The sequence below is a fragment of the Nocardia sp. NPDC050175 genome (genome assembly GCF_044459885.1).
Taxonomy (GTDB): Bacteria; Actinomycetota; Actinomycetes; order Mycobacteriales; family Mycobacteriaceae; genus Nocardia.
Window position 1 is genome coordinate 1037476 of the sequence record NZ_JBITJI010000002.1, and the last position, 57671, is coordinate 1095146.

Annotated in this window: 49 protein-coding genes and 1 tRNA gene (2 of these 50 only partly in view); 26 read left to right on the plus strand and 24 right to left on the minus strand. The window is 67.4% G+C overall.

Annotated elements, in window-relative coordinates:
* Positions 1 to 108, plus strand: partial view of a M20 family metallopeptidase gene (locus tag ACIBK2_RS10160; protein WP_396965913.1) — the 3' portion only. The gene continues 1065 nt to the left of window position 1, outside the view; 108 of the gene's 1173 nt are visible here — the last part of the coding sequence; its start codon lies off the left edge, out of view; its stop codon occupies positions 106 to 108.
* A complete protein-coding gene (locus ACIBK2_RS10165; RefSeq protein ID WP_396965606.1) occupies positions 105 to 1364 on the plus strand; it encodes a M20 family metallopeptidase in 1260 nt (419 codons plus the stop codon). Before ACIBK2_RS10160 ends, ACIBK2_RS10165 begins: the two co-directional genes overlap by 4 nt.
* 69 nt (positions 1365 to 1433) lie before the next feature.
* Here the strand turns inward: ACIBK2_RS10165 and ACIBK2_RS10170 are convergent, their stop codons facing one another.
* Positions 1434 to 1907 carry a gamma-glutamylcyclotransferase gene (locus ACIBK2_RS10170; protein WP_150404309.1) on the minus strand — a complete coding sequence of 158 codons (474 nt, stop codon included), beginning with the start codon at positions 1905 to 1907 and terminating at the stop codon, positions 1434 to 1436.
* A gap of 213 nt (positions 1908 to 2120) precedes the next feature.
* Here ACIBK2_RS10170 and ACIBK2_RS10175 point away from each other — a divergent pair, with 213 nt between their 5' ends.
* The 4 genes from ACIBK2_RS10175 to ACIBK2_RS10190 all read left to right on the plus strand — a co-directional run bounded on the left by ACIBK2_RS10175 (position 2121) and on the right by ACIBK2_RS10190 (position 7299).
* On the plus strand, positions 2121 to 3524 hold the full coding sequence (locus ACIBK2_RS10175) for an NAD(P)H-quinone dehydrogenase (protein ID WP_379286482.1): 1404 nt from the start codon (positions 2121 to 2123) through the stop codon (positions 3522 to 3524).
* A gap of 321 nt (positions 3525 to 3845) precedes the next feature.
* Positions 3846 to 4910 (plus strand): hypothetical protein, encoded by a 1065-nt coding sequence (locus ACIBK2_RS10180; protein WP_396965609.1) that lies wholly within the window; start codon positions 3846 to 3848, stop codon positions 4908 to 4910.
* 79 nt (positions 4911 to 4989) lie between these two features.
* On the plus strand, positions 4990 to 6027 hold the full coding sequence (locus ACIBK2_RS10185; protein WP_396965611.1) for a hypothetical protein: 1038 nt from the start codon (positions 4990 to 4992) through the stop codon (positions 6025 to 6027).
* 96 nt (positions 6028 to 6123) lie between these two features.
* A complete protein-coding gene (locus ACIBK2_RS10190; RefSeq protein WP_396965613.1) occupies positions 6124 to 7299 on the plus strand; it encodes a PLP-dependent aminotransferase family protein in 1176 nt (391 codons plus the stop codon).
* A 31-nt stretch (positions 7300 to 7330) separates the two neighbouring features.
* Here ACIBK2_RS10190 and glpK read toward each other — a convergent pair whose 3' ends face one another.
* Positions 7331 to 8830: a glycerol kinase GlpK gene (glpK, locus tag ACIBK2_RS10195; protein WP_396965615.1), complete on the minus strand. Its 1500-nt coding sequence runs from the start codon at positions 8828 to 8830 to the stop codon at positions 7331 to 7333.
* 255 nt (positions 8831 to 9085) lie between these two features.
* On the opposite strand from glpK, the gene glpD reads away from it, so the two are divergent.
* The gene (gene glpD / locus ACIBK2_RS10200; RefSeq protein WP_396965617.1) at positions 9086 to 10852 is read left to right on the plus strand and encodes a glycerol-3-phosphate dehydrogenase; all 1767 of its coding nucleotides are present in this window, start codon (positions 9086 to 9088) and stop codon (positions 10850 to 10852) included.
* An 8-nt stretch (positions 10853 to 10860) separates the two neighbouring features.
* Here glpD and ACIBK2_RS10205 read toward each other — a convergent pair whose 3' ends face one another.
* The 8 genes from ACIBK2_RS10205 to ACIBK2_RS10240 all read right to left on the minus strand — a co-directional run bounded on the left by ACIBK2_RS10205 (position 10861) and on the right by ACIBK2_RS10240 (position 21102).
* On the minus strand, positions 10861 to 12075 hold the full coding sequence (locus tag ACIBK2_RS10205; RefSeq protein WP_396965619.1) for a sensor histidine kinase: 1215 nt from the start codon (positions 12073 to 12075) through the stop codon (positions 10861 to 10863).
* Positions 12076 to 12131: 56 nt separating this feature from the next.
* Positions 12132 to 12806, minus strand: a complete 675-nt coding sequence (locus tag ACIBK2_RS10210; RefSeq protein WP_396965621.1) for a winged helix-turn-helix domain-containing protein — start codon at positions 12804 to 12806, stop codon at positions 12132 to 12134.
* A gap of 108 nt (positions 12807 to 12914) precedes the next feature.
* On the minus strand, positions 12915 to 13136 hold the full coding sequence (locus ACIBK2_RS10215) for a hypothetical protein (RefSeq protein ID WP_396965623.1): 222 nt from the start codon (positions 13134 to 13136) through the stop codon (positions 12915 to 12917).
* A gap of 92 nt (positions 13137 to 13228) precedes the next feature.
* Positions 13229 to 13798, minus strand: a complete 570-nt coding sequence (locus ACIBK2_RS10220) for a TetR/AcrR family transcriptional regulator (RefSeq protein ID WP_396965915.1) — start codon at positions 13796 to 13798, stop codon at positions 13229 to 13231.
* A gap of 86 nt (positions 13799 to 13884) precedes the next feature.
* On the minus strand, positions 13885 to 15246 hold the full coding sequence (gene hpnE / locus ACIBK2_RS10225) for a hydroxysqualene dehydroxylase HpnE (protein ID WP_396965625.1): 1362 nt from the start codon (positions 15244 to 15246) through the stop codon (positions 13885 to 13887).
* Positions 15247 to 15300: 54 nt separating this feature from the next.
* The gene (locus tag ACIBK2_RS10230) at positions 15301 to 15483 is read right to left on the minus strand and encodes a hypothetical protein (protein ID WP_357386591.1); all 183 of its coding nucleotides are present in this window, start codon (positions 15481 to 15483) and stop codon (positions 15301 to 15303) included.
* Positions 15484 to 15726: 243 nt separating this feature from the next.
* On the minus strand, positions 15727 to 16509 hold the full coding sequence (locus ACIBK2_RS10235) for a DNA-formamidopyrimidine glycosylase family protein (RefSeq protein ID WP_396965628.1): 783 nt from the start codon (positions 16507 to 16509) through the stop codon (positions 15727 to 15729).
* 42 nt (positions 16510 to 16551) lie between these two features.
* Entirely contained in the window at positions 16552 to 21102 is a 4551-nt protein-coding gene (locus tag ACIBK2_RS10240) for an ATP-dependent helicase (protein WP_396965630.1), read from the minus strand.
* Between the two features lie 185 nt (positions 21103 to 21287).
* Here ACIBK2_RS10240 and ACIBK2_RS10245 point away from each other — a divergent pair, with 185 nt between their 5' ends.
* Complete coding sequence (locus ACIBK2_RS10245) at positions 21288 to 21833, plus strand: histidine phosphatase family protein (protein WP_150404323.1); 546 nt, start codon at positions 21288 to 21290, stop codon at positions 21831 to 21833.
* Here ACIBK2_RS10245 and ACIBK2_RS10250 read toward each other — a convergent pair.
* The gene (locus ACIBK2_RS10250; RefSeq protein WP_396965632.1) at positions 21823 to 22449 is read right to left on the minus strand and encodes a TetR/AcrR family transcriptional regulator; all 627 of its coding nucleotides are present in this window, start codon (positions 22447 to 22449) and stop codon (positions 21823 to 21825) included. The two genes, ACIBK2_RS10245 and ACIBK2_RS10250, sit on opposite strands and share 11 nt — an antisense overlap.
* 68 nt (positions 22450 to 22517) lie before the next feature.
* Between ACIBK2_RS10250 and ACIBK2_RS10255 the strand changes: the two genes are divergently transcribed.
* From ACIBK2_RS10255 to ACIBK2_RS10265, 3 genes are all read left to right on the plus strand, one after another.
* Positions 22518 to 23465: a patatin-like phospholipase family protein gene (locus ACIBK2_RS10255; protein WP_396965634.1), complete on the plus strand. Its 948-nt coding sequence runs from the start codon at positions 22518 to 22520 to the stop codon at positions 23463 to 23465.
* Positions 23462 to 24298, plus strand: a complete 837-nt coding sequence (locus tag ACIBK2_RS10260) for an SDR family oxidoreductase (protein WP_396965636.1) — start codon at positions 23462 to 23464, stop codon at positions 24296 to 24298. The genes ACIBK2_RS10255 and ACIBK2_RS10260 overlap by 4 nt, the downstream gene beginning before the upstream one ends.
* A gap of 254 nt (positions 24299 to 24552) precedes the next feature.
* Positions 24553 to 25044: a hypothetical protein gene (locus ACIBK2_RS10265; RefSeq protein WP_396965638.1), complete on the plus strand. Its 492-nt coding sequence runs from the start codon at positions 24553 to 24555 to the stop codon at positions 25042 to 25044.
* Between the two features lie 50 nt (positions 25045 to 25094).
* On the opposite strand, the gene ACIBK2_RS10270 is transcribed toward ACIBK2_RS10265, so the two are convergent.
* Positions 25095 to 26261, minus strand: a complete 1167-nt coding sequence (locus tag ACIBK2_RS10270) for a lipase family protein (protein WP_396965918.1) — start codon at positions 26259 to 26261, stop codon at positions 25095 to 25097.
* Between the two features lie 686 nt (positions 26262 to 26947).
* On the opposite strand from ACIBK2_RS10270, the gene ACIBK2_RS10275 reads away from it, so the two are divergent.
* Positions 26948 to 30439 (plus strand): indolepyruvate ferredoxin oxidoreductase family protein, encoded by a 3492-nt coding sequence (locus ACIBK2_RS10275; protein WP_396965640.1) that lies wholly within the window; start codon positions 26948 to 26950, stop codon positions 30437 to 30439.
* A 281-nt stretch (positions 30440 to 30720) separates the two neighbouring features.
* The gene (locus ACIBK2_RS10280; RefSeq protein WP_396965642.1) at positions 30721 to 31464 is read left to right on the plus strand and encodes a hypothetical protein; all 744 of its coding nucleotides are present in this window, start codon (positions 30721 to 30723) and stop codon (positions 31462 to 31464) included.
* A gap of 107 nt (positions 31465 to 31571) precedes the next feature.
* On the opposite strand, the gene ACIBK2_RS10285 is transcribed toward ACIBK2_RS10280, so the two are convergent.
* Together ACIBK2_RS10285 and ACIBK2_RS10290 are read right to left on the minus strand one after the other, a co-directional pair.
* Positions 31572 to 32279, minus strand: coding sequence for a cupin domain-containing protein (locus tag ACIBK2_RS10285; RefSeq protein WP_396965644.1), 708 nt, complete (start codon positions 32277 to 32279; stop codon positions 31572 to 31574).
* Positions 32280 to 32527: 248 nt separating this feature from the next.
* Positions 32528 to 32601 (minus strand) — tRNA-Met (locus tag ACIBK2_RS10290).
* A gap of 292 nt (positions 32602 to 32893) precedes the next feature.
* On the opposite strand from ACIBK2_RS10290, the gene ACIBK2_RS10295 reads away from it, so the two are divergent.
* The 4 genes from ACIBK2_RS10295 to ACIBK2_RS10310 all read left to right on the plus strand — a co-directional run bounded on the left by ACIBK2_RS10295 (position 32894) and on the right by ACIBK2_RS10310 (position 38568).
* On the plus strand, positions 32894 to 34567 hold the full coding sequence (locus ACIBK2_RS10295) for an MDR family MFS transporter (protein WP_396965646.1): 1674 nt from the start codon (positions 32894 to 32896) through the stop codon (positions 34565 to 34567).
* Between the two features lie 526 nt (positions 34568 to 35093).
* A complete protein-coding gene (locus ACIBK2_RS10300; protein WP_396965648.1) occupies positions 35094 to 35927 on the plus strand; it encodes an acyl-CoA thioesterase in 834 nt (277 codons plus the stop codon).
* Positions 35927 to 37318: a hypothetical protein gene (locus ACIBK2_RS10305; RefSeq protein WP_396965650.1), complete on the plus strand. Its 1392-nt coding sequence runs from the start codon at positions 35927 to 35929 to the stop codon at positions 37316 to 37318. The genes ACIBK2_RS10300 and ACIBK2_RS10305 overlap by 1 nt, the downstream gene beginning before the upstream one ends.
* Positions 37315 to 38568 (plus strand): cytochrome P450, encoded by a 1254-nt coding sequence (locus ACIBK2_RS10310; protein ID WP_396965652.1) that lies wholly within the window; start codon positions 37315 to 37317, stop codon positions 38566 to 38568. Before ACIBK2_RS10305 ends, ACIBK2_RS10310 begins: the two co-directional genes overlap by 4 nt.
* A 48-nt stretch (positions 38569 to 38616) precedes the next feature.
* Here the strand turns inward: ACIBK2_RS10310 and ACIBK2_RS10315 are convergent, their stop codons facing one another.
* Positions 38617 to 40146 carry an aldehyde dehydrogenase family protein gene (locus ACIBK2_RS10315; RefSeq protein WP_396965654.1) on the minus strand — a complete coding sequence of 510 codons (1530 nt, stop codon included), beginning with the start codon at positions 40144 to 40146 and terminating at the stop codon, positions 38617 to 38619.
* A gap of 112 nt (positions 40147 to 40258) precedes the next feature.
* Here ACIBK2_RS10315 and ACIBK2_RS10320 point away from each other — a divergent pair, with 112 nt between their 5' ends.
* The 3 genes from ACIBK2_RS10320 to ACIBK2_RS10330 all read left to right on the plus strand — a co-directional run bounded on the left by ACIBK2_RS10320 (position 40259) and on the right by ACIBK2_RS10330 (position 43512).
* Positions 40259 to 40711 (plus strand): Lrp/AsnC family transcriptional regulator, encoded by a 453-nt coding sequence (locus tag ACIBK2_RS10320; protein WP_150404358.1) that lies wholly within the window; start codon positions 40259 to 40261, stop codon positions 40709 to 40711.
* Between the two features lie 63 nt (positions 40712 to 40774).
* Complete coding sequence (gene lat, locus ACIBK2_RS10325) at positions 40775 to 42109, plus strand: L-lysine 6-transaminase (RefSeq protein ID WP_396965656.1); 1335 nt, start codon at positions 40775 to 40777, stop codon at positions 42107 to 42109.
* A gap of 191 nt (positions 42110 to 42300) precedes the next feature.
* Positions 42301 to 43512 (plus strand): beta-propeller fold lactonase family protein, encoded by a 1212-nt coding sequence (locus ACIBK2_RS10330; RefSeq protein WP_396965658.1) that lies wholly within the window; start codon positions 42301 to 42303, stop codon positions 43510 to 43512.
* 97 nt (positions 43513 to 43609) lie between these two features.
* Here ACIBK2_RS10330 and ACIBK2_RS10335 read toward each other — a convergent pair whose 3' ends face one another.
* On the minus strand, positions 43610 to 43954 hold the full coding sequence (locus ACIBK2_RS10335; protein ID WP_396965660.1) for a hypothetical protein: 345 nt from the start codon (positions 43952 to 43954) through the stop codon (positions 43610 to 43612).
* Positions 43954 to 44391 (minus strand): DUF1707 domain-containing protein, encoded by a 438-nt coding sequence (locus tag ACIBK2_RS10340; protein ID WP_396965662.1) that lies wholly within the window; start codon positions 44389 to 44391, stop codon positions 43954 to 43956. Before ACIBK2_RS10340 ends, ACIBK2_RS10335 begins: the two co-directional genes overlap by 1 nt.
* 267 nt (positions 44392 to 44658) lie before the next feature.
* On the opposite strand from ACIBK2_RS10340, the gene ACIBK2_RS10345 reads away from it, so the two are divergent.
* A complete protein-coding gene (locus tag ACIBK2_RS10345; protein WP_396965664.1) occupies positions 44659 to 46599 on the plus strand; it encodes a protein kinase in 1941 nt (646 codons plus the stop codon).
* 147 nt (positions 46600 to 46746) lie between these two features.
* Here ACIBK2_RS10345 and ACIBK2_RS10350 read toward each other — a convergent pair whose 3' ends face one another.
* From ACIBK2_RS10350 to ACIBK2_RS10360, 3 genes are all read right to left on the minus strand, one after another.
* On the minus strand, positions 46747 to 47685 hold the full coding sequence (locus tag ACIBK2_RS10350; RefSeq protein ID WP_396965665.1) for a patatin family protein: 939 nt from the start codon (positions 47683 to 47685) through the stop codon (positions 46747 to 46749).
* A 171-nt stretch (positions 47686 to 47856) separates the two neighbouring features.
* Positions 47857 to 49659, minus strand: a complete 1803-nt coding sequence (locus ACIBK2_RS10355; RefSeq protein WP_396965667.1) for an acetyl/propionyl/methylcrotonyl-CoA carboxylase subunit alpha — start codon at positions 49657 to 49659, stop codon at positions 47857 to 47859.
* Positions 49660 to 49817: 158 nt separating this feature from the next.
* Positions 49818 to 50732 (minus strand): sulfurtransferase, encoded by a 915-nt coding sequence (locus tag ACIBK2_RS10360; RefSeq protein WP_396965669.1) that lies wholly within the window; start codon positions 50730 to 50732, stop codon positions 49818 to 49820.
* A 166-nt stretch (positions 50733 to 50898) separates the two neighbouring features.
* Here ACIBK2_RS10360 and ACIBK2_RS10365 point away from each other — a divergent pair, with 166 nt between their 5' ends.
* Positions 50899 to 51705, plus strand: coding sequence for a helix-turn-helix transcriptional regulator (locus tag ACIBK2_RS10365; RefSeq protein ID WP_396965671.1), 807 nt, complete (start codon positions 50899 to 50901; stop codon positions 51703 to 51705).
* Here the strand turns inward: ACIBK2_RS10365 and ACIBK2_RS10370 are convergent.
* From ACIBK2_RS10370 to ACIBK2_RS10380, 3 genes are all read right to left on the minus strand, one after another.
* Positions 51631 to 52266 carry a Maf family protein gene (locus tag ACIBK2_RS10370; protein ID WP_379286422.1) on the minus strand — a complete coding sequence of 212 codons (636 nt, stop codon included), beginning with the start codon at positions 52264 to 52266 and terminating at the stop codon, positions 51631 to 51633. The genes ACIBK2_RS10365 and ACIBK2_RS10370 overlap by 75 nt on opposite strands.
* 73 nt (positions 52267 to 52339) lie before the next feature.
* On the minus strand, positions 52340 to 52672 hold the full coding sequence (locus tag ACIBK2_RS10375; protein WP_396965674.1) for an acyl-CoA carboxylase subunit epsilon: 333 nt from the start codon (positions 52670 to 52672) through the stop codon (positions 52340 to 52342).
* A 162-nt stretch (positions 52673 to 52834) separates the two neighbouring features.
* Positions 52835 to 54475 (minus strand): acyl-CoA carboxylase subunit beta, encoded by a 1641-nt coding sequence (locus ACIBK2_RS10380; RefSeq protein WP_379286419.1) that lies wholly within the window; start codon positions 54473 to 54475, stop codon positions 52835 to 52837.
* Between the two features lie 207 nt (positions 54476 to 54682).
* Here ACIBK2_RS10380 and ACIBK2_RS10385 point away from each other — a divergent pair, with 207 nt between their 5' ends.
* Positions 54683 to 54865, plus strand: a complete 183-nt coding sequence (locus ACIBK2_RS10385) for a hypothetical protein (RefSeq protein ID WP_396965676.1) — start codon at positions 54683 to 54685, stop codon at positions 54863 to 54865.
* A 51-nt stretch (positions 54866 to 54916) separates the two neighbouring features.
* Entirely contained in the window at positions 54917 to 55717 is an 801-nt protein-coding gene (locus ACIBK2_RS10390) for a biotin--[acetyl-CoA-carboxylase] ligase (protein WP_396965678.1), read from the plus strand.
* Between the two features lie 99 nt (positions 55718 to 55816).
* Here the strand turns inward: ACIBK2_RS10390 and ACIBK2_RS10395 are convergent, their stop codons facing one another.
* Positions 55817 to 56770, minus strand: a complete 954-nt coding sequence (locus ACIBK2_RS10395) for an acyl-ACP desaturase (RefSeq protein ID WP_396965680.1) — start codon at positions 56768 to 56770, stop codon at positions 55817 to 55819.
* A 182-nt stretch (positions 56771 to 56952) separates the two neighbouring features.
* Between ACIBK2_RS10395 and ACIBK2_RS10400 the strand changes: the two genes are divergently transcribed.
* Both ACIBK2_RS10400 and ACIBK2_RS10405 read left to right on the plus strand, forming a co-directional pair.
* Entirely contained in the window at positions 56953 to 57498 is a 546-nt protein-coding gene (locus ACIBK2_RS10400) for a PH domain-containing protein (protein WP_396965682.1), read from the plus strand.
* Between the two features lie 61 nt (positions 57499 to 57559).
* On the plus strand, positions 57560 to 57671 hold the 5' portion of the coding sequence (locus ACIBK2_RS10405; protein ID WP_150408010.1) for a response regulator transcription factor. The gene runs 566 nt beyond the window's last position; only the first 112 of its 678 coding nucleotides appear in the window; it begins with the start codon at positions 57560 to 57562; the stop codon falls past the right edge of the window.

Sequence of the window (57671 nt, forward strand, 5' to 3'; positions counted from 1 at the left end):
GATGGTGCGCTCGCACTCGCGCGTACCGCGATCGCCGCTGCCAGCGATGAAGAACAAAGAGACAGGTTGTTGCAACGGCTCGTTCAACGACAGGAGGATATTCGGTGAGCACTACCGGCCGTTCGGCGGAACGGGCGACGGGAATGGATGCGGGTGCGTGTGCACTCGCGGAAGACCTGGCGGACATCGTATTGCCGAACACCGTAGGAACAGGTTTGGGATCAGTAGAAGGTTGGCTGGCTGAGCACGGGTCAGACCTCGTGCAGTGGCGTCGACACATCCACGCCAACCCGGAACTTTCCCGCACCGAGTTCGCCACCACCGAATTCATCTCGTCCTGGCTTATCAAGGCGGGTTTAACGCCGCAGCCGCTGCCCGGTGGCACCGGCCTGATCTGCGACATCGGGCCAGAGGGCCCGCGCATCGGCCTGCGGGCCGACATGGACGCGCTCCCCCTGCAGGAGTTCACCGGTCTGAGTTTCGCCTCCACCGTGCCCGGCGTCTCGCACGCCTGCGGGCACGATGCGCACACCACGATTCTGCTCGGCGCCGCGCTCGCGCTGGCCGAGGTGCCCGAGCTGCCGGTCGGCGTGCGACTGGTGTTCCAGCCCGCCGAGGAGGTTATGCCGGGCGGCGCGATCGACGTGGTCGCCACCGGCGCGATGGAGGGTGTGGAGCGGATCTTCGCGCTGCACTGCGATCCGCGACTGGAGGTCGGCCGGGTCGGCATTCGGGTCGGCGCGATCACCTCGGCCGCCGACACCGTCGAACTGGTGCTGGATTCGCCGGGCGGGCACACCTCGCGCCCGCATCTCACCAGCGATCTGGTCTACGCCATCGGCACCGTGATCACCGGCCTGCCCGGTCTGCTCAGCCGCCGCATCGACCCGCGCACCAGCACGGTAATGGTGTGGGGTGCGGTCAGTGCAGGCAAGGCGCCCAACGCGATTCCGCAGACCGGCATGCTCACCGGCACCGTCCGCACCGGCGATCACGCGACCTGGTCGCTGCTGGAGCCGATGGTGCGCGAGATCGTCGACGGCCTGCTCGCCCCGACCGGCGTGCGCTACCAGCTGAACTACCGTCGCGGCGTGCCGCCGGTGGTCAACGACGAACAGTCCACCCGGATGTTCGAGGACGCGATCCGCAAGATCGGCCCGGACGCGCTGGCCGACACCATGCAATCCGGTGGCGGCGAAGACTTCTCGTGGTATCTGGAGGAGGTGCCGGGCGCGATGGCGCGCCTCGGCGTCTGGTCCGGGCACGGCGAGCAGCTGGATCTGCACCAGCCGACCTTCGACCTCGACGAGCGGGCGCTCGCGGTGGGCGTGCGGGTGCTGACCAATATCGTGCTGCACGCCTAACCCGCTACGCCGCATACTGATTCGAACAACGACGTGGTCGACCCTCGGGTCGGCCACGTCGTTCGTTTGTCAGCCGAAGTTGCCGGGGCCAACGTTGCGGCTGTTGCGCGTCCGCAGCGAATGCACGTAATCCTCGGGCGCACCGGCCTTTTCGGCCGCGTCCGCGATGACCCCGATGTAGCGGGCCGAGGGCAGGCCGCCCTCGTACGCGTCGAGCACATACAGCCAGGACAGCGTGGGATCGGCGCCGCTCTCACTGCGGGTGACGCGCAGCCGGATCTTCTTGTGGATGCCGAAGTCCGAACCCTCCCAGCGGTCCAGCCGCTGCTCGTCTTCGGGCGACACGTCGTAGAGCACGACGAAAACTCGGGAGCCCGGCTCCTCGACCACCGTCGCCAGCGGCCCCTCCCAGCCGATGTCGTCGCCGGCGAAGGTGAGCCGCCAGCCCTCCAACCAGCCCGTTCCGGACATGGGCGAGTGCGGACAGCGCTCGAGCATCTGGGTTGAGTCCATGTTGGACCCATAGGCGGCGTAGATCGGCACCACAGAAGGGTAGCCAATAACATCCGGGGATCGACTCTATCCCGGCCAGATGCGGCATTCCGGTGGCGCGTTCCGGGCGCGGCGACCGGGTAGAACCCGCATCGCGTAGCGATTCCGTGGGGGGAGGTGGCCGGGCGGCGGGTGGGCCTGCCTCGCCCGATAACGTTGACAGGTACCGGAGATCCCGGTGCGCAACCAGAAGCGGAGGTATCAATGACCCGCATAGCGATCATCGGTGGCGGACCGGCCGGTTACGAGGCGGCGCTGGTGGCAGCCCAGCACGGTGCGTCGGTGACGCTGATCGATAGCGACGGCATCGGCGGGGCTTGTGTCCTCTGGGATTGTGTCCCTTCGAAGACGTTCATCGCCTCTACCGGCGTGCGCACCGACCTGCGCCGCGCCCGCGATCTCGGCATCACCCTCGACCCGAACCAGGCGACGGTGCAACTGTCCGAGGTGAACGGCCGCGTCAAGGCGCTCGCGTTGGCCCAGTCCTCCGACATCCGGTCCAAGTTGCAGACCGTCGGCGTGACCGTGCTGGCCGGTCGCGCGGAGCTGACCGACGCGTCGACCGGGCTGGCCGCGCATCAGATCCTGGCCAAGCTGGCCGATGGCACCGAGCAGACCATCGAGGCCGAGGTTGTGTTGATCGCCACTGGGGCGAGCCCGCGCGTGTTGCCGGGCGCCGAGCCGGACGGCGAGCGGATCCTGAACTGGCGTCAGCTCTATGACTTGGCAGAACTGCCAGAGACGTTGGTAGTCGTCGGTTCCGGTGTCACGGGTGCCGAATTCGTCTCCGCATACACCGAAATGGGTGTGCGGGTGCGGCTGGTCTCCAGCCGCGACCGGGTGCTGCCCGGCGAGGACGCCGACGCGGCCCTGGTGCTGGAGGACGCGCTCGCCGAACGCGGTGTCGAGCTGGTGAAGCACGCGCGCGCCGACGCGGTGGAGCGCACCGCCGAGGGCGTGGTGGTCAAGCTGTCCGACGGCCGGACCGTCGCCGGATCGCACGCGCTGATGACCGTCGGTTCTACCCCCAATACCGAGGGGCTCGGCCTGGAGCGGGTCGGCATCGAACTCGATCGCGGCGGCTATCTGCGGGTCGACCGGGTCTCGCGGACCTCGGTGCCCGGTATCTACGCGGCGGGCGACTGCACCGGCCTGCTGCCGCTGGCCTCGGTGGCCGCGATGCAGGGCCGCATCGCGATGTACCACGCGCTGGGCGAGGGCGTCAGCCCGATCCGGCTGAAGACGGTGGCGTCCGCGGTGTTCACCCGTCCGGAGATCGCCACGGTCGGCGTGAGTCAGACCTCGATCGACAACGGCGAGACGCCGGCCCGCACGGTGATGCTGCCGCTGAACACCAACCCGCGAGCCAAGATGCTCGGCCTGCGCAGGGGTTTCGTGAAGATCTTCTGCCGCCCCGCCACCGGCGTGGTGATCGGCGGTGTGGTGGTGGCGCCGATCGCGTCCGAGCTGATCTTGCCGATCGCCCTTGCGGTGCAGAACAACCTGACCGTCAACGATCTCGCGCAGACCTTCTCGGTGTATCCGTCGCTGACCGGATCGGTGACCGAGGCGGCCCGTCAGCTGATGCGGCACGACGACCTGGACTGATCTCGCAGCCGGGGTGCGGTGGCGACCAAGATTGACACGTCAGCTGAGGTGATTCGCCGACCTGGGTTGAATGGTCTTGCGGTTCAGCGCCGTTCGTGCAGCCTGAAGTTTTGATTCACATTGCTCATCAGGTCTACATATGGTTCACTTCCCGCAGAGATGCGATCGGCGGGCGGTCGCGTGGTTCGGTGTTCGGGGGGATGGCTCTTTTCCCAGTCGAAACGTCGAATGACCTTCGCGTCGTTCGACGACCGGGCGTCTCGTCAGAGATAACTGAGTGTGACTGAACTCCAGGTCACACCCGGGAAAGGGAAACGAAAAGTGAAACATCGTAAGCCGAGTCGGGCGCAGCGAGCGATGGCGAGCACCTCGTTGCCACTGGCTGCCGCGGCCGCCGTGGCCTCTCTCTTGGCAGCGCCGGCGGGGGCCGCTCCTACCGATCCGAGCATTCCACCCACCACCGCGCCGCCGAGCCCAGCTCAGGTGCAGCCGGGGACGAACGAGGCACCGCCGAGTCCGGAAACCGCCAAGCCGGATCCGAACAAGCCTGCCAATCCGCAGACGCCGACCCAGCCTGGCGTGACCACGCCGGGTCAGCCCGGCGTCAATACGCCGGACCCGGTCATGCCGAATCCGAACAAGGATCCGAAGCTGGCCCAGCCGACGCAGCCGGGTGTCACCACCCCGCGTGTCGCGCCGCTGCCGGTGCCGGGTCAGTCGGATCAGCCACAGCCCGCGGTCGTGCCGAATACGCCGCCGGGGGACCAGAAGCCGGCCCAGCCGGGTACCGCCACCCCGCAGCAGCCGGGTACGCCGGGCCCGCAGACCACCCCGAAGGCTCCGGGCGACGAGAACGCGCAGGCCCAGCAGCCGGAGACGCTGGTCCAGCCGCCGCAGCAGCAGCCGCGCTGGCAGTCCCCGCAGCTGCAGGCCGCGCCGCCCGCCCCGGTCGTCGAGATGACCGGTCCGCACCAGGAGATCGGTGCGAACATCGACGGCGGCTCGCTGCTGCCGGGTTACGTGGCCAACACGCACCACTTCAACAACGAGTCGGGTTACGTCGGCACCATCGGGTACCGCACCCCGGCCGGTGCCGGTGAGGCCGGTGTGTCGGTCGAATACGTCGACGCCAACACCGTCAAGGTCACCACCTACACCGGTGGCGTCGGCCTCGCCGACAACAAGACGATCTCCGTTTTCGACACCACCCAGGCCAACCTGGCCAAGGCGGCCGTCGAGGACTGGATCAAGGAGCAGCCGGGCGGTGCCGCGGCACTCGAAGCGGCCGCGCAGGTTAAACTTCCGCTGCAGCCGGGCGATCTCGCTCCGCAAACGGCCGACGTGGGTGGTGTCACCACCCAGTGGGGTGGTTCACTCCAGTACTGAGACTGACTGGGGCTGATCTGACGGGTGGGGCGGTCGTTCGCGACCGCCCCACACGTGTGTCTTGGGGAAAGGATTGGGTGTGACCTCCGAGGGTGATCCGACGGAGAAGGAATCCGACGACCAGTCCGCGTCGGATTTCGGACCCCCGGTGGGCGAATTCGGCCCGCCTGTCTCAGAATTCGGACCTCCCGTCTCGGAATTCGGTCCGCCGGTCGCGGAATTCGGCCCGCCGATGGGCGATACCGGCCCGCACTGGCAGGTGACCGAGCAGACGGGCGAGCATCCCGAGCTGGTCTGGCGGCCCGCCGATGCGGGGACGACCCCACCGCCGCCCCCGCAGTACCGGGCGCCGGACTCGACCTCGTTCCCCGAGCCGCGGCCGACTCCGCCGCCGGTTCCGCCGAGAGTGCCGCCCGTCGATCGGGAGCAGGCCGCGGATCCGGACAAGGACTCGTGGTGGACCCGCCCGACCGACACGGGCAGCGTGCCGAAGCCGCCGCCGCTGACCTCGCCGAGCCTGTCCTGGTCGGATGATCCGATCGCGAAGATGCTGGCGCCGACCACCCCGGCCGCCCCGCCGCCCCCGCCGAAGAAATCCGGCGGGCACACTGGTCGCAACGTGCTCGCCGGCATCCTGGCGGTGGTCATCCTGGTCGGGCTGACGGTGACCGTCCTCATGGTGTCCAAGGGCAACGGCAGCGACAACCCGGCCCCGCCCGCCGCGAGCAGCAGTGCGGATAAGAGCTGCCCGGCCGACAAGACCGGCAAGGTGACCATCGGCAACGGCAACGGCGACACCACCAGTGGGGCCAACACGATCCTGGGTTTCCAGTACGCCTTCTACGTCGAGCGCAGCGGTGAGCGGGCCCGGCGCTTCGTCGCACCCGACGCGGAGAACGTGTCGCCGGCCGATGTCATCCAGCACGGCATCGACAACGAGGTTCCGACCGGCACCAAGCACTGCCTGCGGATCGCCGAGGTGGCCGCCGACACGTTCAACGTGGACCTGACGCAGCGCAAGCCGGACGGCACGGAGACCGTCTATCACCAGATCATCACCACCGTGGTCCGGGACGGAAAGGTGCTCGTCTACTCGATCAAGCCGAGGGATCTGTAACCGTTCTCAGTATTTGGGAATGATGTTTCATATATTGGTCGGCGATATGCGAAAGTAGACTTTCGCATATCGAACGGCGTCCGTTCGGAGGTTTCCATGTCGCCGACCATCCCACCGCTCGCGGCCAAGCTCGACGGGCTGCAGAGCTCGGCGATCCGTGACCTGCTGAAGCTCACCACGCGCGCCGAGATCATCGGCCTGGCCGGCGGGTTGCCCGATGCCGAGCTGATGCCGCGCGAGCGGATCGCCGCCGCGGCGGACGCGGCACTGAGCAGCGCAGGCTGCCTGCAATACACCGAGTCGCCCGGCTGGCGGCCGCTGCGCGCGGTGCTCACCGAGCGCGAATCGGCTCGGCTCGGCCGGACGGTGGATATCGACGAGGTCTTCGTGACACATGGCTCGCAGCAGGCGCTTTCGCTGCTTGCCGAGGTGTTGCTCGATCCCGGTGCGCTGGTCGTCGTCGAGGATCCGGCGTATGTCGGTGCGCTGCAGGTCTTTCGGGCCGCCGGTGCGCGGATCGTCGCGGTGCCGCTGGATGCCGAGGGCATGCGCACCGATGTGCTCGCGGATCTGCTGGCTCGCGGGGAACGCCCGGCTGTGGTGCACACGGTGAGCAACTTCCACAATCCGGGCGGCGTGACGATGAGTCCGCAACGCCGCGCCCACCTCGCCGAACTCGCTGACGCGCACGGCTTCTGGGTGATCGAGGACGATCCGTACGGCGAGCTGTGGTTCGACACCCCCGCGCCCGCGCCGGTGGCAACCTACTCCCGCAACGTGATTCGGCTGTCGAGCGCCTCCAAGATCCTGGCGCCCTCGCTGCGCGTCGGGTGGATGGTCGCACCGGACCCGGTGTGCCGCGCGGTGGAACTGCTGAAACAGGGTGCGGACCTTTGTGGTTCGGCATTGACCCATCAGATCGCCGCCGACCTGCTCGCCGACGAAGCCTGGCTGACCGCACACGTCGACAACGTCCGCACCGTCTACGGCGCCCGCGCCAAGTCCCTGGTGCACGCGGTGCGTACCCGATTCGGCGACCGCGTGCAGTGCACCGACGCGACCGGCGGCATGTTCGTCTGGGCCGATTTCACCGACGGAACCGACACGCAGGCCCTGCTACCTCGGGCCCTCGAGGCCGGTGTCGCCTACGTTCCCGGCTCCGCGTTCGCCGTCGACGGCGGCTACCGCAACTCGATGCGCATGTGCTTCACGACCTCTGACGCCGACACCCTGGCCGAGGCCGTGCAGCGCTTGGCCCGCGCCGCCGAATAGCCGATCCCCACAAGGCTGTACCGGTGTGGGGTCAGTCGGCCCAGTTGTAGGTGCGTTCGACGGCTTTGTTCCACGCCTGCAGATGTTCGTCGCGATCCTCGGCGGACATCGTTGGCTCCCAGGTCTTGTCGGCGGCCCAGTTCTCCCGGATGTCGTCGGTGCCGGACCAGTAGTCGACCGCGAGGCCCGCGGCGTAGGCGGCGCCGAGCGCGGTGGTCTCGTTGACAACCGGGCGCACCACGGGCACGTCGAGGATGTCGGACTGGAACTGCATGAGCAGGTCGTTGCCGACCATGCCGCCGTCCACCTTCAGGGTGGTCAATTCCAGGTCGAGGTGCTCGGATTCGGCGTCGGCGCGCATCGCGTCGACCACCTCGCGGGTCTGAAAAGCGGTGGACTCCAAGATGGCTCGCGCCAGATGGGCCTTGTTCACGAACCGGGTGAGCCCGGCGATGACGCCGCGCGCGTCCGGCCGCCAGCGCGGCGCGAACAGTCCGGAGAACGCGGGCACGAAGTAGGCGCCGCCGTTGTCCTCGACGCTGCGGGCCAGCGGCTCGATCTCGTCCGCCGAGGAGATGATGCCCAGGTTGTCCCGGAACCATTGCACCAGTGAGCCGGTCACCGCGATCGAGCCTTCCAGCGCGTACACGGCGGGCTCGTCGCCGAGCTGATAGCAGACGGTGGTGAGCAGCCCGTGCTTGCTGACCACGGGCGTGGTGCCGGTATTGAGCAGCATGAAATTGCCGGTGCCGTAAGTGTTCTTGGCCTCACCGGGGATCAGGCAGGCCTGGCCGAAGGTGGCGGCCTGCTGGTCGCCGAGGATGCCCGCGACCGGGATCCCTTTCAGCGGACCGGAGGTGATCTCCGCGTAAACCTCGGAGGAGCTACGGATTTCGGGCAGCAGCGACTCCGGCACCCCGAACTCCGCGCAGATCTCCGAATCCCATTGCCGGGTATTCAGATCCATCAGCATGGTGCGCGAGGCGTTGGTGACGTCGGTGATGTGCTCACCGGTCAGGTTCCACAGCACCCAGCTGTCCATGGTGCCGAAACACAGCTCGCCCGCCTCGGCCCGCTTGCGCGCACCGTCGACGTTGTCCAGGATCCAGCGCAGCTTCGGCCCGGCGAAGTAGGTGGACAGCGGCAGGCCGGTGCGCTCCTGGTAGCGGGTCGGCCCGATCTCGCCGCCGAGCTCGGTGGTGAGCCGGTCGGTGCGGGTGTCCTGCCAGACGATGGCGTGGTGAATCGGCTTGCCGCTGGCGCGATCCCACACCACCGTGGTCTCGCGCTGGTTGGTGACACCGACCGCCGCGATGTCGTCGCTGCTGAGCTTGTTCTGCTTCAGCACCTCACCGAGCACGAATTCGGTGTTTTTCCAGATGGTTTCGGCGTCGTGCTCGACCCAGCCCCGGCGTGGAAAGATCTGTTCGTGTTCCCGCTGGGCCACGCCGACGACGCGTCCCTGCCGATCGAAGATGATGCAGCGACTCGAAGTCGTGCCCTGGTCGATGGCGGCCACATAGCGACGCATTCGTGCAGGTTACTAAACAGACGGCGCGCTGTGTCCGATTGTGGCGTTCGCGGGTCCTGTCGCGGATCACATCGCCGTCCGCGCGCCGCTGGATTAGGGTCGGGTAGTGGTTACCGACGGGTAGTGCTGGACGACACGAGCGACGCCGTGATCGAAGAGATCCGCGGCCACTGGCATAGCCTGTAGCAAGAGCAGCTCGATCGAATGCCCGAATAAGACCACTACGTCGTCGACACGCGGCTGGAGGAGTCGAGCATGACCAAGAAACCGGAATCCCAGTTCCTCGGTCCGGAGCAGCGCCGGGCGGCCTGGGAGCGGTTCGGCAAGGATCACTTCGATGTGGTCGTCATCGGCGGCGGCGTGGTCGGCTCGGGTATCGCGCTCGACGCGGCCACCCGCGGGCTGAAGGTCGCGCTGGTCGAGGCCCGTGACCTCGCCTCCGGCACGTCGAGCCGGTCGTCGAAGATGTTCCACGGCGGCCTGCGCTATCTGGAGCAGCTGGAGTTCGGCCTGGTCCGCGAGGCGCTGAAGGAGCGCGAGCTCGCGATGTCCGCGCTGGCGCCGCACCTGGTGAAACCGCTGCGCTTCCTCTACCCGCTCACCCACCGCGCGTGGGAGCGCCCGTATGTCGCGGCCGGGCTGATGCTCTACGACACCATGGGTGGCGCCAAATCCGTTCCCGGCCAACGGCATCTGTCCCGGATGGGCGCGCTGCGGCTGGCCCCCGGCCTGAAGCGCAGCGCGCTGATCGGCGGCATCAGCTACTACGACACGGTCGTCGACGACGCCAGGCACACCATGACGGTCGCCCGCACCGCCGCGCACTATGGCGCGGTGATCCGCACCTCCACTCAGGTGGTCGGCTTCCTGCGCGAGGCGGACCGGGTGGTCGGCGTGCAGGTGCGCGACAGCGAGGACGGCCGCACCGCCGACATCCGCGCGCACGTGGTGATCAACTCGACCGGCGTGTGGACCGACGAGGTGCAGGCACTGGCCCACCAGCGCGGCCGCTTCCACGTCCGGGCCTCGAAGGGCGTGCACATCGTGGTGCCGCGCGATCGCATCGTCAGCGATGCGGCGATCATCCTGCGCACGCCGACCTCGGTGCTGTTCGTCATCCCGTGGGGCACCCACTGGATCATCGGCACCACCGACACCGACTGGAACCTCGACCTCGCGCACCCGGCGGCCACCAAGGCCGACATCGACTATCTGCTGGACCGGGTCAACGACGTGCTGGTCACCCCGCTCACCCACGACGACATCGACGGCGTCTACGCGGGCCTGCGGCCGCTGCTGGCGGGAGAGAGCGACGAGACCTCCAAGCTGTCCCGCGAACACGCCGTCGCCAGGGTTGCGCCGGGCCTGGTCAGCATCGCGGGCGGCAAGTACACCACCTATCGCGTAATGGCCTACGACGCCGTCGACGAAGCGGCGCAAGACATTCCGGCCCGCGTTTCGCCGTCGATCACCGAGAAGGTGCCGCTGCTCGGCGCCGACGGCTACTTCGCGCTGGTCAATCAGACGGTGCAGCTGGCCGAGGCGTACAGCGTGCACCCGTACCGGATCAAGCACCTGCTCGACCGCTACGGCGCGCTGATCGACGAGGTGATGGCGATGGCGGACGGCAAACCCGAACTGCTGCAACCCATTACCGAGGCGCCGTCGTACCTGCAGGTGGAGGCGGTATATGCGGCCGCCGCCGAGGGCGCGCTGCACCTGGACGACATCCTGGCCCGCCGCACCCGCATCTCCATCGAATACCCGGACCGCGGTGCCGACTGCGCCGAGGAAGTGGCCAAGCTGGTTGCGCCGGTCCTCGGCTGGGACGACGCCGAAATCGAGCGTGAGGTAACGACTTACCGCGCCCGCGTCGAGGCGGAGATCCGTTCGCAGACCCAACCCGACGACGACTCCGCCGACGCGCTGCGCATCGCGGCGCCCGAACCTCGTCCCGAGATTCTGGAGCCGGTGCCGGTGGACGGCGTGGTGAACAAGGAAGTGCGCCAGGCGAACCGGTAGTTCCGGACTCAGGAGAGCCCGAGCGTGGGCGGCGGTAGCGCGATGGTCGCGATGGTGCCGCCGCCCGGTGCCGGTTCCATAGTCGCGGTGCCGCCGTGTAATTCGGCGATCCACGCCACCAGTGCCAGCCCGATGCCGCTGCCGCGGCCGCCGGTGACGCCGCGCTGGAACGGATTGCTCGACAGCTGCGGGTGCAGCCCCGCGCCGTGATCGCGGACGCTGACGCGCCCCTCCGCGACGAACACCTCCACCGGAGCGCCGGGATTGATCGCACCGTGCGTGATCGCGTTCTCGATCAGGTTGCGCACCGCCAGGCTCAGCAGGTTCGGGTCGCCGACGACCACCGTAGGACTGCTGTGCACAACGACATCGGCCTTGAATTCCTCGGCAACCGATTCGGTGAGCTGATCGAGCAGCAACTGCACCCGTTCCATCGTCGTCACGCCCGCCTGCATCCGGGCTCGCGCGAGCAGACCCGCGACGATCCGCTCCATCCGGGACCCCAGCTCGCCCGCCTCGCCCAGCGCCCGTTCCACCTCGTGCGGATCGCGCCGTCGCGGCGCGGTGACCAACCCCAAAGTGGTGAGCGGCGTACGTAATTCGTGCGCGGCATCGCCGAGGAACCGTTCCTGCTCCTCGACCAGCACCAGCGCCTGACGCATGCTTCGGCCCGAAAGTGCATGTGCCGCAAGGGCGGACAGGGTTACCAGGGTGAGACCACCGACGACGAGCGCCCACAGCAGCAGCGCCCGATCGCGATCCATCAGCCCCGGATTCGTGCCGGCCACCACGACCGCCTGGGTATTGGTGTCGTCCCAGAAAATCGGCGTTGCCGCCAGTCGTACCGAACGGCCCGCGCTATCGTAGCCGTCCCGGAAGACGATTCCCTCCGCACGCACGGCATCGTCGGCCAACGCCTCGGCGCCGTTGTTCGGCGGCAGCCAGGAACGCAGGTGCCCGTAGATCTCGCGCCAGTGCCCGTTGTCGTCGTTGGTGACGATCATGACCGCGGTCTCGCCGTTGGCCAGGTCGTCCTTCTCGACCAGCTCGAGGTTGATCACCTGGTCGTCCGGGTCGAGGTCGATGCTGCGCCACAGTCCGGTCACCACCCGGTCCAGGGCGTCGTCGACGGCATGGTGGCGGGAGCGCGCGTCGATGGTCGCCGCGAGGACGCCGAGGATGATCAGGCAGGTCGCGGTGATCACGGTGATGAGCGCGGTCAATAGCCAGCGGGTGCGGCGCAGCCTTGCCGCGGCGGGCCGGGCGTCTGACGTGGAAATCAGCGTGCGAATGGGGCACTTCCGATCATGAAGCCGGTGCCGCGCACGGTCTCGATCACCTGCGGCGGCCCGAGTTTGCGGCGCAGCTGGGCGATCACCGCATCGACGACATTCGATGCGGGCTCGGCCATCTCGTCCCAGCAGCACTCGATGAGTTCGCTGCGGGAAACCACACTGCCCGCGCGGGTGGCGAGCAGTTCGAGCACGGCGAATTCCTTCGGGGTCAGCGAGCGCAGAATGCCGGCGCGCTGGACGCGGCGGCGCGGCAGGTCGATGTCGATATCGCCGAGCACGAGGCGGGCGGGCGCCGGATGTTCGCGGCGGCGGCTCAGCGCGCGCACCCTGGCGGCGAGTTCGGGCAGCGCGAACGGTTTGACGAGGTAGTCGTCGGCGCCGTGCTCGAAACCGGCGATGCGGTCGGCGAGCCCGTCGCGGGCGGTGAGCATCAGCACCGGCACCCGCTGGCCGGCGGTGCGTTGCGCGGCGACCAGGTGCAGGCCGTCACCGTCGGGCAGGCCGCGGTCGACAACGAGGACGTCGTAGGTGTTGACCGCGATCTTCAGGTCCGCGTCCGCCAGGTGGTGGGCCAGGTCGACGGCAAAGCCCGCCGAGCGCAGCCCGGCGGCGACTTCATTGCCAAGACCTTCATCGTCTTCCACCACCAGCACACGCACGAGATCAGAGAATAGGTCATTTCAGACAAGGCCGATCCGTCATCCCGGGCGACCGCCGGGATGACGGATCGGCGCAGGCCGGATGGCGGTCCGGCACAGCAGCTGTGATCAGTTGCTGGAGTAGTACAGATCCCAGTCACCGGTGGGCGTCCGCTGGCACTCCCACCACTTCCAGTCCGGGTGCGCGGGCGCGTTCGAGCCGTCCGCCCGGCAGGCCGCTTCGGTGCCGTAGGTGCCGACGTAGATCGTCTCCGCGTTGGCCACCGCCGACCCTCCGGCGACGAGGCCTGCCGAGAGCGCGACGGCCGCGAGCAGGGTGCTGATCTTCATGTGTTTCCTCTCTCCCCGGCGCGGGTTCCGCGCCTGGAGACAGAAAACCAAGCTGTCCGTGAGATTTTCGTGAGGCCGGGCGACGCCCCAGCTCAGCGGGGTGCTTCCAGACGCATCGCCCAACCGACCAGTGAACGGATATAGCGCAGCACCATCTCGTCCGGGTGCTTCGCCGGATCGGTCAGATGCAGCCGGGCCAGTTCCTCCAGCGCGGCCAGCAGGATTCGCTCGGTCGGACCGTCCGGGTCGACGGTGACGCCGGCATAGCGGGACAGGTGTCGCGCGCCGATCGCCCGCGCGTAGGCGCGGCCGTGCTCGAGCCGGTCGCACAGGCCGGGCGGGCCGCCGTCCGGCGGGCTGAGGATGATCCGCCAACTGGTCGGCGCGGCATGCAGATAGGCGAGGATGCCGCGACCGATCTGATCGACGTCGACGGTTTCCGACCAGTCGACGCTGCCCACTCCGGCCAGCGCGATCGCCGACTCCCGGTCCAGCAGCGCGGTCATCAGGCCGGACAGGTCGGTGAACTGCTGATACACCAGGGCGCGGGCGACCTGGGATTCGCGCGCCACCCGGTCGATGCTGACCGCGCCGAAACCGTCGGCGGCCACGATGTCGCGCGCGACATCCAGCAGCTGCGCCCGCCGGTCCGCCGCCGACATCCGGCGCTTGGGCGTCGGCTGATCGGCGGTCGGTGACTGGTCAGGCAAGGGCTGGGCGACGTACTCGGACGTGGCGCGATCCGTGCTCACCGCACCGACGGTAGCGCAAGCAACAGATCGACCGCCCTGGCCGCACTCTGTACTGCGCTTTCCATGGTCGCGGACCAGTCGGTGGCGGTCCAGTCGCCCGCGAGCACCAGCGTCGGCACCGAGGTGCGCTGGTCGGGGCGCAACGCGTGCGTGCCGACCACCTGCGAGAACGTTGCCTTCGGCATCCGAACCACGTGTCCCTGAATCACCTTCGCCGCCTTGGCGGCCGGGTAGTAGCGGCGCAGCAGTGCCAGCTGCTCGGCCACGATCTCCTCGTTGGTCTTGTGGATCTGTTCGTAGGCGCCGCTGGTGGTCAGGCAATACAGCCAGGCCCGGTCGGTGTTGCGGCCGGTCATTCGCTGGCGGTCGAAGACCTCGTCGATCACGCCGGTACCGCCGATCAGCGCCTCGAATTCGGCCGTGGTGCCCAGCGGGCGATCCAGGTACAGGTTGGTGCTGACGATCGGCGTGTAGCCCAATTTGTCTGCGGCGGCGTAGATTTCGGCGTGCTCGGGCAGGTCGTCGAGCAGGCCGTTGACGTTGGAGTTGGGCACGGCGCACACCACCGCGTCCGCGGGGACGGTGCTGCCGTCGGCCAGCGCCACCCCGGTGACCCGCCCGTCGAAGATGTCGATCCGGCGGGCCACCGCGCGATGCCGCACCGTGACCCCTTGTCGGGCAAAGACTTTCAGCGCGCCGGTGACGTAGAGCGTGTCCAGGTCGGTGGTGGGATAGCCGATGGTGGCGGGGCGCCGGAGTTTGATGCCGAGGCGGATGCCGGTGGCCAGCACGTCGGCGAGCACCTTCGCCGACTCCTGCTGCACCGGCTCGGCCGCGACGCCGAGGGCCAGCCAATCCCACAGGGCCTCGCGGGCTTTCGCTGGCATGCCGAGGCGAGTGAACCACTGCTCGGTGGTCAGGTCGGGTAGGTCGGCAGGCTGGTGCAGGCATTGCCAGCCGAGCCGCAGGGTGGCGACGGCGGCGCGGACCCGTTCGAGCGGACTGGCGTCGGGGTGTGCGCCGGTCAGGGTGCGCAGCGCGCCGAAGCCCTTCGTGCTCATGGTGGCGCTGCGGCCGTCGGGCCAGCGCAGCGTGGCGTGCTCCGGGAAGGCGACGTATTGCCGGGTGCCGACGCTGGTGAGATATCGGAAGAGGTGCTCGTAGCCGCTGGCGATCACGTGCTGGCCGTTGTCCGGGAGGTCGTCGGCCACGTCGACCTTCATGGCGTGCGTGCGGCCGCCGAGTCGGCCGCGGCGTTCCAGCAGGGTGACCTGCTTGCCGGCTTCGGCCAGCCAGACCGCGGCCGCGAGGCCGGCCAGTCCGCCACCGATGACCACGTACTGCCGCGGATCGTTCATGCCGCACTCCTCATCAACTTACATCTTGTAAGTTAAGTGGGAGGGGTCACTTCGTCAAGGGCGCGGCGACACCGAGGAGATCGCCGGGTGCGGCGCCTGCGGTGTCTGGGCATTCGAATTGGGATGCAGCAGTAGGTAACTGAAGAGCACGGTGGCCATGGTGGCCAGCGCCGCGAAGAAGAGGCGGGTGGCGATCGCGAGGAGCATGCGTCTGCCCGATCTCGATACCGTCGTCATGGCCTGCTCCTGTGCTGTGTCGTGACTGCCACGGATGTAGTCGTGCCGAGCGCGCCGATCATTAGCAACTGAGTGGCAAATTACAGTGGTGGACGGGTAATAGCCGGTGGGCACGCCGAGCGATTGGTTCGGTTGCACAGTTGATTCGGTGCGGCGAACCAATGGGCTTGGTCCGAAGTCGGATTTTCCGCGATCAGATTTGTGCGGTGCCGCACGCACGCTTGCGCGGCCGTGGCCGCGCGCTCAGGTGCCGGGGAGCGGCTGGCAGCGGGGGCAGAAGTAGATGCCGCGTTCGCGGTAGGCGATGCGGTCGGACGCGGGTGCGGTATCGCCGAGCAGTTGGGACGCGATGGGTGTGCCGCAGCGCTGGCAGGGGCGGCGAGTCTTGCCGTAGACGAGCTCGCGCCGGGGTGGTTTCCGCACGGACTCCGTCAGGATCCGGTGCGCCTCGTTCACCAGCGCGAGCAGGTCGGGCACCTGGGCGACCGGGGTAGTCGGGTGAACGCGGCGGAGGAAGCAGACCTCGCTTCGAAAGACATTGCCGATGCCGGCCAGGTTCCGTTGATCCAGCAGGGCGAGGCCGATCGGCTGGTCCGGGTAGCGCTCCAGACGCCGGACCGCCTCGGCCACCTCCCACTCCGGATCGAGTAGGTCCGGTCCGAGGTGATCGATGACGGTGTGCTCGTCGGCGATGCGCAGCACCTCCACCTTGCCGAGCGAAAACCCCACGGCCTCGACCTCATCCGTGCGCAGCACCAGCCGGGCCGTCACGCGCGGCTTCGTCCAGCGTTGCCCGCAGTGGAAGACCCGCCAGGTGCCCTCCATCTTGAGGTGCGTGTGAATGCTCACCGTCGGCGTCCGAATGAACAGATGTTTCCCGTAGCTGCCGACACTCTCCACGAGTTGGTCGCGTAGGTCGACGGTCGCGTACCGCGGCACCCGGAAGTCGCTGCCGGTCAACGTCTTACCCGCCAATGCCGCGCGCAGGCGCGCCGCGGTCAGGTAGACGGTGTCACCCTCGGGCATGGCACAGCCCGAGGTTAGTGGCGTCGTGCGGGATGCCCGGGCTCATGGGTGGCTCCGCAGGCGCAGGCCGCGAGGCGTGGTGGAGAAGCCCGCTTCGCTGAGGAAGCCCGCGAAGGTATTGCCGTGCACGGTTTCTCCGTCGACCCGGTCGATGACGAGGGAGTCGACGCGGCGGTTGTGCACCAGGTCGGCCAAGGCTTGGGCGGCGGACTGGCGGGCGTTCGGGTCCTCGGTGAAGGTGAGCAGCGTCTTGCCGCCGCGTTCGAGGTAGAGCACCAGGTCGCCGTCGACGAGAACGACCAGCGCGCCGGCCTTTCGCCCGGGGCGATGCCCGCTCTCGCCATCGCCTTTCGGCCAGGTCAACGCGGCGCCATAGGGATTGGCCGGGTCGCACGCCGCCAGCGCGAGTGCTTTGCCGGTCTGCGGCCGCGTCTCGCCGGGGCGGCTGCGCTCGATATCGAACGACCGCAGCCGGTCCACCACGTCGGTGGTGGAGAACTGGGCGCCACCGAGCGAATCGATGAAATACCCACGGCGGCAACGGCCCCGGTCCTCGAACTCGGTGAGCACCCGATACATCAGCGCGAAACCGCCGGGCACGCCCTCGTTCTGCACCGACCCGCGCGTCAGCACGCCATACCGTTCCAGCAGCATGTCCGCGGTCGCATGTGCCCGAACGGTGTTGTCCGACACCCGTTCCGGCAGCAGCGACCAGCGCCCCGCCACCGCGGGCGGGCCGGACCGGGTCGGCATGCTCGGGCGCGGCAGGTAAGCCCGCCCGCGCGGCGCCCGGCGCGGCGTCCGATGGGCGGTCGTGCTCCGCGCGGTACCCGACAACATGGCCCGGACCGGCGCGAAGGTATCGCCCGAAACCATTCCGGCCCAGGCCAATTCCCACAGCGCCGCCGAGACCTGGGTGTCGTCGAGTAACCCGGTCGCATCGGACAGCTGCCGGAAGAAATACGCACCGCCACCGTGCGGCACGGGTATCGGGTTGGGGGTCTCAGCAACCGCCGCGGGAGGCAGGAGGGATGCGCCGAGGGCGGTGAGCAGGCGCAGCTGCACCTCGGACAGTTCGATGTCGTCGGGCGGTGCCAGGGTGAAGGGGGCCTGGTCGGTCAGGTGCAGCGCGACCCAGCCGTCCTTGGCGGTGATCGAGCCGTGGCCGGACCAGAGGACCTCGCCGGTGGCCATCAGCTCGTCGAGCATGGCGGGGGAGTAGTCGCGCACCCGGGCGGGCAGGATGAGCGACTCCCAGGCCGAGGCCGGGATCGGTACGCCCGCAAGCTGTTCCACCACGGTGGCGACGCCGTCGACGCCGCGTAGTTCGCCGGTCCCGATGTGTTGCCAGGCCGGGAGGAAGCGGCCGAGGGTGGCCGTCGATACCGGCTCGACCTCGTGCCTGGCGGCGGCCAGCGAGCGGCGGCGCAGTCGGCGGAGCACCTGTGCGTCGCACCATTCCGAGCCGGCCGCACCTGGGGTGAATTCGCCTTCCACGATGCGCTTTTCGGTGATCAGCCGATGCAGTGCGGTGGCGACGACGGCCGGGCCGAGGCCGAAGCGGGTGGCCACCGCCTCGGTGCTGAACGGACCGTGCGTGCGGGCGAACCGGCCGACCAGATCGCCGAGCGGGTCGGCGACGGGTTCGATGAAGGCGGCGGGCGTGCCGATCGGCAGCGGCACGCCGAGCGCGTCGCGCAGCCGGGAGGCGTCCTCCACGGCCACCCACCAGCTGCGGCCCGCGAAGGTAACCTCCAGGGCCCGGCGCGATTTCACCAGCTCGGCACACCACTCGGCCGGGTCGTCGACGCAGCGTTCGGCGGCCTCGGCGGCGGTGAGCGGTCCGAGCAGCCGCAGCAGGTCCGCGAGTCCTTCGGCGTCGCGGGCCTGGCGTTCGGGGGTGAGCCGCTGCAGTTCCCGTTCGGTCTGCTCGAGGACCGAGGCGTCGAGTAGCTCGCGGAGTTCCACCCGCCCGAGTAGTTCGGCGAGCAGACTCGAGTCGAGCGATAGTGCGGCCGCACGGCGTTCGGCCAGCGGGCTGTCGCCGTCGTACATGAACTGCCCGATGTAATCGAACAGCAGGGCGTTGGCGAACGGTGACGGCGTGGCCGTCTCCACCTCGACCAGGCGCAGTTGGCGGCGCGCCACCCGGCCGAGCAGGTCGCGCAGCGACGGCAGATCGTAGACGTCGCGCAGACATTCGCGCACCGTCTCCAGCAGGATCGGGAAGTCGGGGAACTTGCGTGCCACGTCGAGCAGCTGCGCCGACCGTTGCCGCTGCTGCCAGAGCGGGGCGCGCTTGCCGGGATCGCGGCGCGGCAGCAGCAGTGCCCGCGCGGCGCACTCGCGGAAGCGGGAGGCGAAAAGCGAGGAGCCGCCGACCTGTTCGGTGACGATGTCATCGATCTCGTCGGGTTCGAAGACGAACAGCTCGGCGCCGGGCGGGTCGTCGGTGGTGTCGGGCAGGCGCACCACGATGCCGTCGTCGGAGGCGTTCGGCGCGGCGTCGACGCCGAACCGTTCGCGCAGCCTGGCCCCGATCGCCAGCGCCCACGGCGCGTGCACCGGCAGCCCGTACGGCGAGTGCAGCACCAGCCGCCAGTCGCCGAGCTCATCCCGGAACCGCTCTACCACCAGCGTTTTATCGGTGGGCAGGTGCCCGGTCGCGGTCCGCTGTTCGTCGAGCAAGGTGCCGAGGTTCGCGGTCGCGAACGCGTCCAAACCGGCTGCCGAGGTGAGCTTTTCCAGATTCTCCGGGTGCTGGCCGACCTTCCGCACGAATTCGCCGAGCGCACCGCCGAGTTCGGCGGGACGGCCCAAGCCGTCGCCGTGCCAGAAGGGCAGCCGTCCCGGTTGCCCGAACGCGGGCGTCACCAGCACCCGGTCGAAGGTGATCTCCTCGATCCGCCAGCTCGTCGCGCCGAGCGCGAACACATCACCGACCCGCGACTCGTAGACCATCTCCTCGTCGAGTTCGCCCACCCGCGAAGCCTTTTCGCCGACCATGTAGACCGCGAACAGGCCGCGGTCGGGGATCGCGCCGCCCGAGGTCACCGCAAGTCGCTGTGCGCCAGGTCTTCCGGTCAGCGTGCCCGCGTCCCGATCCCACACCAATCGCGGTCGCAGCTCGGCGAACTCGTCCGACGGATACCGTCCGGCCAAGAGGTCCAGCACCGACTCGTACGCCGAGCGCGGCAGCGCCGCATAACTTCCGGTGCCACGGACGATCTCGAACCAGGCGTCGACATCGATCGATTCCAGCGCGCACGCCGCCACGGTCTGCTGAGCCAGGATGTCCAGTGGATGCGCCGGAATCTGGATCGCCTCGATCTGCCCGGCGGTCATCCGCTGCGAGGCCACCGCGCAGTGGATGACGTCGGTGCGGTGCTTCGGGAACAGCACACCGCGCGATATCTCGCCGACCTGATGCCCGGCCCGCCCGATCCGCTGCAACCCGCTCGCCACCGACGGCGGCGCCTCCACCTGCACCACCAGATCGACCGCGCCCATGTCGATGCCGAGCTCGAGACTGCTGGTCGCGACCACGCAACGCAGCCGCCCGCTCTTCAGGTCGTCCTCGATGAGCGCGCGCTGCTCCTTGCTCACGGATCCGTGATGCGCCCGCGCGAGCAGCGGACCCGCACCGTGGATCACTTCGGTCGACGCACCGAGCTGCGCGGGCGGCCTGTGCTCGGTCTCCACCGGTTCGCCGAGCCGCGCCGCATAGGTTTCGTTGAGTCGCGCGGTGAGCCGCTCGGCCAGCCTGCGCGAATTCGCGAACACGATCGAAGACCGGTGTTCCAGCACCAGATCCACGATCGCCTCGTCCACGTGCGGCCAGATCGAGCCGGGTTGATCGGACTCACCGGGTTCGGTCATATCCGCCACCGGCACCCGGACGGACAGATCGAAGGTCTTCGGCGCGGGCGGCGAGACAATGGTGATCGGCGCGTTACCGACCAGGAACCGGCCGACCTCATCCGGCGGCCGCACCGTCGCCGACAGGCCGATCCGCTGCGCGGGCCGTTCAGTGAGCAGATCAAGCCGCGCAAGGGACAACGCCAAATGCGCGCCACGCTTCGAACCGGCGATCGCATGCACCTCGTCCACGATCACCGTGCCCACGTTCCGCAACGTCTCCTTGGCCGCGGAGGTGAGCATCAAGAACAGCGATTCAGGCGTGGTGATCAAAATGTCCGGCGGCGTCCGCTGCATCGATCGCCGATCGGCCGCGCTGGTATCCCCGGACCGGACCCCCACCGTGATCGCAGGCGGATCCAGCCCGAGCCGCTTGGCGGTCTGCGTCACACCCACCAGCGGCGCCCGCAGATTACGCTCCACGTCCACCGCGAGCGCCTTCAACGGCGACACATACAGCACCGAGGTCCCGGCCTTCTCCGTCGCCTTCTTCCGAGTGGCCAACTGATCGATCGCCCACAGGAACGCCGACAGCGTCTTCCCCGACCCGGTCGGCGCGACCACCAACGTGTGCTCACCCGCCGCGATCGCCTCCCACGCCCCGAGCTGAGCGGCCGTCGGCGCCGGGAAAGCACCGTCGAACCACTCCTGGGTAGCGGTGGAGAACTGAGCCATGCCATCAGTCTGCACCGAGGCACTGACAACTAGGTCGGCGTAGCCGACCTAGTTGCGACCACTGATCTCGTGAGTACATGGGTAACTCGTCGGGTACGGGCTAACTCTTTCGCTCCTCACCGACGGCCGCCAGCGCTACTGTCGTGGCACCTGAGCCTGGCCTGAATACTCGGAGAGGCGGAACAGTGCAAAAGGTGCTCAGACTCGACCTGGTCAGCCATGGCATGACTGAGGCGATGCGGAAGGCACGTTTTCCAGTCGACGAATCGCTGACCGAAGCAGGCCGCAGGGCCATCTCTGGCTGTACGCCGCTCGCCGCGCCACGGGTGCTCACCGGACCCGAGCGCAGGACGGTCGAGACGGCGGCACTGCTAGGGCTGCCCGGTGACGAGGACACCCGACTACGCGATCTCGACGCGGGCGCGTGGCGGGGCGGGGCGCTGATGTCGGTGCCGCAGGACGAGCTCTACGCGTGGCTCACCGACCCGATGTTCCGTGGCCACGGCGGCGAATCCGTGGTGGATGTGATCGAGCGAACCAGGTATTGGATGGCCGAGATCGCGTCGGAGGGCAAGTCGACCATCGCCGTCACCCACCCGGCCGTCATCCGGGCGGCCCTGCTGGTGACCCTGGACGCACCGCCGAAATCGTTCTGGCGGATCGACATTCCACCGGGCAGTGTCACCCGGTTGCACTATCGCGGCGAATGGACCCTGCACTTCACGGCGTGACCGCGCTCTTCGCGGCGAGCGGTCCAGTGCCGAGGGTGACCAGCAACCGGACGGCGTCGGTGATCAGCCGAGCCGGGATCGATGGGTCGATGGCGCGCTGCATGCCGAGGCCGATGCCCATGCTGAGGATGCCCGTCGCGGCGTCCTCGGCGGGCACCGGCAGCTCGATGCCCATGGTGTCGGCCAGCGTCTGCACCTGCGCGGCCACCGCGCCGCGGACCACGCCGAGGCTCGACACCAGCGCCGCCTGCAGGGCGGGATCGTCGCGGGAGACGGTCGCGAACTCGAATTCGAGCATGGTCCAGCCGACGTCGCCGACGGTCCGTTCGGCCCACGCCTGAAACCGCTCGAGCTGTTCCTCGAAGCTGTCGCCCGCCGCGAGCAGCTCGGTCACCTCGTCGAACTTGGTCGCGTGGATCAGTTCGATCACCTCGAGGCCGAGCTCCTTCTTGGTGCGGAAATTCGAGTAGACCGCGCCCTTGGAGTAGCCGGCCTCCTCGGCGACCCGCTCCAGGCTGGTGCTCGCGTAGCCGTCGGCCAGGAAGAGGTCGCGTGCCGTGGCGATCAGGTCAGCGCGGGTGCGGGCCTGGCTCTCGGACCGGGTCAGTCGTGCCATGCCGTGATTCTACGTACCGCCAGATTTGGGATACCACTGGTATTTGAATTCTGTTAGTGTTTGGAACCATGGGTAACAACAACGGGTCGCAGCGACGCGGCCTGGCCATCGGTTGTGGTGGCACGCTCGGTGCCGCGTGGATCGTCGCGGCGCTGGCCGCGGTGCGGGACGCGCTGGACTGGGATCCGCGCGAGGCCGATGTGCTGATCGGGACGTCCGCGGGCGCGGAGTACGTGACCATGCTCGGCAGCGGCATCTCGGTGGGCGAGTTGGTCGACATGCAGGACGGCACGTCCACGAATCCGATTCTGTTGGCGCACATGCGGTCGGGGCCAGGGCGATTTCCGCCGGTACCACGCCCGCGATTGGGCTCCTTCCGACTTCCCTTGCGCCGCATCGAGTCCGGGCAAGCACTGCTCACCGCGGGTAGTGGGCTGTTGCCGGTTGGTGGTGGCGACGCGAGCTGGTTGGAGCTGCTTGCCGAGCGGTTGAACCCCGGTCGTTCCTGGGTAACGCATCCGGCGACCTGGCTGGTCAGCATGGATTATGCGACGGGAGAACGGGTTCCGTTCGGATCGCCCGACGCACCGACCGCGCCGCTCGGTGCGGCCCTGCGCGCGTCGTGGGCGGTGCCCGGCTGGTTCCCGCCGGTACCCATTGCCGGACGCCGCTTCATCGACGGTGGCGCCGGTTCGACCGCCTCGGTGGATCTGCTGATCCCGGCGAAGCTCGATGAACTCGTCGTGCTCGCGCCGATGGCCTCGACCGGGAAGATCCCCGCGACCGGCGCCGGTCACCTCCTGGAACGGCAGCTGCGAAACCGCATGAGCGCCAAGCTCGATGCCGAGATCGCCCAGTTGCGCGCGACCGGAACCAAGGTCCTGCGCCTGGACGCCACCGCCGAGGATCTCGCGGTGATGGGACCCAACTTCATGGACGGCCGCCGCCGCCTCGACACCTTCCAGCACAGTCTGCGCAGCACCCGCCGTGCGCTCGAACAAGGAGCCTTCGCATGAGAATTCTCGGTCACGGATACCCCGACTTCGACCTGAAGGGCGCGCGCGTCCTGATCACCGGCGCCGGCCGCGGCATCGGCCAGTCCACCGCGGAACTGTTCGCGGCCAAGGGATCCGAGGTCGTGATCGCCGACGTCGACACCGTCGCCGCCGAAACCGCCGCTGCCGCGATCGGCGCCAAGTCCTACGAGCTCGACGTGCGCTCACGCGGCCAGTGGGACAAGGTGATCGCCGACCTCGGCCACATCGACGTCCTCGTCAACAATGCCGGCGTGATGCCCGCGGGCTCGTTCCTCGACGAGCCGGACGTGGTCGGCCAGGCCACCATGGACATCAACGTCTGGGGCCTCATCCACGGCATGCGCGCGGTCGCCCCCGGCATGATCGAGCGCGGCCACGGGCACATCATCAACGTGGCCTCGCTGGCGGGCAAGATTCCCATCCCCGGTCTCGCCGTCTACAACGCGAGCAAGTTCGCCGCCGTAGGCCTTTCCGCCGCAACGCGTTTGGAGTTCGCCCCGCAGGGCATCAGCGTCAGCTGCGTCATGCCCTCGGCCGTGCGCACCCGCCTCTCCTCCGGCCTCACCCTCGGCCACGGCATGCCCACCGTCGACCCCGAAGACGTCGCCGCCGCCATCCTGCGCACCGTCACCACCCGCAAGGGCGAAGTTGCCGTCCCCAGCTACCTCGGCCCCATCGACGTAGCCTTCGCCGCCACTCCCGAACGCGCCCTGCGCCTGTTCCGCCGCCTCATCGACGGCGACCGCGCCCTGCACCCCGCCGACGAAAAGACCCGCGCCGAATACGAGGAGCAGGTCCGCTCCATCAGCTGACCGCCACACCGTCGATCCGACAGTGACCCCGGAGAACTCTTCGGGGTCACTGTCGTTTCGCTTGGAAGGAAACTTCTCCCATCCGCACGGCCCGTGGTTACGAAGATCCATGGAGCCTGCTGCTTACACTTGTCCGATCTCGAACACCGGGTACCAGTGGGACCGCTCAGCACAATGGACGCTGCCGCACAGAAAAGGGACCACGAGTGCATATGTCGAGGAATGGACTATTTGCGGTAATCGCGCTCTGCGCGATGTTGTTCTCGGGCGTAGTCGCGCCCCGCGCCTCGGCCATCACCGATGACGAGCGAGAAGAGCAGATCGCGGCCGCGCTGTACGACTTCGTCTGTGCCGGAGACGGGAAGAAAGAGCGCAGCTACCGGTGGTATTCCGAATACGTCGATATCCAGGGACGAAATCCGTACACCGTGAAGGGCGCGGATACGAATCTCTTCGTGGTCGCCCTCAACACCCGCTATGACGCGCACCACGGTTTCAATCCGTGGAGCAGGCAGCAGATGTGCGGGGACCCCGGTTTCGGGGAATGGGTCAAGCAGGTTGCCGTCGCCCGAAAAGGCAAGATCAAGTCCTGCTGCGCGACCGAAAAGGGGTTGGCCGATTTCTTCGCGCAGAAGTTGCAGGCCATGATCGACCTCATGGAACGCGAAGACCAGGGCGACGATCCCTACGACACACTCTGGAAATGTGACGACTACCAAGGTGAATGTCAAAGCGGCAAATACTGATGAAAACGGCCCCCGGAGTCGGACTCCGGGGGCCGCTTGCTATTCGGGGGTCAGCAGTTGGTCGGGGCGGGCTCGCCGCGGAAACGCGCTTCCACGTAGTTCCAAGCCTGGACGAAGCCTGCGGCGGCGGTGGTCAGGTGTTCCGCTATTTCGTAGGGGTGGAACTCGACTCGGGCGCCCGCCTTGCAGTAGCGGTCGACCACTTCGGCGACCGGCGGGAAGAAGGTCATCTCGTCGAACCGGCCCTGCCAGATGTAGGTGGGGACGGTGGGCACGCCGTCGAAGTAGCGCAAGCTGTTCTCGCGCAACACCTGATGGGCGACCGGGCTGTCCATCAGGCTCTTGGAGGCGGCCATCTGCTCGGCGTTGCGGAACGCGCCGTGGAACAGCAGGAACCGGCGGCAGGCGTCGTGCGTGAATTCGCGGAACCACAGGCCGTTTTCGTTGAGCTGATCCGAAACCGGCAGCCGGTCCGGGTATTCGCGTTCGAGTCCCATCGCGGCGGCGAACGCCAGCCCGAACCCGGGGTGCGGGGCGAAGCCGAGCGCCATCGCCATTTCCTCGAGATCGGCGGGGATGCCGCCCGCCACCGACGCGGTGATCTTCAGATCGGGCGCGTAGGTGGGCTGCAGTGCGGCCGCCCACGCGGTGGCCATCCCGCCGCCGGAGTAACCGGCAAGTGCGACAGGCGAATTGGCGAGACCCAGTTCGGCCACCTTTTGCACGGCCTTGACGCTGTCCAGGGTCATCATGCCGCTGAGTCGCGCGGCACCGTAGGCGGAGGTGGGCCCGAGGTAGTCGGGCAGCGACACCGCCCAGCCGCGCCCGATCGGCAGCATCGCGCCGACCGCGTCCTGCAATTCGCCGTTGAACAGTGAGCGCGACGGGTTGCACTGGGTACCAAGGGAATTGATCAGTGCCTGGTAGGAGACGAGCGGTGGGTTCGCGACACCGTTCGGCAACAGGACGGTGGTCACGCCCATCACCGGATTGTTCTGCGAGTTGGTAGACCGGAACGCGACCTGCCAACCCGTGGTGCCGACATAGAGGCCGGTGTCGATCTTGCGGGCGCGCACGACGTCGCCCGGCTGCAGCGCCGCCAGGTCGGCGGGCGGTGCGTAGAACACATCGGGATCGGGTGTGGGATAGAGCGGTTGGGCGTTCGCGGGCAGGCCAAGCAGGCCGACCGAGACGACGCTCAACAACAGGATCGCGATCCTGAACGGAACTCTGTGCACGGTTTTCCTTAGAATCTCGGCCGTTATCGACTTGCCGACCCCGACTACGCCTCGGCAACTCGAACGGACCACCACTGCATGGGAAATCGCAGCGAACGTCATCGATCGCCACGTGGACGGACAGACAAGACCCCACAGCCGAACCGAAGGTCGGACCGGCACACCACCTTTCGGCTCAACGACTGCGGGCACCCGCGATAGCGGCACCATCCGCAGCGAACGTAGCGCCGCGCCCGCGGCTCTGCGCAACCGGGTCCGGCATATTGGACAATTCACAATGCATTTCATGTGCGTTTGACCAAGATCACTGCATTGGACACCTTGGTTATGACGCGTCATAGCGAATCGCTCTCGACATTCGACACAGGGCGTGCCACGAGATCCGGCGGGCGGGGGCAGTGCGGAGCTGTCACTCGACGTTTGCCTCGGCCATGTCCCGTTTGCTGGGTGAGTCCGCGAGAGGTCGCCGTCGGTGTGTGGTGGTCGGGGTCACACCAAACCTCACATCGTGCATAGTGTGTGCCCATTCACAGGTGGCGAAATTGCGCAACATGCTCAATTTATAAAGCCAAGGTTGTTCATTTCGCCCTTCAAGGGCAGGGTAAAGGGCATCAAGTGCTCAACTAAGGCGGCGCCCGATCGGCGCCGACCGGACGGGTGGATGTATGACCGAGCTCGCCGATCACGACCTGATTCCGGCGCCCTATGACCTCGCCGACCGCTACCGCGTCGGCGCGGGCACCGTTGTCCTGACCGGGGTTCAAGCGATCGCGCGTCAACTGGTGGAACAGCACGTGCGCGACCTGCGCGCCGGACGGCGGGTCGGCACGTTCGTGTCGGGATACCAGGGCAGTCCGCTCGGCGGCGTGGACAAGATGCTGGGCGGGATGCCCAACGTGCTTGCCGAGCACGATATTTCGTTCGTCCCGGGGCTGAACGAAGAGCTGGCAGCCACCTCGGTGTGGGGGAGCCAGGCCGACCTGCCGAAGGGAACCGCCACCCACGATGGTGTCGTCGGCGTGTGGTACGGCAAGGGTCCCGGCCTGGACCGGGCGACAGATGCGTTGCGGCACGCCAATATGTACGGCGCGAACGCCAACGGCGGGGTGCTGCTGCTGGTCGGTGACGATCCGGCCTCGAAGTCCTCGACGGTGCCCGCGGTGAGCGAGCGCTCGCTGGCCGCGATGAACATTCCGGTGCTGTTCCCGCGCAACGCCCGCGAGATCATCACCATGGGCCTGCACGGTGTCGCGCTGTCGCGGGCCTCGGGTTGCCTCGTCGCGCTGAAGATCGTGGCCGACGTCGCCGACGGCGCCTGGTCGGTCGACGGCGACGCGGGTGACATCGACATCATCGTCCCCGAGATCACCTGGGAGGGACGCCCGTTCAACTACCTGCAGCGGCCGATGGCGGCGCCGACGGACAGCGTGATCGCCGAGGCTGACCTGTACGGCCCGCGCTGGGAGGTGGTCAAGGCCTACAGCACGCTCAACGACCTCGACGTGATCGAGCTGGACCCGCCGCACGCCACCATCGGAATCGCCGCCACCGGAACTACTTTCGACGCGGTGCGGCAGGCGCTGATCGATCTGGGCGTAGATGACGACGCGCTCATCCGCGCCGGCGTTCGGCTGCTGCGCATCGGCATGCCGTTTCCCATTGCGCCCGAACGGGTTCGGCAGTTCGCCAAGGGCCTCACCCGGCTCGTGGTGGTCGAGGACAAGACCGCCTTCATCGAGACCCAGATCCGGGAGATCCTGTACGGCACGGCCGACGCCCCGGAGATCATCGGCAAGCGCGACGCCGCCGGTCGCCCGCTGTTCAGCCAGGACGGCGAACTCACCACCGGCCGGATCACCAAGCCGCTGAGCCGCGCCCTGCACGGCTACTTGGACACGAAACGTCCACTGCCGCAGCCACTGTCACTGGCGGTATTGCCCGCCAAGCGCGCCGCCTACTTCTGCAGCGGCTGCCCGCACAACCGCTCCACCGCGGTGCCGGAGGGTTCGCTGGCCGGTGGCGGCATCGGCTGCCACACCATGGTGACCATGTCGGGCCGGGAGGACAGCCAGGTCACCGGCCTGACCCAGATGGGCGGCGAGGGCGCGCAGTGGATCGGCCAGGCGCCGTTCACCGATGTGCCGCACCTGTTCCAGAACATCGGCGACGGAACGTTTTTCCACTCCGGCCAGCTCGCCGTGCAGGCCTGCATCGCGGCCGGGGTGAACATCACCTACAAGCTGCTCTACAACGACGTCGTCGCGATGACCGGAGCGCAGGACGCCGAGGGCGCGCTCGCGGTGCCGATGCTGACCCACAAGCTCAGCACCGAAGGCGTTGCGCAGATCATCATCTGCGCCGACGAGCCGAAGAAGTACCGCAAGCGCGATCTCGCACCGGGCACCCGGCTGTGGCACCGCGATCGGCTCGACGAGGCCCAGCGCGCCTTGCGTGAGGTACCCGGCGTCACCGTCCTCATCTACGACCAGCACTGTGCCGCCGACGCGCGTAGACAGCGCAAGCGCGGCACCCTGCCGACCCGCCGGACCCGGGTCGTCATCAACGAGGCGGTTTGCGAGGGCTGCGGTGACTGCGGCGTCAAGAGCAACTGCCTGTCGGTGCAGCCGGTGGACACCGAATTCGGCCGCAAGACCCGCATCGATCAGACCTCCTGCAACACCGACTACACCTGCATGGACGGCGACTGCCCGTCCTTCGTCACGGTGGAACTGCCGGATCCGGCAAAGGCCAAGAAGCGCAAGGCAGTGCAGCGTCCGGCGCCGCCGGTGCTGCCCGATCTCGCGCAGCCCGTGCTGACGACGACACAGAACGTCTTCCTCGCCGGCATCGGCGGCACGGGCATCGTCACGGTGAACCAGGTGCTGGCCACCGCCGCGCTGCGGGCCGGTTACGAGGTGGCGAGCCTGGATCAGATCGGCCTGAGCCAGAAGGCGGGACCGGTCGTCTCGCACCTGCGGTTCGCCACCGGCGAGCTGGAGCCCGCGAACCGGCTGACGCCGGGTTCGGCGGACTGCATCATCGCCTTCGACCTGCTGACCGCCACGGACAACAAGAACCTGGCCTACGGCTCGAACGCGAACACGCTGTCCGTAGCGTCCACCAGCCAGACCCCGACCGGGGACATGGTGTACGACAAGGCGGTTGAGTACCCGGAGACCCCGGCGCTGCTGTCCAGGCTCGAGCAGGCGTCGCGCGAGGTGCGTTCCTTCGACGCGCTCGCCGCCGCCGAGGTGCTGTTCGGCAACACCGCGGCCGCCAACTTCCTGATGGTCGGCGCCGCGTACCAGCTCGGCGGCCTGCGGCTGCCCGCAGCGTCGATCGAGGAGGCCATCGAGATCAACGGTGTTGCGGTGAACGCCAATATCGCGGCGTTCCGCTGGGGCCGGATCGCGGTCGCCCGGCCGGACGAGTTCGCCGCCGCCGCCGGGCGCACGCAGGCCGCGCGCGCCGAAATCAAGGTTCCGGCAGACCTTTTCGACGGCCTGACCGCGACGGGTGAGACCAGGCGGCTCGTCGAACTGCGTGCCGCGGAGCTGATCGGGTTCCAGGGCGTCCGCATTGCCCGCGACTATGTCCGTACCGTGCAACACATTTGGGACGCACAGTCGCGCACCACCGAGCGCACCGAGTTCAGCGAGCAGGTGGCGCGTGGGCTGTACAAGTTCACCGCCTACAAGGACGAGTACGAGGTGGCTCGCCGCCTGGTCGACCCGGCCTTCCTGGACGAGGTCGCGGGTCAGCTGCCCGAAGGGGCGAACCTCACCTACAAGCTGCACCCGCCGGTGCTGCGGGCCATGGGCCGCAAGAAGAAGATCGGTATCGGACCGCGCGGGCACCTCGCGCTCAAGGTGCTGGCCAAGGGAAAGCGGCTGCGCGGCACCAAGTTCGATCCTTTCGGTTACGCCCACGTGCGTCGGGTCGAGCGCACCCTGCTCGCCCACTACACCGAGATGGTGACGACGCTCGCGGACACGCTCGACGAGGCAGGCTACGACCGCGCGGTGCGGGCCGCCGAGCTCGCCGACACCGTGCGTGGCTACGAGGACATCAAGCTCGCGAATGTCGAGCTGTACCGAAACAGCCTGCGCGACCTCGGCATCGAGCCGCCGGTGCTGGAGTCCAATGAGCGAGCGTAGCGAGCGAATCATGTGCCAGCGCGCATCGCGCTTGGCGGAGCCGAGCGCTAGCGAGGTGGAGTCCAAGAGCGCGGCTGGGCAGTAGACCGCGCGCCTGGTCGAGCGTGAGGCCACGTTCCCGGGCACATGGAAAGCGGCCCGCAACTCTCGGTTGCGGGCCGCTTTCTTATTGATGGGCAAGGAGTTACGAGCGACTCTCAAAACGGTTGCCCCGGTATGGAACCGATCGGGCGATTCGCGCGTCCAACCAGGTAGTCAAGAAGAGTATCTGGGGGGCAACCATGAACACTGCGCAACTGAGCTGGGGCATCGAAAAGATGACCAAGCCCAACGCATTCGCGCATCCGAGTCTGCGCGACTATCTGGATCCGGCGAACGGACCGTGCGGGAGTCTGCTGGCGCCGGCGTTCGAGCTCGAGTTCGCCGACTACGACGAACTCACCGCGCGCGGGGACGTCGACGGCGCACCGATCGTGCTACCGGTCAACACCGAGCACCAGGCCGAAAGGCTGCGCTCGATCCGGGCGACGCATGCCATGGGCCTGATCGTCGCGGTCACCAACGACCTCACCGGCCACTCGACCTACTTCGCCATCCGCTCCGGCGCCAACTTCGTGGTCAACATCGCGATATCGGTCGAGCGGCAAGCCGAACTCCTCCGCACCCAACTGCTCGACCACGTGCGTTCGGTTCGTCACGACCGACTGCCGTCGGTGCGCGGTTCGGTACCGAACGGACGGCGGTCGGAGCCGACCCGAAACATCGCATCCCCCAAAGACATCCGACGGCCTGCCGCGCAGAGCGGCCAGGTCGAGTTGGACGAGTTCGACACCCACCTGTTGCGAATGCTGCGCACATCGATGACCGTCGCCGAGATCGCGCGACTCAACTACCTTTCGGAGCGCTCGATGTATCGCCGCATCCGCAGCCTGTACGAAACCCTGGGTGTACACAGCCGCGCGGAACTGGTCAGGTCGGCCCACCGTGCGGAACCGTCCGCTCCGCTTGCTCTGCTGCGCCGCTGAGCCCGACAACGAAAACGGCCCGGAACCACAAGGTTTCGGGCCGTATCGTTTGTAGCGGGAGCCAACCTTGGCTCGCGCGTCTGACCGCGGCCAGGCGCGCTGCTCGGTTAGCGGCGGCGGGTGATTACCACGGGCTTGATGTCGGTGGGGATGTTGGCGAAGGCGGAGACGGGGATGCCGAAGGAGGCGGCCAGGACTTCGCGGGGGAGGGAGTTGAGGGTGGCGACGATGCCGATGTCGTCGTTGGGTTCCTTGGCGCTGGTGTTGAAGGTGACGAGGACGTCCAAAGGCGTATCGGCGCTGGCGTTTTCGAAATAGTGGAAGTAGCCCTGCGGTGCGAAGACGAGGTCGCCCTGCTCGGCTTCGAAGACGTCGTTGTGGTAGCTGCCGTCTGGATGGGTGCCAAGGATGGTCCACTTGGCTTTGCCGGAGATGATGTAGTTCAGTTCCCATGCGGTGGGATGCCAGTGCGGTTCGCGGATGCCGCCACCGTCGAGATGGACGAAGTAGACCGACCCCTTCTGTCCCTGCAGCACAGGGAAATTATCCTCGTGCGCACCCTGAAGGTAGCCGCCGTCGAAGCTCGCTCGGTCCGCCACCTTCAGCTTGAACAGATGCGACGCGTTGTTGAGGTTGCTGTCGACCGCGCCATCATTCGCGAGCTCAGCGGGCGCGCCAGGACTTGCCGCCGCCGCTCCGATCAGACCGCCCCCGAGCGCGGCCGCCCCTACTGCGACGGCACCGGCGCCGAGCAGGGCTCGACGGTCGATCGACCCATTGTTGTTGTCCTGCTTCACATTCAAGTCGTCTGACATGTCGCCATCTCTCCTGATGCAAGGAACATTGGAATTTAGTTAGCACCTCTAAGATTCAAGTTAGCCCTGCCTCATGTGGGGCAGCTATATGACAAGGGTCATAGGCGCACGGGGTGGCGTTCCTGACGGAATCGGCTCAGAGTCGTTGGAGGACAAGGACTTCCGTCAACGCGGTCGAGTAAAGGTCGATCAGGCCGAAAAATGGCCCAGGCCAGAGAGATTGAAATCTCTCTGGCCTGGGCCTGCTGTAGCGGGGACAGGATTTGAACCTGCGACCTCTGGGTTATGAGCCCAGCGAGCTACCGAGCTGCTCCACCCCGCGTCGGGTGTTCCCCAACCCTACACACTGAGTGGCCAGATGCGAAAACGCCTGGTGAAGCGTGTCGCCGGTCGGCTGGGCGACTCGGAAATGGTGCACCCACGCGGCGGTGGCGAATGTGGCGTGGATCACTTCGGTACTGGACTCGAGATAGACATCACTCAGCGTTTCTCGAATCGTGACCGAGGTTTATCGTTGCTTCTTAGTTCGTGGGCGCGAGGTCGCCGCGGTCCGGGGATGGGATTGGCCGCAGTTCAACAACTGATGCTCGATTTGCTGATTTCAGGAGTTGCTGATGGCGCTGACTCATCGCGGACATCGGACCGAGCAGGTAGCTGTGCAGGGTGGTCCGGCGGGCTTCTCGCATCGGCAGGTGCTGGTCATTCTGAGTGGCCTGGTTCTGGGCATGTTCATGGCGGCGCTGGATCAGACGATCACCGCGACCGCCGTGCGGACCATTGCCGATGATCTGTCCGGTTACTCGTTGCAGGCGTGGGTCACCACGGCGTATCTGATCACCGCGACCTTGACGACGCCGTTGTACGGCAAATTGTCGGATATGTACGGCCGCAGGCCATTTCTGCTCGCCGCGATCGTGATATTCGTCGGCGGATCGCTGCTGTGCACGGTGGCGCAGTCGATGTATCAACTCGCGGTGTTCCGTGCCATTCAGGGCGTGGGGGCGGGCGGGCTGATGTCACTGGCGTCGGCCGTCCTCGGTGACATCGTGAGTCCGCGCGAGCGGGCGAAGTATCAGGGACATTTCCTGGCCACCTGGGCCACGGCCAGTGTGATCGGGCCGGTGCTCGGCGGGCTTTTCGCCAGTCAGCACACGATTTTGGGGATCACCGGGTGGCGCTGGGTGTTCTTGATCAACGTTCCGGTCGGCCTGATCGCGCTGGTGGTGGTGTATCGGGTGGTCCGGATGCCGAGGAGTAATCCGCCGCGGGTCCCGGTCGACTGGCTCGGCACCGTGGCCTTCGCTACCGGCATCACGCCATTGCTGATCGTGGCCGAGCAGGGGCGCAGCTGGGGATGGACCAGCGTGGGTGCGTTGGCCTGCTACTCGATCGGCGTGATCGGGTTGGTCGCGTTTGTCGGGATCGAAGCCAAGATGGGCGACGCGGCGCTGATTCCATTGCGGCTGTTCCGAAATCGGACATTTGCGCTCGGTGTCGCGATCGCGATGGTGGTGGGTGCGGCGTTGTTCGGCGGCATCATTCTGGTTCCGCAGTATCTGCAGGTCGTGCGCGGGGCCAGTCCGATAGCCGCGGGTGTGCAGCTGCTGCCGATGGTCGGCGGGCTGATGGTGGGTTCGATCGTGTCGAACCGGCTCATCTCGCGGACCGGTCGCTACCGTGCGTTCCCGATTATCGGCACCGCCACGGTCGCCGTCGGTCTGTTCCTGTTCCACTATCTGACGCCGGAAACACCGCTGTGGCGAACCATGATCTTCATGGCGATCACCGGGTTCGGGCTGGGAAACCTGTTGCAGCCCATCACATTGGCCATTCAGAACGCCGCCGCACCCAAGGATATGGGCGTATCGAGCGCGGCCGCGACCTTCTTCCGTCAGGTCGGCGGCACGCTCGGTGTCGCGGCCTTGCTGTCGACGCTGTTCGGCCTGCTGCCGACCAAGGTGACCGCCGCGCTCGAGGCCGCCTCCACCCGCCCGGCGTATCAGCAGGCGGTAATGGCGGGGTTGCACAGCAGCAATCCGGCCGACGTGGCCTTCGCGCAGGGGCTGGTGCATCACGACCAAGCGGCGGTGCAGAAGGTGCTCGACGACAGCTCGGTGATTCAACAGTTGAATCCGACGCTGGCCGGGCCGTTGCAGACGGGCTTCGCCGAATCCATGTCGACGGTTTACGTCGCTGCCGCTTTGCTCGCAGTGGTCGCGTTTGTCATGGTTTTGTTCTGGAAAGAGATCCCGCTGCGGGAATCCGGCGGGGTCGAGGGATCTGTCTGAGAGAGCGGAATTTCATGTTAGCGCCACGTTAAGTTGCGGCTAATTATTTCGCTTCGTGCAACTCTTTGACCGCCGTGACACGACTGTCCCTTTGGTCCGGCCCGAGGATGCCTACGGGCGCTGAATCGTGTCATTGTCCGTTGTCGATAAAGAGTCCGGAAACGGGTCGAATCCGGCAAATCGAAAATAATTCACTTTCCTCATCGTTCCAGATGAGAGCCTATTTTGTGACGATTCACAGAGCGAATCGCCATGCTCGAGTGGAATGTGACTAATTGTCGAAAAACCGCTCCCGTAAAGATTTCGTAGGTGTCGTGTGATCTGAAGTACAGCACCTTGAACTCTATTAGCTGGAGGTTCACTGTATCTCATACGACGTGTATCGCGATGAGATTGAAACGTCATCGAGTTGCGTCGGAAAACCTATCCGTCGAGTCAGCGAAAGCGGTATCAGCCCCGCGCTGGCGTTGGGTAGGAACCGCGACAGCGTGGTCGCCGATACCGGATACCGCAAAGAAGGTTGACCATGGTTGAACTACTCGACGCAATGGCGGTGGAGCAAATCGACACGAATTTCTTTCGTGGCAAGCTCCAGCACCGCACCGCCCTGGTTCGGACGTTCGGCGGCGAAGTCGCGGCGCGTGCCCTAGCGGCGGGCTCGTCCGGGATGCACGCCGGATTCACCGTCCATTCGATACACGGATACTTCGTCCGTTCGACGACACCGGAGATTCCGATCGACTACTTGGTCGACACCGTCAAGCTCGGCCGCTCGTTCGCCGTTCGTCGCATCCGGGCCTTGCAGCACGGCCGGGAGACCTTCCTGATGGTCGCCTCGTTCCATGTCGGCGGTCACGGGGTACGGCATGCCGACCCGTGCCCGGAAGCCCCCGATCCCGATTCGCTGGCTCCCATCGGCATGGGCGACACGGGCAACGAATGGGACGGCTGGGATATCCGCCGGGTACCGGACGGCGCGATCTGCGCAGCGCGCCAACAGGTTTGGCTCCGCTACACCGGCGAGCTGCCGGACTGCGCGGTCACGCACAGCTGCGCACTCACCTACGCCAGCGATATGACGCTGCTCGGAGCCGCTGTCGCGGCGCACCCCGGCATCGCCATTCAGACTGCCGCGCTGGACTATTCGATCTGGTTCATGCGTCCGTTCCGGGTGGACGATTGGCTGCTCTACGACGAGATATCGCCCTCGGCGGCGGGCGGCCGGGCGTTCACCCAGGGCCGGATATTCAGTCGCAACGGCGATTTGGTGGCGATGGTCGCGCAGGAGCGGATGCTGCGGCTGGCCGAGCCCGCCTTCCTGTCGGATGCCTCGGGCCTGCTGGATCGGGAGGCGTCCTGATGGCCGCCCCGGTGTATGTCGGTCTCACCGACAAGGCGTTCCTGCGGCTGCATCACGGCTACGGCGCACCGGTCATCAGCCAGACGGTGACGGTGCTGGCCAACCGGCTCACCGAGGACGAGTTGCGTGCGATGTATGCCCAGCTGCGCTCCGGCCCGTTCATGCGGCGGGTGCGGCGCCCGCGGGTGCCGTTCGCCCGGTCGCGCTGGGTGCTCGCGGACACTGCCTTGCCGCTATGCCTGGAGCGTGCCGCGATCGACGACGGCGACGCGCTGGCCTGGGCGAATGATCAGGCGCAGTATCCACTCGATCCCGAGCAGGGGTATGGGTGGCGGCTGTCGGCGGTGCCGACGCGCTCCGGCGGCATGGTCTGTTCCTGTGTCGCGTCGCATGCCATCGCCGACGGCCACGCGGGACTGATGGCGGCCATCGGACTGGTCCAGCCCGAGCTGGCGACGACGGCGGGCCTCGACGAGGTCGGCCGGCTGCGCGACGATCTGAAGGACGGCACCAGCCGCGGTATCGCCGTTGTGCGAGAAGTGGTTTCGGAAGCGCGACGCGCGTATCGGGATCCAGCCCACCGCAAGGCGATCCGCCAGGCACTGTCCCGCCGTGACGCCAAGCCGGAGCCAACGCCGCTCGGCTGGCGCGAAGGCTCGATCATCGCCACCTTCGACGCGGCGCAGTGGAAGGATCTCGCGGCAGAGCGCGGCGGTTCGCCCAACACGCTGTATCTGGCGCTGGTCGCCGACCTCCTGCGGCACTGCGGGTCGGTCGGCGAGACGGCCCCGCTGGTGCTGATGACCGCCGTGCGGATCCTGCGGGAACAGGACCAGATCGACTCGAATTCCTTTGCGCGCGTGCCGATCATGGTGCAGCGGGAGTGGCTGGATCGGTACGACCTTGCGCCGCTGCGTGCGGCGAGCAAGGCCGGATTCGGCGCGGTGCACGGAGTCGGTGCCGGCGGGATCTCGCGCCCGCGGAACATGCCGCCCGAGCTGATCGACGTGCTGCCCGAAGCGGTGGTGGAACGGCTCGCCGACATTCCGCCGATCACCGTCGGCATGTGTTCCAACATGGGCGTGCTCGACCCGTTCGTGCCGACGGTGATGCGCAACGGCGCGGAGCCGACCATGTTCGTGATGCGCGGCGTGTTCCAGGGCATCGACACCGAGCAGGCCGGTCGCCAGCCGATCGCGCTGGCGACCTGGTTGTCGGAGTTCGACGGAAAGATCCAGTGGGTCCTGGAGAGCATCAAACCCGAAATGGCGCACACCGATGAAGAACTGGGCTTTCTGGCGCGACTGGTCGCCGAGGCCTGGGGATTGAAACCGCTCCACGTCAGCAGCGGCGGCGGCAGTAACAGCAAGACAGCCAGGGAGTTCTCATGACCAAGCCACTGATCAAACTAGGCACCGACTTCGTCTACAACCCGCACCCGGTGTACGACGAACTGCGCAAGCAGGGCCCGATTCACCATGTCCTGCTGCCCAACGGACTGACCTCCTGGCTGGTGGTCGACTATCAGCTCGCGCGGGAGGTGCTCGCCGACGGCCGGATCAAGAAGGGCGCGGCCGCCCTCGCGCCGATCACGACGCGGCTGCGACCTGGCGATTCGTACACGACGGTGAGCACGGATCTGTGGGAGCACATGCTCAGCTCCGATCCGCCGGACCACACCCGCCTGCGCAGGCTGGTGACCAAGGCGTTCACCGCGCGCACCGTGGAGCAGCTGCACCCGCGGATCGACGCGCTCGCGGACAAGCTGCTCGACGAGATGGCGGGCCGGACCGAGGTCGACCTGATCGCCGACTACGCGCTGCCGATTCCGATGACGGTCATCTGCGAACTGTTCGGGGTGCCGGAGGCGGATCGGGCGCGGTTCCGCGAGCTGTCGACCACGATGACGGCGTCGTCCGCGGAGAACGCGGAAGATCAAGAGACGGCGGCGAATTCGCCGTTCTACGCGACGGCGGCCGAGCGCGGCGCGGCGAGCATCGAGCTGGCCACCTATCTGATCGGGCTGGTCGCCGGGCGCTCGAAGGACCTCGGCGAGGATCTGCTGTCCCAGCTGATCATGGCGAACCACGAGGGCGACAAGCTCAGCGACAAGGAACTGATCGCGATGCTGTTCCTGATCCTGGTGGCCGGGCACGAGACGACGGTCAACCTGATCGGCAACGGCCTCTACGCGATGCTGCGCGACCGGGTGCTGTACGAGGAGCTCACCCGCGCACCGGAGCAGATTCCGGCGGCCATCGAGGAGTTCCTGCGGCACGAGGGCCCGGTCCATCTGGCCACGCTGCGATACACCTCGGAGCCGGTTACCTTGGCGGGCATCGACATTCCGGCCGAGGAGCTGGTGTCGGTGTCGCTGGCCGCCGCGGACCACGACCCGAACCAGTTCGGGAACCCGCACGGCATCGAGATCGGCCAGGCAGGCAAGAGCAAGGGCGGGCACCTGGCCTTCGGGCACGGCATCCACTACTGCGTCGGCGCGCCGCTGGCCCGGTTGGAGGCGAAGGTGGCCTTCGACAAGATCCTGGCCCGGTATCCGAACATGAAGATGGCCGACGAGGTGCAGTGGCGGCCGAGTACGTTCCTGCGCGGTCTGCAAACGCTGCCGACCGTGATCGACTGACCGACCAGGGGCCCAGATCAGTGCTGAGCTGGGCCCCTGCGTCGTGGCTCAGCCGAACTTGATGCCCTGTGCCAGTGGCAGTTCGGCGGAGTAGTTGATCGTGTTGGTGGCCCGGCGCATGTACGCCTTCCACGAATCCGAACCGGATTCGCGGCCGCCGCCGGTCTGCTTCTCGCCGCCGAACGCGCCGCCGATCTCGGCGCCGGAGGTGCCGATGTTGACGTTGGCGATGCCGCAGTCGGAGCCGTCGGCGGCCAGGAAGCGTTCGGCCTCGCGCTGGTCGGCGGTGAACACCGACGACGAAAGCCCTTGCGGCACTTCGTTGTGCAGGGCGATCGCGCTGTCGAAGTCGTGATAGGTCAGCACGTACAGGATCGGCGCAAAGGTCTCCTCGCGCACCACCGCGGTCTGCGCCGGCATCCGCACGATCGCGGGCCGCACGTAGTACGCGTCGTCGCCGAAGCCGTCGACTCGTTCACCGCCGCAGATCAATTCACCGCCGTCGGCGAGCGCCTTGTCCAGCGCGGCCCGCATGCCCGCGTAGGCCCTGCCGTCGATCAGCGGGCCGACCAGCACCCCGTCTTCCAGCGGATTGCCAACGCGCAGTTGCTGATACGCGCTCTCGATCCGCTCGACCAGCGGCCCGACCACGTCGGCGTGCACGATCAGCCGCCGCAGCGAGGTACACCGCTGCCCGGCCGTGCCCGCCGCCGAGAACACGATGCCGCGCGCCGCGAGCTCCAAATCCGCTGAGGGCGTGACGATCGCGCCGTTGTTGCCGCCGAGCTCCAGCAGGCAGCGGCCGAACCGTTCGGCCACCCGCGGCGCGACGATCCGGCCCATCCGCACCGAGCCGGTCGCGCTCACCAGCGCCACCCGCTCGTCGTCCACCAACTGCGAGCCGACCTCGGCCGCGCCCTGAATCAGTTGGTGCACTTCGGGATCCGCGCCGACGTCGGTCGCGGCCCGGCGCAGCAGGGTGTGGCAGGCCAGCGCGGTGAGCGGCGTCGTCTCCGACGGCTTCCACACCACCGTGTCGCCGCAGACCAGCGCGATGGCGGTGTTCCACGCCCACACGGCCACCGGGAAGTTGAACGCCGAGATGACCCCGACGACGCCCAGCGGATGCCAGGTCTCCATCAGCCGGTGCCCCGGCCGCTCGGACGGCATCGTCTGGCCGTACAGCTGCCGCGACAGGCCGATCGCGAACTCGCAGACGTCGATCATCTCCTGCACCTCGCCCGCGGCCTCGGCGCCGATCTTGCCGGCCTCCAGGGTCACCAGCTCGGCGAGCTCGCTCTTGTGCGCGGTGAGCAGCTCGGCCAGCCTGCGCACCACCGCGGCGCGGATCGGCGCGGGCACCGTGCGCCAGGCGCCGAAAGCCGTGGCCGCGCGGTCGATTGCGGCATCGACCTCGGCCGATGTGCTCGATTGCAGGCTCATCAGCTGGGTGCCGGTGATGGGGCTGCGGGCGGGCAGGTCGCCCGATTCGGGGGGTTCCACGCCGAGTCCGCGCAGCACCGCCGCCGCGCGCTCCGCCAGTTCCCGGGTGGTCTGGTCGCCGAGTACATCCGTCATCTGTTGCTCCGCCGTACCTTTCGGCCGCAATGCGGCATCTGTGTCCCATGTCTTGGGAGGATCGGGGTCAGGTTTCTGCCACGAGGGGGTCCGCCTGGGTTAGTCTCCGCTGATGGCGGATACACCTGCACGACCTGCACTCGACGATATTGATCGCCTGCTGATTCGTGAACTGATGGCCGATGGTCGCGCCACGTTGTCGAACCTGGCCGAGAAGGCGAGCCTGTCGGTGTCCGCCGTGCAATCGCGGGTACGCAGGCTGGAAGCGCGCGGGGTGATCCGCGGCTACACGGCGCACGTCGACCCGGAGGCCCTTGGCCAGCTGTTGTCGGCATTCGTCGCGATCACTCCTCTCGACCCTTCGCAGCCGGATGACGCCCCGGCAGTGTTGCAGCACATCCCCGGGATCGAGGCGTGCCACTCGGTAGCAGGCGATGAGAGCTACATGCTGCTGGTCCGGGTGGCCTCGCCACGGCACCTCGAGCAGCTGCTGCAGGAGATCAGAGCGACCGCCAACGTCAGGACCCGAAGCACCATCATCCTGCAGACATTCTATGACAGGTAGCCGTTACGTGTAATTAATCCGCTTTCCTGTACAGAAACCGTAAATTTTCGTATCCTCGATGGCGTGACCATCGAACTGGAACGCACCCGCCCGGCGGTCACCCCCGCCGCCCGGGTGCACGAGATTCTGTCGGCCAGCATCCTTGCTGATGGCTTCGATTTAGTGCTGGACCTACAACAGTCCCGCGGCTGCAAGCTCGTAGACGAACGCGACGGCAGCTCCTATCTGGACATGTTCGGCTTCTTCGCGTCCAACGCGCTGGGGATGAACCACCCCGCGCTGGCCGAGGACGACGTCTTCCGCGAGGAGCTGGTGACCGCCGCCCTCAACAAGCCGAGCAACTCCGACATCTACACCGTGGAAATGGCCAGGTTCGTCGAGACGTTCGTGCGGGTGCTGGGTGATCCCCGGTTGCCGCACCTGTTCTTCATCGACGGCGGCGGGCTGGCGGTGGAGAACGCGCTGAAGATCGCGTTCGACTGGAAGAGCAGGCACAACGAAAGCAACGGCCGCGCACCGGAACTCGGCACCAAGGTGCTGCACCTGACCGGCGCGTTCCATGGCCGCACCGGCTACACGATGTCGCTGACCAACACCGACCCGGTGAAAACCGCCCGGTTCCCCAAGTTCGACTGGCCGCGCATCGACGCGCCGTTCCTGTCCGACGACCACGACATCGATGAGGTCGAGGCCCGCGCGCTGGACCAGGCGCGCCGCGCGTTCGCCGAAAACCCGCACGACATAGCGTGTTTCATCGCCGAGCCGATCCAGGGCGAGGGCGGCGACCGGCACCTGCGGCCGGAGTTCCTGCAGGCGATGCAGCGGCTCTGCCACGAGAACGACGCGCTGTTCGTGCTCGACGAGGTGCAGACCGGCGTCGGCATGACCGGGACCACCTGGGCCTACCAGCAGCTCGGGGTGCAGCCGGACATCATCGCGTTCGGCAAGAAGACCCAGGTGTGCGGCGTGATGGCCGGCGGGCGGGTCGACGAGGTGCCCGACAACGTGTTCGTGGTCAACTCGCGGATCAACTCGACCTGGGGCGGCAACCTCACCGACATGGTGCGGGTTCGGCGCATTCTCGAGGTGCTGGAGCAGGATTCGCTCATCGAACGGTCCCGTGCGCTCGGCGCGCACCTGCTCGATCGGCTGCAGACCCTGGCCGCGCAGCATCCGAGCATCACCGAACCGCGTGGCCGTGGGCTGATGTGCGCGGTCACCGTGTCGTCGGTGCAGCTGCGCGACGAGGTGCTCACCGCATTGCGCGAGCGTGAACATGTGCTGATCCTCGGCACCGGGGAGCGGAGCATCCGGTTCCGGCCGCCGCTGACGGTGTCCGCCGCCGAACTCGATGCCGCGGTCGACGCGCTGGATCGGGTGCTCGCGGGCTTCGAGTAGGTCGCCACTTCTGCTGCGCGAGGCGGGCCGGACAGAACTCTGTCCGGCCCGTCTCGCGTTTATGCTGCTTAACAGGACGTTTCGGGCAATCCGCTGGCCTCGGCGCGGACTGCCGCGAAACGCCGGTGCCAGCCTTTAGGCTTCGCACCCATGTCATCTCGTCTTCACCCCCTCCTGGCACGGTGCAGCGCGTGAACCGACAGCGCATGTACTCGGGCTGCGCACCCCATACCCTCGTCGTATCGATCGCGGTGCTGACCGCCGTAACCGGTTGCGCCGCCAGCGAAGCCGGGACGGTCGGTCCGCCCGCCGCCCCGGCGCCCACGATCGCGGCGGCCGGCCCGCCGCCGCAGCTGACCGACCTGCTACCCGGGATGCCGCCGCCGCTGTCGCCGACCGACGTCTACGCCGCGAATCGGGAACTGAGTCCGGCTGTGGCGGACCATCGTTCGCTGGTCTATGTGCCCAACAGTGAGTCGCACTCGGTCTCGGTGATCGATCCGGCCACCTTCGAGGTGATCGACAACTTCCCGGCGGGAGGCGCGGAACCGCAGCACGTGGTGCCGTCCTACGACCTGCAGACGTTGTATGTCACCAACGATCTGCCCATCGGCGCGGGCAGTCTGCTGCCGATCGATCCGCGCACCGGCACACCGGGACAACCGATTCCGGTGCGCGACCCCTACAACATGTATTTCACGCCGGACGGTCAGTTCGCGGTGGTGGTGGCCGAGGCCGACAAGTCGCTCGACTTCTACGATCCGCGGACCTGGGAGAAGCTGCACTCGATGGCGGTGCCCGACTGTGCGGGTGTCGACCACATGGACTTCACCGCCGACGGCCGCTTCGCCCTGGCCAGTTGCGAATTCACCGGCCGGATGCTGGTTTTCGACGTCGCCGAGCGCGAGGTGGTCAAGATGATCGACCTGCCCGGCGGGCGCTCCAGCATGCCGCAGGACGTGAAGCTGTCCCCGGACGGGCGCACCTTCTTCATCGCCGACATGGTCGCCGACGGCATCTACACCGTCGACGCACTCACCTTCGAGAACACCGGCTTCGTGCCGACCGGCAAAGGCGCGCACGGACTTTACGTGACTCGCGACTCCAGTCAGATGCTCGTCACCAACCGGCACGAAGGCAGCATCTCGGTGTGGGACTTCGCCGCGAACGCGCTGGTACACAAGTGGTTCCTGCCCGGCGGCGGCAGTCCGGACATGGGCAATATCTCCGCCGACGGACGTGTCTTCTGGGTCTCCGGCCGCCACAACAGCGAGGTCTACGCCGTAGATATCGTCAACTGGGAGTTGTTGGCCCGCATCCCGGTAGGCAAGGGTGCGCACGGGTTGACCGTCTGGCCACAACCCGGTCGCTACTCCACCGGGCATACCGGGGTCATGCGGTAGACGCTGCTGCCGCGCACATTTCGTTGTGCTGCGCACGAAATTGCTAGTGATTTCGTGCGCAGCGGGCGAGGATCTGCGCGGCAGGCGGAGTAGTGGTTCAGTGAGCGATTGGGCGCAGGCCCAGGGCGCCTTCGACGAATCGGTGGACGGTGGTCAGGCCTGCTTCGAGGGCGGGTTCGTAGCCTTTGCGGGCCCAGCCGGTGAGTTCGGCTGTGCCGTCGGCGGTGGGGTGAGCGCCTATTTCGGCGACCATTTCGGCGGTTGTCGGTTCGCATACTGCCCAGGAGAAGTGGGATTCGTCGGCCCAGCCCGCGGTGCGCAGTGCGACGTAGTCGGGGTCGGTGATGCCGCCCTCGGCCAGGGCGGGGCGGTCATCGATGCGGTCGTCGGCGCGCAGGGCGCGCAGATACCAAGTCCCGGCGTTGATCTCGATGGGTTCCATCAGTCGATGGCGTCGCGGCCGCGGTTCCTACGGTCGCCGCGGTCGCGTCGGCGGTCACGACCGCGGTCGTCCTGGTTGTGCCTGCTGCCGAACAGCAGGGCGCCCATCAGCGGGATGGCCAGGAACCACAGCCAGCTGTGGGTGACGAAGAAGAGGATGACCGCGATGATCGGGACGACGGCCATTACCCGCTCCGGCCACTCGGAGAGGAAACCCGACTCCGCCTTCGCGGGCACCGCGGCGGCTTTGACCAGCGGGTCCGGCAGATCGGCGAACACCGGCGTGACGTCGCCGCGGGTGACGGCGGCCGCGACCACCGCGCTGCGCTCGTCGAATTCCGCGACGCTGAGCCGCCCGGCGGCGAAATGATCGGACAGCCGCTGCATCGCTTCCTCGCGTTCCGCGGTGCCGATACGGACTTCGGGTAGCTCCTCCATGAGGAAAGGCTAGCGCCAGGTTCGACACCGTGCGCAAACCGTTGTCGGTTGGTTAGTGACGAGGCTCGCGAAGGGGTGCGGCTCGTGCGATGCGGACGGGGTGTTGTTGACGACACACTGGCCGGTGGGACAGGGCGGGGTTAGGCTCCGAAGGAGGTTGGGTTCTTTGGTCTTCGCGGTGTGAACTGGTGTTTTCCAGTGCTGCCGTGCTTGATCGGAGACCGACGGGCCGGGCCTGGACAAGTCGACGGTGACTGGAGGTTCGCGATGGGGGAGGTGCGATTCGGGGGGTACCGGCTGGAGCGGTTGCTCGGGCGGGGTGGCATGGGTCAGGTCTGGCTGGCATACGACGATGCGGGCGCGCGGTGGGTGGCGTTGAAGCTGCTGCCGACCGAACTCGCGGCGGATGCGGGGTATCGCAAGCGATTCGAGCGCGAGGCCGAGGTGGTGGCCCGGCTGCGTGATCCGCATATTCCGCGGATCCATCGGTTCGGCGAGATCGACGGCCGGCTGTTCATCGATATGGAGTTCGTCGAGGGGCATGATCTGGCCGGCAAGGTGGCCGCCGGAAAGTTGGCGCCCGCCGCGGCCGTCGGGATCGTCGGACAGGTGGCCGTCGCGCTGGATACCGCGCATCGTGCTGGGCTGGTGCACCGAGATGTCAAGCCATCCAACATCGTTGTGCACTCCAGTGGGTTCGCCTATCTGATCGACTTCGGCATCGCGCACGGCATCGGCCAAACCGCGGTCACGACAACCGGATTGGCAATCGGAACGCTGGCTTACATGGCACCGGAGCGGTTCACCGGCAAGGCGGACGCTCGTTCCGATGTGTACTCGCTCGCCTGCGTCCTCTACGAATGCCTTACTGCCGCTCGGCCTTACGGCGACACCGACCCTGCCCAGCAGATGCACGCGCACTTGATGACCGACCCGCCACGCGCCGCCTTGCACAACGCCGCCGTTCCCGCCGCCCTGGACGCCGTCATCGCCCGTGCCATGGCCAAGAGCCCAGCCGACCGCTACGCCACCGCAGGAGACTTCGCCGCTGCGGCGCAAGCGGCGATCGGCACGCAGCCGTCCGTATCGCCGGTACGTTCACCGAAATCGCCCGCACTGACCAAGGTTCTGCCGGAGCCTGGTCCGGCGCCGACTCGGGTGGAAACTCGACTCGAGGTGACGCCTGCGAGTTATCTTCCGCCGCAGTCGTATCCGGCAGCGTCGGCCCGTGCCGTCGAGCAGTACCGAGGGCCCGGCGCGGTGCGTGGGTATTCCGTAGTGCCACAGCGGGATGCCGCTGTATCGGTTGACCATCCGTCGGATTACCGCGCTTCGCGGCCAGGTTCGGTCGCGCCACAGGCGGGTTCGGTTGTACAGCAAGTTGGGGCGGCTGCGCGGGGGTTGCGTGCACTTGTGCTGCCGCGTTCGACCCCGTCGAAGCCGGGAACCGAGGGTCCGGCGGGGCATCCTCGCGTGGTGCAGTCCCGTCCAGGGGTTCCCCAGCAGCGTTATCCCGTCGGGTACGGGCGGAAAGTCTTCCCGGCTCCGGCGAAACGCGCCGAGTATCAGCGGTATTCGGATGCTCGGCGGCCGGTTGTTCCGGTGCGGCGGGCTCGACGCAAGCGCGGCGGGGTGCTGTCCAAGGTGATCGGGGCGCTGGTTGTGGTGTTCCTGACGCCGTTCATGTTGGCGGCCGGGTGTGTGGCGTTGTTGGCGGGCACTCGGGTGAGTGACTCGGGCGGGACCGGTGCGCCGCGGCCGACGGCGATGGCCGAGGAGAATCCGGTGCCACCGCCGGATCAGCCTGAGGCACCGGGACTTCCGGCCGCCGGTACACCGGTGCGGGACGGCAAATTCGAGTTCGTCGTGCGCAACGTCGATACCGGCGTCCACCGGGTCGGACTCCAGTCGGCGACGGGTTCGTTCGTCGTCGTCACTCTCGACGTGCACAACATCTCCGACGAGTCGAAATGGTTCCTCCCGGTCGGCCAGCGCCTGTTCGACGCGCAGGGCACCCCGTTCGACCACAACGTCACCGCGACCATGTGGCAGTCCGCCCAGCACGGCTACAACTACTCGTTCGAACTGCCCCCCGGCCAATCCGCAACCACCCAACTGGTTTTCGACGTGCCCTCCGACACCACCCCAACCCACCTGGAACTACACGACTTCGTCCTGTCCAACGGCGTCGCCGTCCGCCTGGACTAACCCGCCACCGCGTCCGCACCGATCAACCGCTCACCCACTGTGTGCCCCGCTCACCCAGTACACACGGTGTGCAGGTTGAACAGTGGGTGTGCACAGCAACGGTAACGCCTTGGTAAGTACACCTTTACGGAGATCCGGTGAGTGCCGTCAGGCGACGCGGACGGTATCCGAGAGCACTGCGTGCACCGCGCGGCGGCCGATCTCCAGTGCCTCGGTGAGCAGCGTGGTGTCGCGGGCGGCGCTATCGATGTCGGGGGAGCCGAGGGGCGGGTGGACCTGGAGGACGGCGTCGCCGAGTTCGGCGAGGGCGCGGTCTTCGATGGCCTGCTGGTGCGGGCGTCGGATCCAGGCGCGGTAGGCGCCTGGGGCAGTCGCGCGCAGGTAGCCGCCGCCGACGACTCGGTGTAGCAGGGAGGCGGGTGGGCGCTGTTCGTCGATGCGGCGGGTGCGCAGCACGAGCGCGTGCGTGGCGCCGCCGCGGACGGCGGTGCGGATCGGGACGGTTTCGGTGAGGCCGCCGTCGAAGTACTGCGCGTCGCCGAGGGGGACCGGTGGGCCGGCCAGGATGGGCAGGCCCGCGGAGGCCCGCAGCGCGCGCATCAGGGTGCGTTTGTCGACGATGTGCGGGTGCAGGTCCACCGCGCGGCCGGTGCGAATGTCGGTGGCGATGGGGTGAAACGTGGTGGGGTTGGCCAGGATTGCCGGGAAGTTCATTCCCTCGATGCCGTCGTAGACCTGATGCACCAGGTAGCGCAGATCGAAGGCGGGGCGCCCGCGCATCATCCTGGACGGGTCGATGGCGCGGCGCATGATCGCCGGATCGGTCCAGGAGCGCATTCCGGACATCGCGCGCCCGCCGAGCAGCCAGGCACCGTTGATCGCACCCGCCGAGGTGCCGTAGACGGCGTCGAAGACCGCACCGAAGCCGAGTTCCTCGAGCGCCGACACCATGCCGCTGGAGTACACCCCGCGACTGCCGCCACCCTCGACGACGAGCACCAGCCGATTGCCGTCGGCCCGGCTGCCTGCCGTGCGACGGGCGCGGATCATCTCCGCGACGACGGAGACGATCTGCGTACTGGTCACCGGACCACGATACGACAGAGCGGGCGCGGACGTCTTTGTCCTGCGCCCGCTCGAAGCGGTGTTCGCCCTACGTTTACGCGAGCTGCACTACTTGGTCGCATCGAATCCGACGCGAGATCGGTTGGCCTGCTGGATGCGCTCGGTGAATCGCTCGAGCAGGCCGACCAGCTGCTACTTGATCTCGGCGAGCACCGTGCCCTGGGTGATCGCGGCACCGGCCTCGACGGCCAGCCCGGTAACCACACCCGCCTTGTGCGCGGTGACCGGGTTCTCCATCTTCATGGCCTCGAGCACCACGATCAGGTCGCCCGCCTCCACGGTCTGGCCCTCTTCCACGGCCACCTTCACCACGGTGCCCTGCATGGGCGCGGTGACCGCGTCACCGGAGGCCGCACCGGCACCGGCGCCGCCACGCTTGCGCGGCTTGGGCTTCTTGCGGACCACAGCGGCGCCATTGCCCGGGGCGACGGGGCCACCGCCACCGAGGCTGAACTGCCCGGGCAGCGACACCTCGACGCGACGACCGCCGACCTCGACGACCACCTTCTGCCGGGGCAGGTCCTCGTCCTCGTCGGCCTGCGCGTCGCCGGTGAACGGCTCGACGGTGTTGTTCCACTCGTTTTCGATCCACTTGGTGTAGATGTCGAACTTCGTGCCGTCACCGATGAACGCGGGATCTTCGACGACCGCCCGGTGGAACGGGATGACCGTCGCGAGCCCCTCCACGTGGTACTCGGCCAGCGCGCGCCGGGCCCGCTCGAGCGCCTGGGTGCGGTTCTCGCCGGTGACGATCAGCTTGGCCAGCATCGAGTCGAACTGACCGCCGATCACGCTGCCCTCGACCACACCGGAGTCCACCCGCACGCCGGGGCCGCTGGGCTCCCGGTAGACGGTGACCGGTCCGGGCGCGGGCAGGAAGCCGCGACCGGCGTCCTCACCGTTGATGCGGAATTCGAACGAGTGACCGCGCGGGGTCGGGTCTTCCTTGATCGTCAGTTCTTCGCCGTTGGCGATGCGGAACTGCTGGCGCACCAGGTCGATGCCCGCGGTCTCCTCGGTGACCGGGTGCTCGACCTGCAGCCGGGTGTTCACCTCGAGGAACGACACCGTCTCGCCCTGCACCAGGTACTCGACCGTGCCCGCACCGTAGTAGCCGGCTTCGCGGCAGATCGCCTTGGCCGAGGCGTGGATCTTCGCGCGCACGTCGTCGGACAGGAACGGCGCGGGCGCCTCCTCGACCAGCTTCTGGAACCGGCGCTGCAGCGAGCAGTCGCGGGTACCCGCGACCACCACGTTGCCGTGCTGGTCGGCGATGACCTGCGCCTCGACGTGGCGGGCCTTGTCCAGGTACTGCTCGACGAAGCACTCGCCGCGACCGAACGCGGCGACCGCCTCGCGGGTGGCCGACTCGAACAGCTCGGGGATCTCCTCGATGGTGTGCGCGACCTTCATGCCGCGGCCACCGCCACCGAAGGCGGCCTTGATCGCGACCGGCACGCCGTACTCCTTGGCGAAGGCGACGACCTCGTCGGCGTTCTTCACCGGGTCCTTGGTGCCCGCGGCCATCGGGGCCTTGGCGCGCTCGGCGATGTGCCGCGCGGTGACCTTGTCGCCGAGGTCGCGGATCGACTGCGGCGACGGGCCGATCCAGATCAGCCCGGCGTCGAGCACGGCCTGGGCGAAGTCGGCGTTCTCGGAAAGGAATCCGTAGCCGGGGTGGATGGCGTCGGCACCGGAGCGCGACGCGGCATCGAGGATCTTGTCGAATACGAGGTACGACTCGGCCGAGGTCTGGCCGCCGAGCGCGAACGCCTCGTCGGCGAGCTTCACGAATGGGGCTTCGGCATCCGGCTCCGCGTAGACCGCGACGCTACCGATGCCCGCGTCCTTGGCCGCCCGAATCACGCGCACGGCGATCTCGCCTCGATTAGCTACGAGTACCTTGGTGATCCGTGCGCTGGCATGGCTGGGCACTGAGCCTCCTGTGTGAAATCTTGGTCGCCCCGTGGTCGACGAAACTACGTCTGGGCGAGTGTAGGCAGTCTGCCAACAGACGCCGAACTCGGCCAGTCCTACTGGACAGTAGGCGGCGCGGCGCCAACCGGCTACCCCCAGCAGAAGGCGTGCGTGCGCTACTTGCCGCGGGCCCGGCGGGCGGTACCGGCCGGGGCAGCACCGGGTTCAGTCCCCTTGGCGATCGGCATGCGCACCGAATTGCCCCATTCGGTCCACGAACCGTCGTAATTGCGCACGGTGTCGAACCCGAGCAGATAGGTCAGCACGAACCAGGTGTGGCTGGAGCGTTCGCCGACCCGGCTGTAGACCACCAGATCGTCCTCGGCGGCCAGCGCGCCGTAGATCGCGTCCAGCTCGGTGCGCGAGCGGAACCGGCCGTCGTTGTTGAAGGCCTCGGTCCACGGAATGTTCGCGGCGGTGGGGATGTGCCCGCCGCGCAACGCCGCGTCCTCCGGATTGATCGGCGGCTGGATGAGCGCGCCGGAGTACTCCTCGGGCGAACGCACGTCGATCAGCGGCTTGCCGAGGTGGGCCAGCACGTCCTCGCGGAACGCGCGGGCGCTGCTGTCGTCGCGTTTGACCGCCGGATAGTCGCTGGGGGTGAGGTGCGGGGTGTCGAAGGTGGTGTCGCGTTCCTCGGAAATCCACGCGCCACGACCGCCGTCCAGCAATCGCACATCTTTGTGTCCGAACAAAGTGAAAACCCACAATGTGTGCGCCGCCTGCGCGTTGCCCCGGTCACCGTAGATCACCACGGTATCGTCTCGCTCGATTCCCTTGGCGCGCATCAACTCGGTGAATCGGGCTCCGTCGATGTAGTCACGGGTGACCGGATCGTTCAGATCGCCACGCCAATCGATCTTGGTAGCGCCGGGAACATGTCCTATGTCATACAGCAATATGTCCTCGTTGGACTCGACGATCTTGAGTCCTGACGTGCCGATGTTTGCCGACAGCCACTCCGTGGTTACTAGTCGGTGAGGATGTGCGTAAGAACCAAATGCGGGATGAGGGTCCGGAGCAGCGGGCACGATGTGGGTCCTTCACGCGTGGTAGACGGTGGTTTCAGCGGTTCGGGTCTCACAGTGATGGTATGTGTGAGGCGTTAGTGGCTCTCGTTTCAGATCACAAATCGGCTGAATGAGCGAATAAATCGCACCTGCATCCGATAAAGTCTCCCGGGAGGAGGGGTGAGCTATGTCCGATTCTTGGCCGCGGCGGCGACTGCTCGCGATCCTACGTGGCGCCAGCGAGCCTCTCGACGCCCAGGAACTGGCCAGAATCACCGGACAACACGTCACCACGGTTCGGTTTCATCTGGACGTGCTCACCAGGGAATCCCTGGTGCGGCAATTTCAGCAACCGCCGCGGGGTCGCGGTCGTCCGCGCATCGGATACAGCGCGGTGCAGCGATCGGTCGGTTATCAGGAACTCGCGCAGGTGCTCGCCGATCAGCTCGGTCCCGATCCGCGCAGGCGCTCCGAGGCGGCCATCGCGGCCGGGCGTTCCTGGGGCGCGAAACTCGACGCCGGTGACCATCGGATCGAATCACTGGAAGAAGCCAAAGACGTCGCCATGACGGTGCTTTCGGAGCTCGGCTTCGCGCCGGAACGCGATCCGAACGAGACCACCGAGCAGGCGTTGATCCGGCTGACCGCCTGCCCGCTGCGCGAACTCGCCCGCACGCACTCCGAAGTGGTGTGCGGTGTGCATCTCGGCCTGATCAAAGAGGTCCTCGACCGCAGCGGTGCGCGCGGTGAGGTGAACGTGCGCCTGCATCCGTTCGTCGAGCCGGAACTGTGTGTGGTCCGGCTGGAGATGATGGCGCGGCGCGAGCAGGAGATGCGCCGCGAGCCGGACGGCCGCGAGGTCGTCACGGTGCCGGTGGCCGGCGATACGGCGGGCTCGGAGCCGCTGATCGCGCCGCCGTCAGGTGGCCGGGTGGCCCCACAGCTGCGTAACGGCGACCCCAACGTCGCCAAGCAGTCGGCGCAGCAGTGGTAGACCGATGCCGATCACGCTCGACGGATCGCCGTCGATGCGCTCGACGAACCAGCCGCCCAGTCCGTCGAGGGTGAACGCGCCCGCCACCTGGAGCGGCTCGCCGGTGGCGATGTAGGCGTCCAGCTCGTCGGGTTCCGGCTTGGCGAAATGCACTGTGGTGGAACTGCAGTCGATGGCCTCGGCGGTGATGCGGCCGTCCCGCAGACGCAGGACGCAGTGTCCGGTCACCAGATCGGCGCTGCGCCCGGCCATTTCGCCCCAGCGGGCCCTGGCCACCTCGGCGGTGTGCGGCTTGCCCTGCAGCTCGCCGTCCACCAGCAGCATCGAATCACAGCCGACGACAACACAATCGGCGCCGAGTTCGGGAATCGTCGCGGCGACCGCCGCGGCTTTGGCCTTGGCCAACTCGACGACGACCACCTCGGGCGAGGTGCCGTCGGGCAGCGCGGCCTGGAGTGCGTCCTCGTCCACATCGGACACCCGGACGATCGGATCGATGCCCGCCGAGCGGAGTACTTCCCGGCGGGCCGGGGACGCGGAGGCGAGAACGAACCGCGTCACGACTGCGCCTCGCTGGCGCTCGGCTCCGTCGCGCCCCGGGCGGCTGTGTCGTCGGTTCGCTCGCTGCGCTCGCTCACCCGCGCAGGTGCGACAGCTGCGGGAAGGCGTAGGGGGAGAACGGGGAGGTGCCCCGGTGCATGAAGGTGGGGCGACCCCACATGTCCGCCGGACCGGTCGAACCGGCCGCCGCGCTCTCCGCGGCCGCGGACAGCACACAGACCAGCGCGGCGATCTCCTCGTCGCTCGGGTTGCCCTTCACCACGGTGAAGAACGGCGCCGCGGCTTGAGCCGCGGACTCGGCGACAGGCGCGTCGACCTGCGCCGCCTCGACCTCGTCGGTGATCGTGCCGACGGTCAGGTCGAGTTCGGCGGCGGTCAAAACATCTTCTTCTGCCACGGTCGTCACAGTGCCAGATCCTCTCTTTGCCTGATCAGGCGTGTTCCCTGTTAGAAATCAGCGGGGGCCGATGATGCGATCATCCTCGGATCCACTCATTGCGTCGCTACAACCAGTGTGCGCGGCCCACCGAGAGTATCGCTGGAGCGCGGCCGGGTGTTGCGGCCGGAATCACAGCGGGATGTTGCCGTGCTTCTTCGGCGGCAGCGTTACCATCTTGCGCTCGAGCAGGCGCAATGCCGAGACGATCTGGCCGCGGGTGTGCGAGGGCGGGATGACCGCGTCCACATAGCCGCGTTCGGCGGCGATGTAGGGATTCACCAAAGTGTCCTCGTACTCGTTCTGCAGCTGAAGCCGCAGCGCATCGACGTCATCGCCGCCCTTGGCCGCGTCGGCGAGCTGCTTGCGGTAGACGAACCCGACGGCGCCGGAGGCACCCATCACGGCGATCTGCGCGGTCGGCCAGGCCAGGTTCACGTCGGCGCCCATGTGCTTGGAGCCCATCACGTCGTACGCGCCGCCGTAGGCCTTGCGGGTGATGACCGTGATCTTTCCCACAGTCGCCTCGCCGTAGGCGTAGAGCAGCTTCGCGCCGCGCCGGATGATGCCGTTGTACTCCTGGCCGGTGCCGGGCAGGAAGCCGGGCACATCGACCAGGGTGAGGATCGGAATGTTGAACGCGTCGCAGGTGCGCACGAACCGCGCGGCCTTCTCCGAGGCGTCGATGTCCAGGCAGCCCGCGAACTGGGTGGGCTGGTTGGCCACGATGCCGACGCTGCGGCCGTCGATCCGGCCGAAGCCGACGATGATGTTCATCGCGCGCTCGGCCTGCACCTCGAGGAACTCGTCGTCGTCGAGCAGACGGCGGATCACCTCGTGCATGTCGTAGGGCTGGTTCGGCGAGTCCGGGATGATCGAGTCCAGCTCGCGGTCCTCGTCGGTGAGCGAGTCCTCGATCGCACCCTCGATCGGGTCGGTGGCCGGGAAGCGCGGCGCCTCGGCGCGGTTGTTGCTCGGCAGGTAGGACAGCAGGTCCTTGACGTAGTCGAGCGCGTCCTGCTCGCCGGAGGCGACGTAGTGCGCCACACCGGATTTCACCATGTGCGTCTGCGCGCCACCCAGGTCCTCCATGGTGACGTCCTCGCCGGTGACCGTCTTGATGACGTCGGGTCCGGTGACGAACATCTGGCTGGTCCCGTCGACCATCACCACGAAGTCGGTGAGCGCGGGGGAGTACACGTGGCCGCCCGCGGCCGCGCCCATGATCAGCGAGATCTGCGGGATCACGCCGGAGGCCTGGATGTTGCGGTGGAAGATCTCGCCGTAGAGGCCGAGCGAGACGACACCCTCCTGGATGCGCGCGCCCGCGCCCTCGTTGATGCCGACCAGCGGACGGCCGGTCTTGAGCGCCAGGTCCATCACCTTGACGATCTTCTCGCCGTAGACCTCGCCGAGGCTGCCACCGAACACGGTGACGTCCTGGCTGAAGATGCACACGTCGCGGCCGTCGATGGTGCCGTACCCGGTCACCACGCCGTCGCCGAGCGGGCGGTTGTCGGCCAGGCCGAAGTTCACGCTGCGGTGCCGCGCCAGTGCGTCGAGTTCGACGAAGGAGCCCTCGTCCAGCAGCGCCAGGATGCGCTCGCGGGCGGTCATCTTGCCCTTGGCGTGCACCTTGTCGACCGCGGCCTCACCCATCGGGTGCTGTGCCTCATCCAGCCGATTCCGCAGGTCAGCCAGCTTCCCGGCGGTGGTGTGGATGTCGGGGGCGCCCGCTGGATCTTGTGCGGACTGCTGCTGGACACTCGTCATGGCTCCGGAGTGTAACGAGTGACAGTGGTTCCCACTAACCCAGTAGGGGCTACCGGTGGGTAAAAAGCGCAGCTAGATCGTGTTGTCGAGGTGAATTTTCGGGTCTTTTGGCGCGATTGCGCCGGTAGGAAATCGGTATCAATCCAGATGGGGGACCAGTTAGCCTGGGGGAGTCCAGTTTTCGTGCTCAGGGGGAGGAGCCCAGTTATGTGGGAATGGAGCAAGACCGTCGCGGAATACGCGGCCGCGGCGTCGTGGACGAGCTGTCACAACTTCGAGAACGAGCCGACGATCCTAGACCCGGAAAACAAGCCCGAGGTCACCCATGGGAATGCCGAAGGGGCCGACGGTGCGGCACGCGCACCGAGTAGCTACGTCCTCGTCGGCTAGTCGACTGCGACCTCGTCGGTCAGGCCGCCGCGCACCAAGTAGCCTGCCCGAGTGACCAGGTCTCCGTTAGATGCAGAGCAGTTGCGACGCAGTCTTGTCGAACAGCCCGAGCTGTCGTTCTTCCGCCACATCGAGGTGGTGGAGTCGACCGGGTCCACCAACGCGGACCTGATCGCGCGCGCAGGCGAACCGGACGCCGACCGCGCGGTACTCCTTGCAGAGGCGCAGGAGCAAGGGCGCGGCAGACACGCACGCACCTGGGTCAGCCCGCCGCGGGCGCAGATCTCCATGTCGCTGTTGGTGCGACTGGCCGGGATCGAGCCCGCGGTGCTCGGCTGGCTGCCGCTGCTCACCGGCATCGCCGTGGTGGACGCACTGCGCGCGACGGCCGGGGTGGACGCGAACCTCAAGTGGCCCAACGATGTGCTGATCGGTGGCCGCAAAGTGGCGGGCATCCTGGCCGAGGTCGCGACGAGTAACGACGCACCGGCGGTGGTCATCGGGATGGGGCTGAATGTCAGCCTCACCGAGGCGGAACTGCCGGTGCCCCATGCCATTTCGCTCACCATCGCCGGTGCCGAGAACACCGATCGCACGCTGCTGGTGCAGTCGATGCTGACCGAATTCGCCCGTCGTTTCACGGCCTGGCGCGACGCGGACTGGCAGACCACCGACCTCGCTGCCGCCTACCGCGAGCGGTGCGCGACGCTGGGCGTGCAGGTGCGCGCCGAATTGCCCGGTGGCCGAACGCTTACCGGCATCGCCACCGATATCGACGACGCGGGTCGCCTGCTGATCGGCGACCAGCCGGTCTCGGCCGGCGACGTCACGCACCTGCGCGCCGAGTACTGAAAGCGCGCGTCGAGAACTGAAAACAAAAGAGCCGCACGGTTTCTGGCTTCCCGCACCGGCATCGGCGCGTGAAATCGGAAACGGTGCGGCTCTTCGGCGTCAGGCGGGCTGCAACGCGGCCTTCGCGGCCTCCCTGGCGAACATGCGGTCGCGCTGTTCCTCGAACTTGAGCACGTCCTGCTCCAGCTTCTCGATGAACACGCCGAGCTCCTCCCGCGCCTGCTCGCCGCGCGGCCCGAAGTCGTTGCGCTCGAAGATGTTCCACTGCTTGAGCACCGGCGCGACCACGTCTTCCAGATGCTGGCGCAGATCGTAGATGCCGTGCTTGGCCATCAGCACGCCGTTGCGGCGGAAGTTGGGCATGCCCGCGCCCGGCATGATGAAGTGCGTCAGGATCTTGGTGATCGCCATCATCGCCTGATCGGGCGCCAGGTCCAGGCCCGCGCCGCACATGTTGCGGTAGAAGATCATGTGCAGGTTCTCGTCGGCGGCGATGCGCTGCAGCATGCGATCGGCGATCGCGTCGTTGCACACCCGGCCGGTGTTGCGGTGCGAGACGCGGGTGGCCAGCTCCTGGAACGTCACATAGGTGACGCTCTCCATGAATCCGCCCCAGTTGTCCGGCGCGGCAACCCCGTTCGTCATGTGGATCATCCGCGCTTCTTCGAGCGCGACCGGATCCACGCCGCGGGTGACCACCAGGTAGTCGCGGATGGCGATGCCGTGCCGGTTCTCCTCGGCGGTCCATCGGCCGACCCAGGTGCCCCACGCGCCGTCCTGGGAGAAGTTCTCGGCGATCTCGCGGTGGTAGGAGGGCAGGTTGTCCTCGGTGAGCAGGTTGGTGATCATGGCGACCTTGGCCACCTCGCTCAGCTTGGATTGCTCGGGCGCCCAATCCTGCCCGCCCATCGCGGCGAAATTGCGGCCCTCGTCCCACGGGATGTAGTCGTGCGGGTGCCAGTCCTTCGCCAACGACAGGTGCCGGTTGAGATTCTGTTCGGCCACCGGCTGAAGTTCGGTCAGGATTTCCAGCTGAGTCAGGTCTTTGGTCACACATGCCTCCACGGTCGTATTCGGCGACTTTGTTCGAGCAGAACTGCTTGCGGACAGAGCGTTCGAGCCAGATCGAACGGAGCACACCAGCGCGGATCGGACACACGCAGGCAGACGATTGTGCAGCACGACGCGGTTCAGTGTCCGGCATTTCGGCATCTTTACGCGGTAGTGTTCCCGCCATGGGTTATCCGGAGGATGTGCTTGCGCCGGAAGAGCAGCTGATCCTGCACCGTCATCCGCATTGGAAGATGTTGTTCTGGCCGATCGTGACGTTGATCGTGATCACCGCACTCGCCGGTTTCGCAGGGGGACTCGCTTCGCGCAAAGCCGAGGGGACCACGCGGACGGCACTGCTGATCGCGGTGCTCGTGGTCTGGCTGGTCGTCGTCGTGTGGCGTTGTGTCGCACCGGTTCTCAGCTGGAAGTCGACGCATTTCATCATCACCGACCGGCGCGTGCTGGTCCGGCAGGGCGTGCTCACGCACACCGGCATCGACATTCCGATGAGCCGCATCTCGAGCGTGCAGTTCCGGCACGGGCTGTTCGACCGGATGCTCGGAACCGGCACGCTGATCATCGAATCGTCCTCCTCGGAACCGCTCGAATTCGACGACATTCCGGCCGTGCAGAAGGTGCACGCGTTGATGTACCACCAAGTCTTCGACGTCGAAAACGGCGATAACGGACGCGGCGAGCACCGGAGCGAGCACGGCGACTACCGATGAATGAAGCATCACGCATGAGGGGTAAGGGGCGGGTAACGGGTAGGCCCGTTAACCTGGGCATATGACGGCCGTACTGCTAGCAGAAGACGACGAGGCGATTGCCGCGCCGTTGTCGCGCGCCCTGGGGCGCGAGGGGTACTCGGTGACCGTCGAGCGCTTCGGTCCCGCCGTGC

Coding starts and splice junctions, on each gene's coding strand:
- ACIBK2_RS10380 (WP_379286419.1), bottom strand. CDS start 54,475: ATGACGAGTGTCCAGCAGCAGTCCGCACAAGATCCAGCGGGCGCCCCC.
- ACIBK2_RS10315 (WP_396965654.1), bottom strand. CDS start 40,146: ATGACGGATGTACTCGGCGACCAGACCACCCGGGAACTGGCGGAGCGC.
- ACIBK2_RS10335 (WP_396965660.1), bottom strand. CDS start 43,954: ATGGAACCCATCGAGATCAACGCCGGGACTTGGTATCTGCGCGCCCTG.
- ACIBK2_RS10345 (WP_396965664.1), top strand. CDS start 44,659: ATGGGGGAGGTGCGATTCGGGGGGTACCGGCTGGAGCGGTTGCTCGGG.
- ACIBK2_RS10220 (WP_396965915.1), bottom strand. CDS start 13,798: ATGTCGGCGGCGGACCGGCGGGCGCAGCTGCTGGATGTCGCGCGCGAC.
- ACIBK2_RS10190 (WP_396965613.1), top strand. CDS start 6,124: ATGTCGCCGACCATCCCACCGCTCGCGGCCAAGCTCGACGGGCTGCAG.
- glpK (WP_396965615.1), bottom strand. CDS start 8,830: ATGCGTCGCTATGTGGCCGCCATCGACCAGGGCACGACTTCGAGTCGC.
- ACIBK2_RS10255 (WP_396965634.1), top strand. CDS start 22,518: ATGGGTAACAACAACGGGTCGCAGCGACGCGGCCTGGCCATCGGTTGT.
- ACIBK2_RS10310 (WP_396965652.1), top strand. CDS start 37,315: ATGACCAAGCCACTGATCAAACTAGGCACCGACTTCGTCTACAACCCG.
- ACIBK2_RS10265 (WP_396965638.1), top strand. CDS start 24,553: ATGTTGTTCTCGGGCGTAGTCGCGCCCCGCGCCTCGGCCATCACCGAT.
- ACIBK2_RS10305 (WP_396965650.1), top strand. CDS start 35,927: ATGGCCGCCCCGGTGTATGTCGGTCTCACCGACAAGGCGTTCCTGCGG.
- hpnE (WP_396965625.1), bottom strand. CDS start 15,246: ATGAACGATCCGCGGCAGTACGTGGTCATCGGTGGCGGACTGGCCGGC.
- ACIBK2_RS10300 (WP_396965648.1), top strand. CDS start 35,094: ATGGTTGAACTACTCGACGCAATGGCGGTGGAGCAAATCGACACGAAT.
- ACIBK2_RS10295 (WP_396965646.1), top strand. CDS start 32,894: ATGGCGCTGACTCATCGCGGACATCGGACCGAGCAGGTAGCTGTGCAG.
- ACIBK2_RS10320 (WP_150404358.1), top strand. CDS start 40,259: ATGGCGGATACACCTGCACGACCTGCACTCGACGATATTGATCGCCTG.
- ACIBK2_RS10230 (WP_357386591.1), bottom strand. CDS start 15,483: ATGACGACGGTATCGAGATCGGGCAGACGCATGCTCCTCGCGATCGCC.
- ACIBK2_RS10215 (WP_396965623.1), bottom strand. CDS start 13,136: ATGAAGATCAGCACCCTGCTCGCGGCCGTCGCGCTCTCGGCAGGCCTC.
- ACIBK2_RS10260 (WP_396965636.1), top strand. CDS start 23,462: ATGAGAATTCTCGGTCACGGATACCCCGACTTCGACCTGAAGGGCGCG.
- ACIBK2_RS10400 (WP_396965682.1), top strand. CDS start 56,953: ATGGGTTATCCGGAGGATGTGCTTGCGCCGGAAGAGCAGCTGATCCTG.
- ACIBK2_RS10235 (WP_396965628.1), bottom strand. CDS start 16,509: ATGCCCGAGGGTGACACCGTCTACCTGACCGCGGCGCGCCTGCGCGCG.
- ACIBK2_RS10285 (WP_396965644.1), bottom strand. CDS start 32,279: ATGTCAGACGACTTGAATGTGAAGCAGGACAACAACAATGGGTCGATC.
- ACIBK2_RS10365 (WP_396965671.1), top strand. CDS start 50,899: ATGTCCGATTCTTGGCCGCGGCGGCGACTGCTCGCGATCCTACGTGGC.
- ACIBK2_RS10275 (WP_396965640.1), top strand. CDS start 26,948: ATGACCGAGCTCGCCGATCACGACCTGATTCCGGCGCCCTATGACCTC.
- ACIBK2_RS10340 (WP_396965662.1), bottom strand. CDS start 44,391: ATGGAGGAGCTACCCGAAGTCCGTATCGGCACCGCGGAACGCGAGGAA.
- ACIBK2_RS10385 (WP_396965676.1), top strand. CDS start 54,683: ATGTGGGAATGGAGCAAGACCGTCGCGGAATACGCGGCCGCGGCGTCG.
- ACIBK2_RS10280 (WP_396965642.1), top strand. CDS start 30,721: ATGAACACTGCGCAACTGAGCTGGGGCATCGAAAAGATGACCAAGCCC.
- ACIBK2_RS10240 (WP_396965630.1), bottom strand. CDS start 21,102: ATGGCTCAGTTCTCCACCGCTACCCAGGAGTGGTTCGACGGTGCTTTC.
- ACIBK2_RS10175 (WP_379286482.1), top strand. CDS start 2,121: ATGACCCGCATAGCGATCATCGGTGGCGGACCGGCCGGTTACGAGGCG.
- ACIBK2_RS10250 (WP_396965632.1), bottom strand. CDS start 22,449: ATGGCACGACTGACCCGGTCCGAGAGCCAGGCCCGCACCCGCGCTGAC.
- glpD (WP_396965617.1), top strand. CDS start 9,086: ATGACCAAGAAACCGGAATCCCAGTTCCTCGGTCCGGAGCAGCGCCGG.